At 65.3% G+C, this 57364-nt stretch carries 58 protein-coding genes (2 of these 58 only partly in view); 13 read left to right on the forward strand and 45 right to left on the reverse strand.

Translation table 11 applies throughout. The features are described from left to right. The 7 genes from lspA to E3O11_RS14720 all read right to left on the reverse strand — a co-directional run. Window positions 1-263, reverse strand: the beginning of a protein-coding gene (gene lspA, locus E3O11_RS14690) for a signal peptidase II (RefSeq protein WP_092450520.1). 373 nt of this gene lie to the left of the window's left edge; 263 of the gene's 636 nt are visible here — the first part of the coding sequence; the start codon lies at window positions 261-263; its stop codon lies off the left edge, out of view. Further along, window positions 253-873 (reverse strand): DivIVA domain-containing protein, encoded by a 621-nt coding sequence (locus E3O11_RS14695; RefSeq protein ID WP_092450522.1) that lies wholly within the window; start codon window positions 871-873, stop codon window positions 253-255. The genes lspA and E3O11_RS14695 overlap by 11 nt, the downstream gene beginning before the upstream one ends. Window positions 874-1063: 190 nt before the next feature. Further along, complete coding sequence (locus E3O11_RS14700) at window positions 1064-1357, reverse strand: YggT family protein (protein ID WP_241977903.1); 294 nt, start codon at window positions 1355-1357, stop codon at window positions 1064-1066. Window positions 1358-1365: 8 nt separating this feature from the next. Then, the gene (locus E3O11_RS14705; protein WP_092450524.1) at window positions 1366-1899 is read right to left on the reverse strand and encodes a cell division protein SepF; all 534 of its coding nucleotides are present in this window, start codon (window positions 1897-1899) and stop codon (window positions 1366-1368) included. Window positions 1900-1931: 32 nt separating this feature from the next. Then, window positions 1932-2630, reverse strand: coding sequence for a YggS family pyridoxal phosphate-dependent enzyme (locus E3O11_RS14710; protein WP_092450526.1), 699 nt, complete (start codon window positions 2628-2630; stop codon window positions 1932-1934). Window positions 2631-2719: 89 nt separating this feature from the next. After that, complete coding sequence (gene ftsZ, locus E3O11_RS14715; RefSeq protein ID WP_092450528.1) at window positions 2720-3922, reverse strand: cell division protein FtsZ; 1203 nt, start codon at window positions 3920-3922, stop codon at window positions 2720-2722. Window positions 3923-4196: 274 nt separating this feature from the next. Beyond that, a complete protein-coding gene (locus E3O11_RS14720; protein WP_092450530.1) occupies window positions 4197-5030 on the reverse strand; it encodes a cell division protein FtsQ/DivIB in 834 nt (277 codons plus the stop codon). Window positions 5031-5091: 61 nt separating this feature from the next. Here E3O11_RS14720 and E3O11_RS14725 point away from each other — a divergent pair, with 61 nt between their 5' ends. After that, complete coding sequence (locus E3O11_RS14725) at window positions 5092-5424, forward strand: hypothetical protein (RefSeq protein ID WP_134495596.1); 333 nt, start codon at window positions 5092-5094, stop codon at window positions 5422-5424. Window positions 5425-5571: 147 nt separating this feature from the next. Here E3O11_RS14725 and murC read toward each other — a convergent pair whose 3' ends face one another. From murC to E3O11_RS14785, 12 genes are all read right to left on the reverse strand, one after another. Then, window positions 5572-6993 carry a UDP-N-acetylmuramate--L-alanine ligase gene (gene murC, locus E3O11_RS14730; RefSeq protein WP_092450535.1) on the reverse strand — a complete coding sequence of 474 codons (1422 nt, stop codon included), beginning with the start codon at window positions 6991-6993 and terminating at the stop codon, window positions 5572-5574. 74 nt (window positions 6994-7067) lie between these two features. After that, on the reverse strand, window positions 7068-8141 hold the full coding sequence (locus E3O11_RS14735; RefSeq protein ID WP_092450537.1) for a UDP-N-acetylglucosamine--N-acetylmuramyl-(pentapeptide) pyrophosphoryl-undecaprenol N-acetylglucosamine transferase: 1074 nt from the start codon (window positions 8139-8141) through the stop codon (window positions 7068-7070). Further along, window positions 8138-9478 carry a putative lipid II flippase FtsW gene (ftsW, locus tag E3O11_RS14740; RefSeq protein ID WP_092450539.1) on the reverse strand — a complete coding sequence of 447 codons (1341 nt, stop codon included), beginning with the start codon at window positions 9476-9478 and terminating at the stop codon, window positions 8138-8140. The genes E3O11_RS14735 and ftsW overlap by 4 nt, the downstream gene beginning before the upstream one ends. Before the next feature lie 5 nt (window positions 9479-9483). After that, on the reverse strand, window positions 9484-10998 hold the full coding sequence (gene murD / locus E3O11_RS14745) for a UDP-N-acetylmuramoyl-L-alanine--D-glutamate ligase (RefSeq protein WP_241994740.1): 1515 nt from the start codon (window positions 10996-10998) through the stop codon (window positions 9484-9486). After that, window positions 10998-12089, reverse strand: a complete 1092-nt coding sequence (gene mraY, locus E3O11_RS14750; protein ID WP_092450543.1) for a phospho-N-acetylmuramoyl-pentapeptide-transferase — start codon at window positions 12087-12089, stop codon at window positions 10998-11000. The genes murD and mraY overlap by 1 nt, the downstream gene beginning before the upstream one ends. Next, window positions 12086-13495, reverse strand: coding sequence for a UDP-N-acetylmuramoyl-tripeptide--D-alanyl-D-alanine ligase (locus tag E3O11_RS14755; RefSeq protein ID WP_092450545.1), 1410 nt, complete (start codon window positions 13493-13495; stop codon window positions 12086-12088). The genes mraY and E3O11_RS14755 overlap by 4 nt, the downstream gene beginning before the upstream one ends. Beyond that, on the reverse strand, window positions 13496-15040 hold the full coding sequence (locus tag E3O11_RS14760) for a Mur ligase family protein (protein WP_092450547.1): 1545 nt from the start codon (window positions 15038-15040) through the stop codon (window positions 13496-13498). 15 nt (window positions 15041-15055) lie between these two features. After that, window positions 15056-16864, reverse strand: coding sequence for a peptidoglycan D,D-transpeptidase FtsI family protein (locus E3O11_RS14765; RefSeq protein WP_092450548.1), 1809 nt, complete (start codon window positions 16862-16864; stop codon window positions 15056-15058). 27 nt (window positions 16865-16891) lie between these two features. Next, the gene (ftsL, locus tag E3O11_RS14770; RefSeq protein ID WP_092450550.1) at window positions 16892-17455 is read right to left on the reverse strand and encodes a cell division protein FtsL; all 564 of its coding nucleotides are present in this window, start codon (window positions 17453-17455) and stop codon (window positions 16892-16894) included. Beyond that, on the reverse strand, window positions 17452-18423 hold the full coding sequence (gene rsmH / locus E3O11_RS14775) for a 16S rRNA (cytosine(1402)-N(4))-methyltransferase RsmH (RefSeq protein ID WP_092450552.1): 972 nt from the start codon (window positions 18421-18423) through the stop codon (window positions 17452-17454). Before rsmH ends, ftsL begins: the two co-directional genes overlap by 4 nt. 99 nt (window positions 18424-18522) lie before the next feature. After that, a complete protein-coding gene (gene mraZ, locus E3O11_RS14780; protein ID WP_092339873.1) occupies window positions 18523-18954 on the reverse strand; it encodes a division/cell wall cluster transcriptional repressor MraZ in 432 nt (143 codons plus the stop codon). A gap of 307 nt (window positions 18955-19261) precedes the next feature. Then, entirely contained in the window at window positions 19262-19639 is a 378-nt protein-coding gene (locus tag E3O11_RS14785; RefSeq protein WP_092450553.1) for a DUF3040 domain-containing protein, read from the reverse strand. Window positions 19640-19759: 120 nt separating this feature from the next. Here E3O11_RS14785 and E3O11_RS14790 point away from each other — a divergent pair, with 120 nt between their 5' ends. Further along, window positions 19760-20926 carry a polyprenyl synthetase family protein gene (locus tag E3O11_RS14790; RefSeq protein WP_092450555.1) on the forward strand — a complete coding sequence of 389 codons (1167 nt, stop codon included), beginning with the start codon at window positions 19760-19762 and terminating at the stop codon, window positions 20924-20926. Window positions 20927-21016: 90 nt separating this feature from the next. On the opposite strand, the gene E3O11_RS14795 is transcribed toward E3O11_RS14790, so the two are convergent. Then, a complete protein-coding gene (locus E3O11_RS14795) occupies window positions 21017-21358 on the reverse strand; it encodes an Rv2175c family DNA-binding protein (protein WP_092450557.1) in 342 nt (113 codons plus the stop codon). Between the two features lie 417 nt (window positions 21359-21775). Here E3O11_RS14795 and E3O11_RS14800 point away from each other — a divergent pair, with 417 nt between their 5' ends. Beyond that, window positions 21776-22912 (forward strand): LysM peptidoglycan-binding domain-containing protein, encoded by a 1137-nt coding sequence (locus E3O11_RS14800; protein WP_444979571.1) that lies wholly within the window; start codon window positions 21776-21778, stop codon window positions 22910-22912. 112 nt (window positions 22913-23024) lie between these two features. Further along, window positions 23025-24983 carry a Stk1 family PASTA domain-containing Ser/Thr kinase gene (gene pknB / locus E3O11_RS14805; protein WP_422386452.1) on the forward strand — a complete coding sequence of 653 codons (1959 nt, stop codon included), beginning with the start codon at window positions 23025-23027 and terminating at the stop codon, window positions 24981-24983. 82 nt (window positions 24984-25065) lie between these two features. On the opposite strand, the gene E3O11_RS14810 is transcribed toward pknB, so the two are convergent. The 3 genes from E3O11_RS14810 to E3O11_RS14820 all read right to left on the reverse strand — a co-directional run bounded on the left by E3O11_RS14810 (window position 25066) and on the right by E3O11_RS14820 (window position 28313). Beyond that, a complete protein-coding gene (locus tag E3O11_RS14810) occupies window positions 25066-26436 on the reverse strand; it encodes a class II 3-deoxy-7-phosphoheptulonate synthase (RefSeq protein ID WP_092450563.1) in 1371 nt (456 codons plus the stop codon). 100 nt (window positions 26437-26536) lie between these two features. Continuing rightward, window positions 26537-27226 carry a lysophospholipid acyltransferase family protein gene (locus tag E3O11_RS14815; RefSeq protein ID WP_092450565.1) on the reverse strand — a complete coding sequence of 230 codons (690 nt, stop codon included), beginning with the start codon at window positions 27224-27226 and terminating at the stop codon, window positions 26537-26539. Window positions 27227-27368: 142 nt separating this feature from the next. After that, window positions 27369-28313: an ROK family glucokinase gene (locus tag E3O11_RS14820; protein WP_092450567.1), complete on the reverse strand. Its 945-nt coding sequence runs from the start codon at window positions 28311-28313 to the stop codon at window positions 27369-27371. Window positions 28314-28487: 174 nt separating this feature from the next. Between E3O11_RS14820 and E3O11_RS14825 the strand changes: the two genes are divergently transcribed. Next, window positions 28488-30320 (forward strand): AMP-dependent synthetase/ligase, encoded by a 1833-nt coding sequence (locus tag E3O11_RS14825; RefSeq protein WP_092450569.1) that lies wholly within the window; start codon window positions 28488-28490, stop codon window positions 30318-30320. Between the two features lie 209 nt (window positions 30321-30529). Here the strand turns inward: E3O11_RS14825 and E3O11_RS14830 are convergent, their stop codons facing one another. From E3O11_RS14830 to E3O11_RS14840, 3 genes are all read right to left on the reverse strand, one after another. Beyond that, window positions 30530-31021: a peptide deformylase gene (locus tag E3O11_RS14830; protein ID WP_092450571.1), complete on the reverse strand. Its 492-nt coding sequence runs from the start codon at window positions 31019-31021 to the stop codon at window positions 30530-30532. Between the two features lie 93 nt (window positions 31022-31114). Next, window positions 31115-32464 (reverse strand): MinD/ParA family ATP-binding protein, encoded by a 1350-nt coding sequence (locus E3O11_RS14835; RefSeq protein ID WP_241994742.1) that lies wholly within the window; start codon window positions 32462-32464, stop codon window positions 31115-31117. Between the two features lie 35 nt (window positions 32465-32499). After that, entirely contained in the window at window positions 32500-35904 is a 3405-nt protein-coding gene (locus E3O11_RS14840) for a pyruvate carboxylase (RefSeq protein ID WP_092450573.1), read from the reverse strand. Window positions 35905-35981: 77 nt separating this feature from the next. Between E3O11_RS14840 and E3O11_RS14845 the strand changes: the two genes are divergently transcribed. Next, window positions 35982-36794 carry a ParA family protein gene (locus tag E3O11_RS14845; RefSeq protein ID WP_092450575.1) on the forward strand — a complete coding sequence of 271 codons (813 nt, stop codon included), beginning with the start codon at window positions 35982-35984 and terminating at the stop codon, window positions 36792-36794. A 377-nt stretch (window positions 36795-37171) separates the two neighbouring features. On the opposite strand, the gene E3O11_RS14850 is transcribed toward E3O11_RS14845, so the two are convergent. The 7 genes from E3O11_RS14850 to E3O11_RS14880 form a co-directional block, all read right to left on the reverse strand. Next, the gene (locus E3O11_RS14850; RefSeq protein ID WP_092450577.1) at window positions 37172-37723 is read right to left on the reverse strand and encodes a MerR family transcriptional regulator; all 552 of its coding nucleotides are present in this window, start codon (window positions 37721-37723) and stop codon (window positions 37172-37174) included. A 324-nt stretch (window positions 37724-38047) separates the two neighbouring features. After that, window positions 38048-38770, reverse strand: coding sequence for a transcriptional regulator FtsR (gene ftsR / locus E3O11_RS14855; RefSeq protein WP_092450579.1), 723 nt, complete (start codon window positions 38768-38770; stop codon window positions 38048-38050). Next, window positions 38770-39204, reverse strand: a complete 435-nt coding sequence (locus E3O11_RS14860) for an FHA domain-containing protein (RefSeq protein WP_092450743.1) — start codon at window positions 39202-39204, stop codon at window positions 38770-38772. The genes ftsR and E3O11_RS14860 overlap by 1 nt, the downstream gene beginning before the upstream one ends. Before the next feature lie 265 nt (window positions 39205-39469). Beyond that, window positions 39470-40087 (reverse strand): CDP-alcohol phosphatidyltransferase family protein, encoded by a 618-nt coding sequence (locus tag E3O11_RS14865; RefSeq protein WP_307725655.1) that lies wholly within the window; start codon window positions 40085-40087, stop codon window positions 39470-39472. A 65-nt stretch (window positions 40088-40152) separates the two neighbouring features. Beyond that, entirely contained in the window at window positions 40153-40662 is a 510-nt protein-coding gene (locus E3O11_RS14870) for an NUDIX domain-containing protein (protein ID WP_092450581.1), read from the reverse strand. 79 nt (window positions 40663-40741) lie between these two features. Then, window positions 40742-41293 (reverse strand): adenine phosphoribosyltransferase, encoded by a 552-nt coding sequence (locus E3O11_RS14875; RefSeq protein ID WP_092450584.1) that lies wholly within the window; start codon window positions 41291-41293, stop codon window positions 40742-40744. Window positions 41294-41347: 54 nt separating this feature from the next. After that, window positions 41348-41902: a MarR family winged helix-turn-helix transcriptional regulator gene (locus E3O11_RS14880; protein ID WP_092450586.1), complete on the reverse strand. Its 555-nt coding sequence runs from the start codon at window positions 41900-41902 to the stop codon at window positions 41348-41350. Between the two features lie 212 nt (window positions 41903-42114). On the opposite strand from E3O11_RS14880, the gene E3O11_RS14885 reads away from it, so the two are divergent. Genes E3O11_RS14885 through E3O11_RS14910 form a run of 7 tightly spaced genes read left to right on the forward strand, consistent with a single transcriptional unit; the run spans window position 42115 to window position 47648 of the window. After that, window positions 42115-43161 carry a polyprenyl synthetase family protein gene (locus E3O11_RS14885; RefSeq protein ID WP_158251660.1) on the forward strand — a complete coding sequence of 349 codons (1047 nt, stop codon included), beginning with the start codon at window positions 42115-42117 and terminating at the stop codon, window positions 43159-43161. Continuing rightward, window positions 43161-44069, forward strand: coding sequence for a phytoene/squalene synthase family protein (locus E3O11_RS17720; protein ID WP_166787595.1), 909 nt, complete (start codon window positions 43161-43163; stop codon window positions 44067-44069). Before E3O11_RS14885 ends, E3O11_RS17720 begins: the two co-directional genes overlap by 1 nt. Continuing rightward, window positions 44066-45712, forward strand: coding sequence for a phytoene desaturase family protein (gene crtI / locus E3O11_RS17725; protein WP_166787596.1), 1647 nt, complete (start codon window positions 44066-44068; stop codon window positions 45710-45712). Before E3O11_RS17720 ends, crtI begins: the two co-directional genes overlap by 4 nt. Beyond that, a complete protein-coding gene (locus E3O11_RS14895) occupies window positions 45709-46032 on the forward strand; it encodes a lycopene cyclase domain-containing protein (RefSeq protein WP_092450590.1) in 324 nt (107 codons plus the stop codon). The genes crtI and E3O11_RS14895 overlap by 4 nt, the downstream gene beginning before the upstream one ends. After that, the gene (locus E3O11_RS14900) at window positions 46029-46349 is read left to right on the forward strand and encodes a lycopene cyclase domain-containing protein (RefSeq protein WP_092450593.1); all 321 of its coding nucleotides are present in this window, start codon (window positions 46029-46031) and stop codon (window positions 46347-46349) included. Before E3O11_RS14895 ends, E3O11_RS14900 begins: the two co-directional genes overlap by 4 nt. Further along, on the forward strand, window positions 46342-47241 hold the full coding sequence (locus tag E3O11_RS14905) for a prenyltransferase (protein ID WP_092450595.1): 900 nt from the start codon (window positions 46342-46344) through the stop codon (window positions 47239-47241). The genes E3O11_RS14900 and E3O11_RS14905 overlap by 8 nt, the downstream gene beginning before the upstream one ends. 29 nt (window positions 47242-47270) lie before the next feature. Beyond that, window positions 47271-47648 carry an RNA-binding S4 domain-containing protein gene (locus tag E3O11_RS14910; RefSeq protein WP_092450597.1) on the forward strand — a complete coding sequence of 126 codons (378 nt, stop codon included), beginning with the start codon at window positions 47271-47273 and terminating at the stop codon, window positions 47646-47648. Window positions 47649-47664: 16 nt separating this feature from the next. Here the strand turns inward: E3O11_RS14910 and csrA are convergent, their stop codons facing one another. The 12 genes from csrA to E3O11_RS14970 form a co-directional block, all read right to left on the reverse strand. Further along, on the reverse strand, window positions 47665-48018 hold the full coding sequence (gene csrA / locus E3O11_RS18600) for a carbon storage regulator CsrA (RefSeq protein ID WP_092450599.1): 354 nt from the start codon (window positions 48016-48018) through the stop codon (window positions 47665-47667). Window positions 48019-48034: 16 nt separating this feature from the next. Further along, window positions 48035-48982, reverse strand: coding sequence for a hypothetical protein (locus E3O11_RS14920; protein ID WP_134495598.1), 948 nt, complete (start codon window positions 48980-48982; stop codon window positions 48035-48037). After that, window positions 48957-51008 carry a flagellar biosynthesis protein FlhA gene (locus tag E3O11_RS14925; RefSeq protein WP_092450603.1) on the reverse strand — a complete coding sequence of 684 codons (2052 nt, stop codon included), beginning with the start codon at window positions 51006-51008 and terminating at the stop codon, window positions 48957-48959. Before E3O11_RS14925 ends, E3O11_RS14920 begins: the two co-directional genes overlap by 26 nt. Window position 51009: 1 nt before the next feature. Then, on the reverse strand, window positions 51010-52209 hold the full coding sequence (locus E3O11_RS14930; RefSeq protein ID WP_092450605.1) for an EscU/YscU/HrcU family type III secretion system export apparatus switch protein: 1200 nt from the start codon (window positions 52207-52209) through the stop codon (window positions 51010-51012). Beyond that, a complete protein-coding gene (locus tag E3O11_RS14935) occupies window positions 52210-52968 on the reverse strand; it encodes a flagellar biosynthetic protein FliR (protein WP_092450607.1) in 759 nt (252 codons plus the stop codon). Further along, window positions 52969-53244, reverse strand: a complete 276-nt coding sequence (fliQ, locus tag E3O11_RS14940) for a flagellar biosynthesis protein FliQ (protein WP_092450609.1) — start codon at window positions 53242-53244, stop codon at window positions 52969-52971. Next, a complete protein-coding gene (gene fliP / locus E3O11_RS14945; protein ID WP_092450746.1) occupies window positions 53241-54047 on the reverse strand; it encodes a flagellar type III secretion system pore protein FliP in 807 nt (268 codons plus the stop codon). The genes fliQ and fliP overlap by 4 nt, the downstream gene beginning before the upstream one ends. A gap of 50 nt (window positions 54048-54097) precedes the next feature. After that, window positions 54098-54619: a FliO/MopB family protein gene (locus tag E3O11_RS14950; RefSeq protein ID WP_092450611.1), complete on the reverse strand. Its 522-nt coding sequence runs from the start codon at window positions 54617-54619 to the stop codon at window positions 54098-54100. Between the two features lie 3 nt (window positions 54620-54622). Then, window positions 54623-55327 (reverse strand): flagellar motor switch protein FliN, encoded by a 705-nt coding sequence (gene fliN / locus E3O11_RS14955; protein WP_092450613.1) that lies wholly within the window; start codon window positions 55325-55327, stop codon window positions 54623-54625. Beyond that, window positions 55324-56235 (reverse strand): flagellar motor switch protein FliM, encoded by a 912-nt coding sequence (locus tag E3O11_RS14960; protein ID WP_233195390.1) that lies wholly within the window; start codon window positions 56233-56235, stop codon window positions 55324-55326. Before E3O11_RS14960 ends, fliN begins: the two co-directional genes overlap by 4 nt. Window positions 56236-56299: 64 nt before the next feature. Further along, a complete protein-coding gene (locus E3O11_RS14965; RefSeq protein ID WP_092450617.1) occupies window positions 56300-57187 on the reverse strand; it encodes an OmpA/MotB family protein in 888 nt (295 codons plus the stop codon). After that, window positions 57184-57364: the 3' end of a motility protein A gene (locus E3O11_RS14970; protein ID WP_092450619.1), read on the reverse strand. The gene runs 689 nt beyond the window's last position; only the last 181 of its 870 coding nucleotides appear in the window; its start codon lies beyond the right edge, outside the window — the gene reads right to left on this strand; it ends in the stop codon at window positions 57184-57186. Before E3O11_RS14970 ends, E3O11_RS14965 begins: the two co-directional genes overlap by 4 nt.

Here is a 57364-nt window from a genome sequence, read left to right on the forward strand (position 1 = left end):
AACCAGATAATGAACACCACGACGGCCGCGGCGATGATCGAAAAGATCCAGGTGGATCCGCTCGCGAGGGAGAACGCGGCACCCGGGTTCCGAACGAAGTGCAGTTGCAGCACATCGTTAAGAACCCGGATGACGGAGCCCTCCGTCATCGACGCGACGACGAGGTACTTACTGATTTGATCGAGCGCGTAAACGCCGAGCGCGACGAGGGCTAGAACGATAAGCGCTCGCGAACGCTTCTTCGTTCGGGCCCTAGGCTCCAAAGCCCTGGAAGCTGGGCTTCGAGCTCGAGTCGGACGACGGCGAGTCGACCGAGCTCGCGTCGAGGTCGTTCAGCTGACCCTCGATGTAGCTCTTGAGCTTGAGGCGGTACTCACGCTCGAACGTGCGCAGGCCATCGATCTTGCCCTCGAGCGCCGTGCGCTCCAGGTCGAGCTTCTGCAGCTGAACGCGCTGCTGTGTCTCGGCTTCGGCGATGACGCGAGCGGCGGTGGCGTGACCTTCAGCGATCAGGGCATCGCGCTTCTCGGCGCCTTCCTTGACGTGTTCCTCGTGCAGGCGGCGAGCCAGCTGCAGCAGGTTGGTCGTGCCGGCGGTCTCGTCGATCGGCGTCGGTACGATCGGCGCAGCCGCGGCCACGGGGGCAGCGACGGCAACCGGTTCGGCGACCACTGCGGCAACCGGAGCGGACTCGACTGCGGGGGCAGCTTCGGAGCCGGCCCCGCCGCGCAGTTCTTCGTTTTCCTTGGTCAGGCGACGCAGTTCGACGACGACCTCATCGAGGAAGTCATCGACCTCATCCTGGTCGTATCCCTCGCGGAACTTGGTCGACTGGAACCTTTTATTGACTACATCTTCCGGAGTTAGCGCCATGGCTTTTCACCCTCAAAACTAATATTTGTTGCGAACATTTGACTTACTCGAGCAATTGATTGCTTCGAGCATATGAATGACTTGAGCAGTTGAATGACTGGGTCCTAGGAACAACCCGAGCTGCCGACGAGCGAGTATGGGCTCACGGCGAACCATCATCGGACAAGGATACATGCCCCGGTGGGGCTATTTACAGTAAGCCCGACAGAGACATGCCCACGATGCAGCACAGCATCGTCAGTGTGAAACCGAAATCCAACGCGATGGGACCGATCCGAAGCGGCGGTACCAGTTTTCGAAAGAACTGCACCGGCGGATCGGTCAGCGTGTAGACGAGCTCCACCAGCACGAGCAAGAAGCCCTGCGGCCGCCACGAACGATTCACGCCGCGCACGAGGTCGATGATGAATCGACCCCACAGCACGAGGAAGTACATAAAGAACAGGAAGTAGAAGAGATTCCCGAGAATCGGTATACCAGTCACAGTTCAGTTTAGCCTTGCGCGAAGAAGGAGCCGTCCTCAGCGCCCTCTTCGGTCGTGCTGTCGCCGGAGACGACGACGTGGGACGGCGACAGCAGGAAGACCTTGGCGGTGACCCGCTCGATCTTGCCGTACAGTCCCTGAGACAGGCCGCTGGCGAAGTCAATGAGGCGGCGAGCGTCGCCGTCGCTCATCTGCGACAGGTTGATAATGACCGGGATGCCGTCACGGAAGGATTCGGCGATGACCTGGGCGTCCTTGTAAGCGCGCGGGTGAACGGTGAGAATTTCATTCATTTCGGACGCAACCACATTCTGGGGGGTCGAAGTCTTGCGCAGGGGGGTGACCGGTGCACGACCGGCGGTGTTCTGGGCTGCGCTGGAGTGCGCGGCGGTACCGTGGGGCGTGTTGTCGTGCCCACGGGCCGGCACAGCGCTCACGTGGTTCGTGTTGGCAGCACCTTGGGCGCCGGCGGGCGCCTGGTACTCCAGCTCTTCGTCTGCCAGACCCAGGTAGACCATGGTTTTCTTGAGCGGGTTGGACATGTCGACCTCCGTGTTGGTTTGCTTCTTCGAGATTAACTGAACGCCGGACGATTACCGGTGATTGCGGTGCCAATTCTTAGGTGTGTCGCCCCTTCGAGCACGGCGGCGGCGTAGTCCTGGCTCATACCCATCGACAGCGCCGTGGCCGCGGGGGCCTGGCTGCAAATCTGCACACTGAGCTCGCGCACGCGCGCAAACGCGCGGCGTGGTTCCTCCGCCAGCGGCGCAACGGCCATGAGCCCCAGCAGGTGCACGCCGGGCGCGGCGAGAACGGTGTCGACCAGGGCCGGCAGGTTCGCGGGATCCACGCCTCCGCGAGCCGCATCATCCGTTAAATTGACCTGAATGAAGCAATCGATGGTCGATTCCCCCGAGGCGAGTGCGGCCACAAGCGAGTCCCGATCAACCGAGTGGATGACGTCGGCGTAGGCGCGCACCTGGCGCGCCTTCTTGCCCTGCACCTGTCCGACAAAATGCCAGGTCAGGTCGAGCTCGGCGAGCTCAGCGGCCTTGGACTGCGCCTCCTGGTGTCGATTCTCCCCCACGTGGCGCACCCCGAGGGCGTACAACGCTTCGATCAGCGACACCGGATGAAACTTGGTGACGACGATCGTCGTGACCTCGGCCGCATCGCGACCGGCCTCGCGGGCGGCGTCGGTCACACCAGCGCGCACGGTTTCGAGACGGGTGGCCAGATCGACCGGTGCCGCGCCTGGAGATACCATGCTCATGATGTTCGTTTCGTTTCGTTTCGTTTCGTTTCAGGCGATTAAGGCACGATACCGGGGCCGACTGAGTCGGCCCCGGGAGGGATCTCGTCCTACTTGAGGAAGTCCGGGATGTCCAGGTCGTCGGCTTCTTCTTCGAAGGCCGGGTCGGCCACGGTGACGCCGTTCGCGGAGTCGGAACCACCCCAGACTGAGGCCGCAAGCTCGCCATCGCTGTAGCTGCCCGAGTCGGTGGCCGGCGCGCCGGCTGCTCCAGCGAATGCCGCTCCGGCTGCCGTACCGGCACCGGCCGCGATGCCGGCAGCAACGAGGTCGGCACGCCGCACCTCGACCGCCTTGGCGCCGGGCTCGCCGCCATCAAAGCCGGCGGCGATAACAGTGACTCGTACCTCGTCGCCGAGGGTGTCATCGATGACGGCACCGAAGATGATGTTCGCTTCGGGGTGCACTGCTTCCTGCACGAGGCGGGCCGCATCATTGATCTCGAAGATTCCAAGGTTGGAGCCACCCTGGATCGACAGCAGCACGCCATGCGCGCCATCGATCGAGGCCTCAAGCAACGGCGAGGCCACCGCCAGTTCGGCAGCCTTGATGGCACGGTCGGCGCCGCGAGCGGAGCCGATACCCATGAGTGCGGATCCTGCGCCCTGCATGACCGACTTGACGTCGGCGAAGTCGAGGTTGATCAGGCCGGGGGTGGTGATCAGGTCGGTGATGCCCTGCACACCGGCGAGGAGCACCTGGTCGGCGGTCGCGAAGGCCTCGAGCATGCTGATGCCGCGGTCGCTGATCTCGAGCAGGCGATCGTTGGGCACGACGATAAGGGTGTCGACCTCGTTCTTGAGCGAGGCAACGCCGGTCTCGGCCTGAGCCTGACGACGCTTGCCCTCGAAGCCGAACGGCTTGGTGACGACACCGATGGTGAGGGCACCAATCGACTTGGCGATGCGGGCGACGACGGGGGCGCCACCGGTTCCGGTGCCACCACCCTCGCCAGCGGTGACGAAGACCATGTCGGCCCCGGCGAGGGCTTCCTCGATCTCTTCGGCGTGATCCTCGGCGGCGCGGCGACCCACCTCGGGGTCCGCGCCAGCACCGAGGCCGCGGGTGAGGTCACGACCGACGTCGAGCTTGACGTCGGCGTCGCTCATGAGCAGAGCCTGGGCATCCGTATTGATGGCGATGAACTCGACACCGCGGAGGCCCAGTTCGATCATGCGGTTGACGGCGTTGACGCCACCACCGCCGATGCCGACAACCTTGATGACGGCTAGATAATTTTGATTGTTTGACACGTCCGGCCTCCGGGTGGAACCCTAAACCTCTAGTCGAGGTTTAAAGTTATGCTGAGTATGCAATTCCTGATTACGAAAGTATGCGGGCGAGGCGCGCGAACGGGGAGGCACGCCCGCGTGTCGCGAAGTACACGCAGAATCCGTTGCCGCGACCCTCCGCACGGCTCCTTACGAGCCGCTTGGCCGTCTATTTTGCGCCTCATGCGCCAACGATGGCCGCTGCTGCGGTTACCGTAGCGGCCACCCAAGTCGGTCGCGGTGGGCTCACGGCGAACTAGCGCAGCACGGCGCTGTCGGGCGAGGAGACGTCGTACTCGTTGACCGTGCCGGCCGGGTGGCCGACCAGCAGAGCGGCGAGCACGACGGCCTTGTACTCCGACTTCTCCGCGCTGCCCCAGACCACCCGTTCGCCGCCGAGCAGGCTGAGCGTAACGTCATCCGTGGTGACGGCGGTGACGGAATCCAATTGCGTGCGGATACTTTCGGGCAATACGGCGAGCACGGCGGCAGCGGCGGTGAATCCGGCGCTGTCGACGCCATCCGGAGCTTCGATGAGCGGGTAGCCGACGGCGCGCTCCGGCGTTGTTTCCACAACGACGCCAGCGGCATCGACGAGGTCGAAGCCGGTCGCACCAGCGAGGACGCCCACCGGAACCCGTTCGATGACCCGCACCACTACCGTGCCCGGCGGGCGGCTCTCGGTGACATAACTTTGAATGAGCTTGAACTGGGAGAGTTCGGTCTTGACCTCGTCCGCGTCGAGGAGCGGCAACGGAGTGCCGAGCTGGTCGGCGAGGGCGGCCGCGACGTCGCCAGCGGGAATCCGGCTGGTGCCGACGACCTCGATCGTGCGCAGCGCCATGAGCGGCGAGTAGGCGGCGCCGATGATGAGACCAAAGGCGAGAGCGACGCTGCCGCCCCCGACAATCCAGGCGATACGACGGCGCCGGGTACGCCCGGTGAACCGACGCACCTCCGCGCGTTCGAAGCGTTTGCGGGCGCGTTGAGCTGCCCGCAAGACCGACCGTGCTGCGCGGACCCCCGCGGTTCCGCCGCTCGGCAGCCCGGCTGGCGCGGCCGTCGTCGACGTCCGCCGGGTCACGGGCATCGCCGAGGTTGCTGCGCCCGTCGTTGACCTGGGGGTCGTGAGTGCGGCCAGGTCTGCCGCGGTGACAGGCTCGCTCAGATCTGCTGAAACCGGTGGACCGGATGCCCCGGCCCCCGGGATGGCTATCGGCTCCGTCGTCGTGTCGGAGCCATCGAAAGACCTTGCGGACGGTGTCGAGGAGTTCTGGAGCAGCGGCTTCGAGGACGGCTTTACGAACGGTGTCGACGACACCGTCGAGGGGTCATGCGACCCGCTCTTCCCGCCGGTGCCTCCCCGGGGGAACGCCTTCGGGGCCGTCACCGAACCCGCGGCGGCGCCGGTCGGGCCGTCGGATTTCTGGTTCGACTCCGCCTGCGGCCGGGCACGCGAGGGCTTCGCCGCTGGAGTCGCCTGAGCCGACGACTTTGAGCGAGCCGGTTTCGCCGCTGGAGTGGGCTGAGCGGTCGACGGAGCGTCCGACTGAACCCGAGTCGGTTTCGCCGCTGGGGTCGGGGTCGCCTTGGCCGGGCGCTCGAAGCCGGCCGGCCGCCTCACCGCCACCTCATCCGCGTGCCTGTACGAGTGCGGCGAGCAGCTGGGGAACGATGCGGTTCACGTCACCACAGCCAAGGGTGACCACGAAGTCGCCCTCGCGGGCGATGCTGGCGAGGTAATCAGCGGCATCCTGCCAGTCCGGCACGTAAGCGACGTGCGACGGTTCGCGGAACCGCTCGGACACGAGCGCTCCGGTCACGCCGGGCTCCGGGTCTTCGCGGGCGCCGTACACCGCGAGCACGATGGTCTGATCGGCAAAGTTCTCGAGCACGTCGGCGAATTCCTGGGCGAACAGGCGGGTGCGACTGTACAGGTGCGGTTGGTGCACCGCGATGATGCGGCCCTCCCCCACGACGGTGCGCGCGGCCGCGAGGGCTGCGGCGACCTCGGTCGGGTGGTGGGCGTAATCATCGTAGACGCTGACGCCGCCGACGGTGCCGTGCAGTTCGAACCGGCGTTGAGTGCCGCCGAAGCCGGCGATCGCGTCGAGGCTCGCCGCAGGTTCGAAGCCGAGCCCGACCAGCACGGCGAAGGCGCCGGCGGCGTTGATGGCGTTGTGCTTGCCGGGAATGCGCAGGGTGGCGCTGTAATCCTGACCCTGCCAGGCGACGCTGAAGCTCACCGGACCGGTCGTGGTGATGGAGTGCACGCGAACGGTGGACTCGGGGTGCTCGCCGAACGTGATCACGCGCGCGGCGGCATCCGCTTCGGTCCGGCCGGCGGTGATCGTTGCGGTGACCCGCACGGCGCCGACATCGTCGGAGGAGATGACGACGAGCTCGCTGGCCTTGGTGCTGAACTGGACGAACGCGGCCTCGAACGCTTCGAGCGAGCCGTAGTGGTCGAGGTGGTCGGGGTCGACGTTTGTGATCAGGGCTACCGCCGTGTGGTACAGCAGGAAGGAGCCGTCGGATTCGTCGGCTTCGACCACGAACAGGTCGTCGGCTCCGCTGGCGGAACTCACCCCGAGGGATTCGATCACGCCGCCGTTGACGAAGCTCGGGTCCTGGCCGAGGCCGAGCAGCGCGGTGACGATCATTCCGGTTGAGGTGGTCTTGCCATGGGCGCCCGCGACGGAAACGAGGCGGTGCTCGCGAATGAGCCAGGCGAGGGCCTGCGCGCGGTGCAGCACCGGCAGGCCGCGCTCATTGGCGAGCACGTATTCTGGGTTGTCCTGCCAGAGCGCGCCGGTGACGACGAGGGTGTCGGCCGCGCCGACATTGGCCGCATCGTGACCGATGAACACGTTCGCACCGAGTTCCCGCAGCGCCTGCACGTTGGGCGAATCCTTGGCGTCGGAGCCGGTGACCGTATAGCCCTGGTTCAGGAACAGGCGGGCGATTCCGCTCATTCCGGAGCCTCCGATGCCCACGAAGTGCACACGTCCGAGGTTCTCGGGAATGGTCAGGGTGAGGTCTGGTTTGATCACGGTGGTGCGCTCTTCTCGATCGAAGCAAATAAAACAATTGGTGCGGGCACTACGTTACGCGTGCCGCCCGACACTCAGGTCGTGAGCGCCCCGTGCACCAGGTCGAGCATGCGGGCAGTGCCGTCCAGCACACCGACGGATGCCGCCCCCCGCCCCATCTTCGCCAGCTGCGGCCGGTCACCCAACAGGGTCACCAGCTCGCTGCGAACCCAGGCCGGCACGAAGTCCGCGTCATCGATCAGCACACCGCCGCCGACGGCCAGCACCGGCGCGGCATTAAAGCGCTGCTCGCCGTTGCCGACCGGATACGGCACGTATACGGCCGGAATGCCGAGCGCGCAGAGTTCGCTGACCGTCGCCGCTCCCGCCCGGGTCACGGCGCAATCGGCTGTGGCGAGGGCCAGGTCCATGCGATCGCAGTAGGCGACCAGGTGGTAGTTCGGCACGCCGGGGTCGACGATCTCGGAATTGGACCCGGTGATGTGCAGCACCTGCCATCCGGCGCCCACGAGCGCGGGCGCCGAGGCCAGAATGGTCGCGTTGAGCTTGCGCGCGCCGAGCGATCCCCCGGTGACCAGCAGCACGGGACGATCGGCCTCGAGCGAGAAGAACGCGAGGGCCTCGGCGCGAACGGCCGATCGGTCGAGCTGTTCGATTTCGGGCCGGAGCGGCATTCCGACGAAGCGAGCGTGCCGAATCGGGGTGCCGGCGAAAGCGACACCGACGTACTCGGTCAGGCGGGCGCCGAGTTTGTTGGCCAGGCCCGGCTTGGCGTTGGCCTCGTGGATGACAATCGGCACCCCCGCACGCCGGGCCGCGAGGTAGGCCGGCGTGGAGACATACCCGCCGAAGCCCACGACCACGTCGACCTTGCGAGAGCGAATGACCGCGGCCACTCCGCGCACGGCCGCGCTGAAGCGTGGCAGAAAGGCCAGGGCCGCCCAGTTCGGCCGGCGCGGAAACGGCACCCGGGGAACGACGATGAGTTCGTAGCCGCGGGCCGGAACCAGGCGCGCCTCGAGACCTTCGGCGGTGCCGAGAACCAACACCGTGGCATCCGCTTCGCTGGCGCGAATGCGGTCGGCGACGGCGAGCAGGGGGTTGACGTGGCCGGCGGTGCCGCCGCCCGCCAGAAGGTAGGTAGTCATGCTCGGTCAGCCTCAATAAGGTTGGGGTCGTGAAAGGCGCTCTCGGCGTCGCTCGAGCGGTCGCCGCGGGCGAAGGAGAGCACGATGCCGATCGCGACGAGGGTGGTGAGCAGGGCGGTACCTCCGGCCGAGATGAGCGGCAGCGGTACACCCAACACGGGGAACACGCCGAGAACCACGCCGATATTGACGAAGGCCTGTCCAATGATCCAAACCATGGCGGCGGCGGTGGAGACCTTGGCCTGCACGGTCGTGGCTGCGCGCATAATGCGCAAAAAGGCGAAGGCCAGCAGAATGAACATGCCGAGGACGACGATGCAGCCGATCAGGCCGAGTTCTTCGCCGATGATGGCGAAGATGTAGTCGTTGTCGGCGGCCGGCAGCCAGGACCATTTGGCCTTGGAGTTTCCGAGCCCGACGCCCAAGATTCCGCCGTTAGCGAGGGCCCAGGTGCCGTGCAGCGGCTGCCAGCAACTCGAGGAGATCTCCCCGACCAGCTCCGTGCAGCCCTCGTTGAGAAAGCTCGTGATGCGAGTCAACCGGTTGGGGCTCGCGATGGCCAGCACAACCGCTGCGCCGACGCCGACCAGCAGCGGTACCGCGAGCAAGCGCAGTTTGACGCCGGCGAAGAACAGCGCACCGAACAGAATGCCGGCCATGATCATCGTGGTTCCGAGGTCACCGCCGAGCATGACGAGAAATGCTGCGCCGCCGCCGACCCCGAAGACTGGAATGAACACGTGCTTCCAGTCGTGCAGCTGGTGCTGCTTCTTTGAGAGGATCACGCCGAGCCAGATGACCAGGGCAACCTTGATGCCCTCGGACGGCTGAAACTGAATGCCGAAGATGTTCAGCCAGTTGGTGTTGCCGCCGGTGCCGACGCCAAGGCCGGTGGCCACGACCAGAAACTGAAAGAAGCAGGTGATCAGCATCGCCGGCCAGGCCACGCGACGCCAAAAAGCGAGCGGCAGCCGGCTCACGACGAGCATGAGCGGAATGCCGATCAGAGCGAACATACCCTGGCGCAGGATCCCGCCGAAGAAGCCCATATCGGCCAGAAAGGAATCGACCGACGACGACGACAGCACCATGATGAGACCGAAAACCACCAGGAACAGGGTGGTGCCGAGCAGCAGAAAGTAGTTGCCGCCCTCGGCCTTGAACACCCGACCGAGATTGATTCGGACCTGTGCGCCGCCCGCCGCCGCCTGTTCGGGAATCCGCGCCGGGCGCCCGGGGCGCGCCCCCGGATTGGGGCGTTTTCCGGGTGCGGCACCCGCTCTGTCCGGGTTCTGCCCGGCCGGGCGAGAGGCGGGGTTGCGAGGCACCTGTACCATCCGCGTCACCTGCCCAAGAAGTCGTGTACTGCCTGATTGAAAAGCCGGCCGCGTTCGGCATAGCTCTCGAACTGATCCATCGATGCGGCGGCCGGTGCGAGCAGAACGGTGTCGCCGGCCTGCGCGATCGAGGCTGCCAGCCGCACCGCAGCCGTCATCACCGGTTCGCCTCCGTTGGATACAGTGTCGTTCGCGTCAATCTCAAACACGGTCAGGTCGGGGGCGTGTCGCGCGAATGCTTCGCGGACTGCCACCCGGTCGACGCCGATGATGACGGCGCCGCGGAGTCGGCCGATGTGCTTCTGCACGAGCTCGGCGATGTCGACGCCCTTGAGCAGCCCGCCGACCACCCACACGACTGACTCATAGGCCGCCAGCGAGGCATCGGCGGCGTGCGGGTTGGTGGCTTTGGAATCGTCGATCCACTCCACATCGTCGGCGATCGCGACCGTTTCGATGCGGTGTGCGTCGAGGTGGAAGTTTTCGAGCGCGCGGTGGATGGTCGCCGGCTCGACCCCGAACGACCGGGCCAGGGAGCTCGCGGCGAGCACGTCCATGATCACGTGCGGGGCGCCGAGCCCGGCCGCGACGAGGTGCGGCACGGTGGTCAGTTCCAGGGCCCGTTCGAAGCGGTCCTCGAGAAAGGCCCGGTCGCAGACGATGCCGTCGACGATCCCTAATTCGCTCGGTCCTGGCACGCCGAGACCGAAACCGATCGCGCGGGCGCCGTCCTGCACGTCGGCGTCCTGCACCATCGCGAGGGTCGCGACATCCGCTGTGTTGTAGACGCAGGCCACCGCCGTGTTCAGGTACACCTTCGCCTTGGCCGCGCGGTAGGCCGCAGCGGAGCCGTGCCAGTCAAGGTGATCATCGGCGATGTTGAGGCAGAGGCTGGCCCAGGGACGTAGGGCGCCCGGGCCGTTTGCGGGCAGGTGGTGCAGTTGGTAGCTCGACAGCTCGACGACGAGCACGTCCCAGCCCTGCGGGTCACGAATGGCGTCAAGTACGGGCACGCCAATATTGCCGCAGGGGGCGACCCGGCTGCCGTGCGCGGCAAGCATCGTGGCGGTCAGCTGCACCGTGGTGGTCTTGCCGTTGGTGCCGGTGACGAGCAACCACTCGGCCGGAGTGCCGACCTTGTCGCGAAGCCGCCAGGCCAACTCGATGTCGCCCCAGACCGGCACGTTGTGCTCCACCGCCCAGAGCAGCAGGGGATGATCTGGGTGAAATCCCGGCGAGACGATGATCAATTCCGGTAGCTGCGCCGCCAGCTCAGCCGGCACCTGACGCAGGTCAGCCTGCACGAACGGCACCCCGAGCACCCCGAGCAGGTCGAAGCGTTCGTCGGCGCCTGGCGAGGCGAGCACGAGCACGTCTGCGCCCAGTTCCGCGAGGGTATCGGCGGCGGCAAAGCCGGTCACGCCGAGACCGAACACGGCGACGCGCAGGCCTCGCCAGTCGGCGTGCCAGCTGACCAGCCCGTTCAGGCGGTCGCCGGCAGCGGGGGTTTTAGAGTTCACTATTGCGACAGCCATTCGAGGTAGAACGAGCCGACACCGGCGGCGACGAGCAGGCCGCCGATGATCCAGAACCGCACGACAACCGTGACTTCGGCCCAGCCCTTGAGCTCAAAGTGATGATGGACCGGACTCATCAGGAAGATGCGTTTACCGTGGGTGATCTTGAAGTACGCGCGTTGCACGATGACCGAGCCGGCTTCCATCACGAACAGGCCACCGATGAGCACGAGGAGCAGTTCGGTACGGCTGAGAATGGCGAGGGCGGCCAGCGCCCCGCCGAGGGCGAGCGAGCCGGTGTCGCCGAGAAAGATCTTGGCCGGTGAGGTGTTCCACCAGAGAAACCCGATCAGGCCGCCGACGATGGTTGCGGCGACGATGGCGAGGTCGAAGGAGTCGGGGCCGAGGTAGCACTTGTACTGGTCGGCGGCATCCGCTCCTCCGAAGCAGCTCTGGTTGGACTGCCAGAACCCGATCACGACGAAGGATCCAATGGCGAAAATGGATGCTCCGGTGGCGAGGCCATCGAGACCGTCGGTGACGTTCACTCCGTTCGAGGTCGCGGCCACGATCAGGCAGATCCAGAGCAGGAACACGGCGATGCCGATGAACGTGCCCAGTTTCATAAAGTCAAGCGGCAGGTCCCGAATGAAGGAAACGCTCGTCGAGGCGGGGGTCTGACCGTTGCGGTCGACGAATTGCAGCGACAGCACGCCGAAGGCACCGGCGACGATGACCTGCCCGAGCACCTTGGACCAGCCGCCGAGGCCGAGACTGCGCTGGTTGCGGGTCTTCAGAAAGTCGTCGAGAAACCCGACCAGTCCGAGGCCGACCATCATGAACAGCACGAGCAGCGGCGAGGGGGTGAACGGTCGTTGCTCGATCAGCATGGCGGTGAAATAGCTGATCAACACACCCAGGATGATGATGATTCCGCCCATGGTGGCGGTGCCGCGCTTGGCGTGGTGGCTCTTCGGCCCATCGTCGCGAATGAACTGGCCCCAGCCGAACTTCTTGAACAGCCGAATGAACAGCGGCGTCAGAAACAGGGTGAAGGCGAGTGAAAACGCGCCGGAAAGTAGCAGGACTCTCACGAGAACAAGTCTCCCAGTCGATCGCCGAGGAACCGCAGACCCGCGGAGTTGGATGACTTGACGAGCACGGTATCGCCCGGATTCACTGAGCTGCGCACCAGTTCGAAGGCCTCATCCGGCGTGTCGACATAGGCAGACTCACCGTCCCAGGACCCCTCGTTGATGGTGCTGATATGCATGCGGCGGGCACCTCGCCCGACCACGATCACCTGCGAGATATTGAGGCGCACGGCGAGCAGGCCGATACGATCGTGCTCCTCACCGGCCAGTTCGCCCAGTTCGGCCATTTCGCCGAGCACGGCGATGGTGCGCTTTCCGGGGGTACCGATCTGGGCGAGAGTCTTGAGCGCGGCGCTCATCGAGTCGGGGCTTGCGTTGTAGGCGTCGTTGATGACGGTGACATCGTCCTTGCCGCCGAGAACCTCCATGCGCCAGCGTTCAGCCCGGGTCGTGGCCTCGAGCGCGGCGACGATGTCGGGCAGCGAGACCCCGAGTACTTCAGCGGCGGCGGCAGCGGCGAGGGCGTTCATAACGTGGTGTTCGCCGAGCACCCGGAACACGACCGGAGCGCTCTGCCCGCCGGCGAGGTGCAGGGTGAACGTTGTGCCGGTGCGGCTTCCGTGCAGGGCGCTCGCGCGCACGTCGACCTGACCGTACTCGCCGAAGCGCACGATGCGGGCCGGGGTGAGCGCGGCCATCTGCGCGACGCGCGGATCGTCTGCATTCAGCACCGCGACATCCGTTTCCAGCAGGTCGGTGACCATCTCGGATTTGGCGCGAACGGTGGCATCAAGATCGCCGAACTCGCCGGCGTGGGCGAGGCCGACGGAAAGCACGATCCCCACGTCGGGCCGGGCCAGGCGCACCAGGTGCGCGATCGCACCTTCGCTGCTGGCGCCCATCTCGATCACGAGAAAACGAGTCTCGGCCGTGACCTCGAGCATGGTCATCGGCGCGCCGACCTGGTTATTGAAGGATCCACGCGGGGCGACGGTCGGGCCGACCCGTTCGAGCATGCTGCGCAGCAGGTTCTTGGTGGTGGTCTTGCCGTTCGAGCCGGTGACGGCGACAACCTTGAGCGTTCCGGCCGCGCGTACCCGGGCGACCACGGCCGCGGCGAGGGCGCCGAGCGCGGCCACGGCATCAGCGACGACGATCTGGGTGACCGGCAGGTCGAGCGTTCGCGCGACGATCAATAGGGCGGCACCGCGCTCGGCGGCGACCGGCGCGAACAGGTGGCCGTCGGTCACCGCGCCGGGCTTGGCAACGAAGATGGAGCCTGGCTCGATCAGGCGGGAGTCGGTCTGGACCGAGCCGTTGATCTGGTCAGCGGCTTCGGCCGGACCGGCCAAGTGCAGCGCACCGTTGACGGCCTCGGTGATCTCGGTCAGGGAGAGGGCAATCATTTACAGCCACCCTGCCGAACGCAGCGCTTCGCGGGCATCCTCTCGGGCGGAGTAGGGCAGTTTCTTGCCTTGTACCTCGTGGTAGTCCTCATGGCCTGGGCCGGCATAAAGAATGGTGTCTCCTTCGTGTGCCAGTGACAACGCCGTGCGGAATGCCGCACGAGGGTTGGCCACCTCGTAGAACTCGCCGTCGGGAACGGCCGCGCGCGCTGCGTCAAGCAAGACAGCACGGATGCTCGCGGCGTCTTCGTAGCGCGGGTGAAAGTCGGTCACGACCACGATATCGCTGCCCCGGGCAGCGATCGCGCCCATATCGGCGCGTTTCGTGGTGTCACGGTCACCGTCAGCGCCGAACAGCATGATCAGCTTGCCGGGGGTGAATTTGCGCAGGGCCGCGAGGGTATTGAGGAAGGCGTCCGGACTGTGCCCGTAGTCGATGTAGACGAGCGGGCCCCGGTCGCCGGAGATGCGCTCGGCCCGGCCGGGAATGTAAGCGACGATGCCGCCGTCGCGGTCGAGGGTGTGCTGAATCGCCTCGAGGTCAAAGCCGGATTCGACCAGCATGACGATGGCGAGGGCGGCGTTCGCAGCCATGTACCAGCCGAGCAGGGGAACCCGGGTGCGCAGGCGCCGGCCGTCCGGCCCGTCGAGCACGAAATCGGTGTGGCTGGCGGTTTCACCGACCACGGTCATGCGCCAGTCGGCGTCAATGTCCGTATGATTAGCGATCGTCGTGACCGGGATGCGGCATTCGTCGGCGATGCGCCGGCCCCAGTCGGTGTCAACGGTGACGACGCCGCGGTGCGAGCGGTCGGGCTGGAACAGCTCGAGCTTGGCCTGAAAGTAGTCGTCCATCGCCGCGTAGTCATCGAGGTGGTCGTGGCTGAGGTTGGTGAACGCGGCGACGTCGAAGACCAGCCCGTCGACCCGGTAGCGGCTGAGCGCCTGGGCCGACACCTCGATGCCGACCGCGCGCACCTCGGCCTCGTTCATGCGGGCGAGCAGGGCGTGCAGTTCGCTCGCCTCCGGGGTGGTCAGCGCACTGGTCACGGCGAGGTCACCGATGCGGCGCTCGGCGGTGGAGGTCAGCCCGGAGACGATGCCGAGCTGGTTTAGGATGCCGAAGAGCAGGTAGACCACGCTGGTCTTGCCGTTCGTGCCGGTCACCGCGAACAGGGTCGCCGGGTTGTCGGCGGTGCGGTAGATCCACCCGGACACGGCGCCGAGCGCTGCGCGGGCGTCCGGGGTGACGAGCACGGGGAGCCCGCTGCCCGCGGCCAGCAGCGCCCCGGCCTGGTCGGTCAGGATAGCCACGGCACCGGCCTCTGCTGCGGCGGCGGCGAAGGTGGCTCCGTGCAGGTGCGCTCCGGGTACGCCGACGTAGAGGTCACCGGGCTGCACCGTGCGGGAGCTCAGACTCACCCCGGTGACTTCAAGACCGTCGATGTCTCCACGTAGTTCTAGATCAAATTCGGCAACCAATCCCGACAACGACCGCGGAACGGGATGCTCGGGACGGAGAGCCGACGGCGCCAATTCAGACACGCAGGGCTCGCTTTCTTACCAGGTGGACGGAAGATCGGGCGCACTCGCCCCGGAGGGAACCGCCCGGTACTTTTTCAAAACCTGGCTCATGATCTCCTGGAAGACCGGAGCCGGTGCGGCAGATGTGTTCAGTTTAACAGGATCGGCGATGCTGACCGAGACTACGTACTGTGGATCGTCGGCCGGGGCGAACCCGGAAACCGAAACGAGGTACCCGTTAGAGTACCCACCGTGCCCGTCGGGCATCTGGGCGGTGCCGGTCTTAGCGGCGACGCGATAGCCCGGAATGTTCCACTTACTGTTCACCCAGCTCTTCTGATATACCATCTCGAGCACGTCGCTCGTGTCGTTCGCCGCGCTTTCGGAGAGCACCCGGGTGCCGGCGGCATCGGGCACATTGGTCAGCGTGCCGTCGGCCTGCCGGCAGCCCTCCACCAGCTGCACCGGCATGCGCACGCCGTCGTTGGCGATGGTCTGGTAGATGCTGGCGATCTGAAGGGCGCTCGTGGTCAGGCCCTGCCCGAACATGGTCGCGTAGCTGGTTTGGTTGTCCCATTCGTCGGCGGGGTGCAGAATGCCGCCGTCTTCGCGCGGGAATCCGGTCTCCGTGGCGGTGCCCACTCCGAAGGCCTTCATATAGTCGTAGCGCTGCTGATTGGTGAGCATCTCGCCGAACTTGGACATGCCGGTGTTGCTCGAGTCGATCAGCACCCCGGTGAGGGTCATGTTCTGGTCGGGGTGCGAGTGGCTGTCATTGATATTGGCGCCGTTGGAGGGCAGGTAGCGGTAGGGCGAGACGACGCCGGTATCGAGTGCGGCAACGCCGGCATCGAGAACGGATGCCGCGGTGAGCGCTTTGAAGGTCGACCCCGGTTCGAAAGACTGGGTAAAGGCCCGGGATCCGCGATCATCGGGGTTTTCGGTACCGCCCACATTGTTCGGGTCGACCGAGGGGTAGTCGGCGACGGCGAGAAGTTTGCCGGTCTTGGCGTCCTGCACGACCGCGTTCGCCCAGGCGGCTCCGGTCTCTTGCGCCCGAGCGGCAAGGGTCTGCTGCACGAACCATTGCAGGTCAGAGTCGATGGTGGTGACGACGTCGCCGCCGTCAACGGCCTCGGTGCTCGTGACGCTGCTACCCGGGATGCGCACGCCGTCGGCTCCCTTTTCATAGGTTTCCGAACCGTTGGTGGAGGCCAGGCAGGCGTCCTGCCCGGATTCGAGGCCGGCTTGCGGCACTCCCTCCCCCGACAGAAAGCCGAGCAGATTGCCGGCGACGGCTCCGTTCGGGTAGACCCGGCTCGGGCTGTTCTCGGAGTACGTCCACGGAATGTGCAGCTCCTGCACTGCGCGTAGCACGTCGACGTCGACCTTCTGGGCGATGTAGGCGAAATTCGCCTTGGCGTTGGCCTCGAGGGCGGTGGAAATGGTCAGCAGAATGGCGTCACCGGTCTGCCCGGTGGCGGCACCGATTTCGGCGGCCGCCTCGGCCACCGAGACCTCGACCTTTTTTCCGTCGACCGTGCGTTTGAAGGGGGTGGCGTTGACCGGCGACATGGTGATGTTGTAGCGCATGACCGTTCCGGCAAGCACCACACCGTTCCCGTCGACGATCTCGCCGCGCGAGCCATAGATCACCTGGCCGACCGAACGGTTTCCCACGGAGTCCTTGGTGAGCGAATCGGCCTGCACCACCTGAATATCGACGAGCCGCACCACGAACACACCGATGACGGCGAACAGCACGACGATGGTGAAAAAGGTGCGTCGACGACTGGACCGGGTGTTGGTCGGGTTGGTTCGGGCACTGCTGTTGCGCACGCTCATCTGCCCATCATGGTCGACACGGAGAAACTATCGGGTAGTGGGCGCCGCGAGTCCTGCAGGAACTACCGGAGCACTCGTGATCGCGACAGCGCCCGTTGTCGCCGCGGCGTCGTCGGGCAGCTGCGACAGCAGGGCGCTGCCGGTCAGCAGGGCATTCGGAACGAGGCTGGCCGCCCCGGCCTGCGAACCCGACGCCGAGGCCGGAGCGCCCAAAACAGCGCCGTCGGACAGGCGCAGGTAGACGGGGTTGGAGTTGGTGACCATGCCGAGTCCCTCGGCGTTGGCGGCGAGGCTTTGCGGCGAGGATACCCGCACGAGGTCTTCGCTGACGCCCGCGGCCGTGCGGCCGAGTTCGGATTGGCTCGACTGAAGGCTGGAGATCTCGTAGGCTCCCTGGGAGATGCCCACGCTCAGGAGCAGCTGGGCGACGATGATCGCAGCCATGCCGGCCACCGCGGTGAGGGCATAGAAGATGCGCGGGCGCGCCCGGCGTCTCGGGTTCGACGAGACGATGCGAAAGGGGCGACGCTCCGGCGTCTCGAACTTTTCACGTTCGACCGCAAACGATACGCGTGCAAGGTTGTCGCTCATGCGGCGGCCCTTCTCAGTCGTTCAGCAGCGCGCAGCCGAACCGGCGTCGCGCGGGGGTTGATGGCCTTCTCCTCGTCGGATGCCAGTTCGGCTCCGCGCAGCAGCAGGGTGAAGAGCGGTTTGTGTTCGGGGAGTTCCACCGGCAGGCCGGCGGGGGCGGTTGAACCGGATGCCGCGGCGAGGGCCCGTTTGACGATGCGGTCTTCGAGCGACTGGTACGCCATAACGACGATGCGCCCACCGACCTGCACGCGCTCGAGCGCTGCGGGAATGGCCCGCTCGAGCACGGCGAGCTCCTGGTTGACCTCGATGCGGAGCGCCTGGAAAACTCGTTTGGCCGGGTGGCCCTGCCGCTGAACGACGACCGGGGTCGCCTTCGTGATCACGTCGACGAGCTGTGCCGACCGCACGAAGGGAGTCGTTTCGCGAGCTTCGACGATGGCCTTGGCGTAGCGGGCGGACAGTTTCTCTTCGCCGTAGTCCTGAAAGATGCGCTTGAGGTCGCGTTCGCTGTAATCGGCGAGGATGCTCGCGGCTGTCAGGCCGGCGGTGCCGTCCATGCGCATATCGAGCGGGGCATCCTTCGAGTAGGAAAAGCCGCGTTCGACCCGGTCGATCTGCAGGCTGGAGACGCCGAGGTCGAACAAGACGCCGGCGACCTCGGTGATGCCGAGCCCGTCGAGGGCTTCGCCGATGCCGTCATAGACGGTGTGCACGAGGTGGACCCGGTCGCCGAATCCCTTGAGTCGTTCCTCGGCGATGGCGAGGGCCTCGGTGTCGCGGTCGAGGCCGACGAGCGTGAGCCCCGGAAAACGGGACAGGATCGCTTCGGCGTGACCGCCCATTCCCAGCGTCGCGTCGACGAGCACGGCTCCGGGTTGTTCGAGCGCGGGGGCAAGCAGCTCGACGCAGCGTTCGAGCAGTACCGGGGTGTGGATTTTGTTGCTGGGAATGTCGTTGCTGGCCATAATGCCGGGAAAGTCCGTGAGGCCTGATTCCCCTCCATTTCGTCCTGGCACCGGGGAAGTGTGTCAGGGCAAAAACGGCGAGGAGTCAGGCGCCAGGGGCTAGAAGAGTCCCGGAATCACCTCCTCCGTCGTGTTGGCGTACGAGGTTTCCTGCTCGGCGAGGTATGTGGCCCACGCTTCGCTGTCCCAAATCTCGACTCGGCTGCCAGCGCCGATGACGGTCAGTTCCCGGTCGAGCCCCGCATAGCTGCGGAGATTGCCGGGGATGGTGACGCGGTTTTGTTTGTCCGGCGTTTCGGAACTCGCTCCGGACAGGAACACCCGGAGGTAGTCGCGAGCTTGCTTGCTCGTGACCGGGGCCTGGCGAATCTTGTCGTGGAGCGTTTCGAATTCGCGGGTGCTGAACACGTAGATGCAGTGTTCCTGCCCGCGCGTCATCACCACGCCGGTGGAGAGTTCCTCCCGAAATTTCGCGGGAAGAATGATTCGACCTTTTTCGTCGAGCCGGGGGGCGTACGTGCCAAGGAACACGCGTACCCCTTTCTTCCGGCCAGATTCAGGTCTGCCTCCACTTTACTCCACCTTCAACCACTTGTCGAAGAATTTTGACCTGTTTCCGAACTTAATCAGCAAACTGCCCCGAATTCATTGGCAACTTGCTGTGGAGGAAAAGGGAGCACACTCATTGAAAATGGATGTCTATTGCTGGTTTTTGGGCACAAAAAAAGGGCCGATCGGATGATCGGCCCTTTGGGGCTGCAAATTCTTGAGTTCTGGAAACCCGGTGGAGGAATCAGCTCAGGTGACTATTGGCCGTTCGCGTTACGGTCCATTCGCGCTACTGACCGTCTTGACGGCGGTCCCAGCGGTCGTTCAGGCGATCCATCAGCCCCTGGTTGGACTTGGCCTGCGCCGGTCGACGACCGGGTGCGGACGGTCCGGGAACACCACGGATGGCTTTGCCGGGCGAGACGGCGACGAGAACGCCACCGAACATCACAATGAAGCCGAGAATGCCGAGCCAGAGCTGTGCAATGGCTACGCCCAGAATGAGCGCGACAATGCCCGCGACGGCGAGGAGTACACCGATGGCGATGGAACGATAGTTCGGGCGGAGTCGCGAAGCACCAACGCTGGCGACGAAGTCGGCATCGTTGTGATAGAGGCTGCGCTCCATCTCTTCAAGGAGTCGCTGCTCCTGTTCCGAAAGCGGCATCTCATTCCCTTCCAGTTACGGGATCGAGCGGGTGGGTTGAAAAATTTGAACTGCAAAATTCGAACCGGGTAAGGTCGAACTACTCAATTCTAACCCCGCCATGGTGGCTAGGCTATACGAGTGCCTGAAAGCAAACGCCTGATCGACTTGGTTCAATCGCGCATCGACGAGTTCCTCATGTCCCGTGAAACAATTGTGACTCTGATCAGCTCCGATCTGACGCCTCTAACAGACTTCTCACGGCAGTTTCTCAGCGGTGGAAAGCGGTTTCGAGCCCAGTTTTGTTACTGGGGCGCGCAGAGCGTCCGTGCGGCCGATACGGGCCCAGATGCGGGCCAGTCGGGGGCGAAAACACCGGCGGCCGCAGCCGGCGGGCGAGGCGCGGCATCCACTGCCCCGGTACCGCTCGAGGCGGTCGTCTCGGCGGCCAGCGCCCTGGAAATTTTTCATGCCGCCGCGCTCGTGCACGACGACATTATTGACAACTCGGACACCCGACGCGGGGCGCCGAGCGCCCACAAACTGTTCGAAAGTTTGCACAAGAATGCGGGCTGGTCCGGCGGTCCGGTCACGTTCGGACGGGCATCGGCAATTCTGCTCGGCGACCTGCTCCTCGGATGGAGTGACGAGCTGCTCGACGAAGGACTCGATGCGGTCGCCGACCGACCGTCGGCCCGGCGCGCTCGGCTTGAGTTCAATCACATGCGCACCGAGGTCACGGCCGGGCAATACCTCGACATTCTCGAGGAACGCGCCTGGCTGGCTCAGCCCGAATCGCAGCTGCTCGACCGTGCCCTGCGGGTCATCGTCTACAAGTCAGCCAAGTACAGCGTGCAGGCTCCGCTCGTGATCGGGGCCGCGCTTGCCGGAGCGTCGGCCGACCAGCTCAGCTCACTGCGGGCCTTCGGCCTGCCGCTCGGAATGGCTTATCAGTTGCGCGATGACCTGCTCGGGGTGTTCGGCGATGCCGCGGTGACCGGAAAACCAAGCGGGGACGACCTGACCGAGGGCAAGCGCACCGTGCTGATCGCGCTGGCTCGGGAGCGGCTAAACGACCGGGATCGACAGGCACTGGATGCCCAGCTCGGCGACCCGACGCTCGATCAGGCGCAGATTCGCGCCCTTCAGGAGCTCATCACGGCCAGCGGCGCGGTCGAGCGGGTCGAAACTTTGATCGCTGCCCAGGTCGCAGAAGCGCTGAACTCACTGGAAACCGCACCGATCACCGCCACGGCCCGGCAGACCCTGCTCGATCTGACCGATCGCGTGACGCGTCGGGCATACTGACCGGCGCAGCCGTCGTGATCGGCGCATCCGTTTTATCGTGAGGTCATTTTGCGCCGCACGCCGGTCGCTGGCGGGCCGGACCGAAGGCGCTTAGGCGAGCGCCTGGGCGACGCGGCGCACCTCGGCCTTGCGTCCGGCGCGGAGGGCTTCGATCGGAGCAACGCCGAGGCTGTCGTCGACCTCGAGCAGCCAAGTCATGGCCTGCATGTCGGTGAAGCCGTCATCGGCCAGCACGAACAGCGTGCCGCGCAGTTCCGGAACGGGAGCTCCGTCACGTAGAAACAGGGAGGGAACCGACACGACGTTGTCCCGACGGATAGCCAGCAGGTATTTGTCGTCGATCAGGTGCCGCACGCGGCTCTGGCTCATTCCGAGGAGGTTGACAAGGGCAGGAATAGTAAGCCACTCGGGCTCTGAAGACAGATCACTCACGTTGGTAGCTTCCCATGATTTTGGGGCCGGTACAAAACCTTCTGGAACTTTTTATCGTGATCAGTGCCAATTCGCGGCTCCGTTTCAATTGACTCCTTCTCATATTTATGAAAACCTCAGGGTGGGGATTGCTGCACAGCAGCCGTTGCTGCGAACTTGATGTCCACATCGAGCGTGATGCACACAATGAAATGGAGCACCATGTCGACTAGGGTGAAAACACAAACTAAGACAGATGCCGCGGCGCCGGCCGCACCGCGCGCCACCGTTCCGCAGACTGGCGCTGCACACGCCGGTATTGAACTGAGCATTGCTGAGGTGAGCGCTGTTGATCGTGCCAGTACTCCTGTTGCCAGCGGAACGAAGCGTCGGGTGAAGAAGGCCGCAGACCTGCGGTCCCGCCAGGCCCTGCTCACTGTGCCCATTGTGCTGGTCGGCACCCTGGCCATCAGCCTCAACCTCGCAGCCCCCGCCGAAGCCCAGGCGCTCGCCAAGAAGCCACTGAAAGCCAAGCTCGCCCAGTCCACACCGGTTCTCGCCGCCGTTCCCACGTCGGTCGCTGCCACCGTGCAGATCGCACCGGCGCAGTACTCCGTCGTAGACGGCGACACCATCAGTGGTATCGCTGGCCGGTTCGGTCTGTCGACGGCGGCCGTGCTGGCACTGAACGGTCTCGATTCCCGGGCCCTGATCTTTCCAGGCCAGGTCTTGACCCTGACTCAGGCGGCGGCGCCGGCCGCATCCGCTGCACCGGTCTCGACGAATTATGTCGTGCAGAGCGGCGACACGATCAGCGGCATTGCAGCCACACACGGGCTAAGGACCGCCGACCTGCTTGGAGCCAACGGCCTCAACGGCAGCAGCGTGATCTACCCCGGCCAGGTCGTGCTGCTGGCCGCTGCTGGCGCGGTGGAGGCCGTCGTGTACGTCGCGCCGGCGGTTGCGGTTGCCGCCGCCACCCACACGATTGCCTCGGGCGAGACCATCACCGCGGTCGCTGATGCGGCCGGGGTGAGCGTGCAGGCCGTGCTCGACGCCAACGGACTCGGCTGGTCGAGCATCATCTACCCCGGGCAGGTTCTGACCCTGCCCGTGACCGTGGCCCCGGCGGCCTCCATCACTCGCGCCACCGCTGGCATCGTCACGCCGATGACCGCCGAAATGCGCCAGAACGCCCGAACCATCGTGGCGACGGGGCGCGGCGCGGGCGTGAACAATGCCGGTCTGGTGATCGCGCTGGCCGCCGCCGCCCAGGAGTCGGGGCTGCGCAATGTCAACTATGGCGACCGGGATTCCCTCGGGCTGTTCCAACAGCGCCCGAGCGCCGGCTGGGGCACCCCGGAACAGGTCATAGACCCGGTACGGGCCAGCCTGGCCTTCTTCGGCGGCGCGTCCAACCCCAACCCCGACATCACGCGCGGTCTGCTCGACATCCCCGGCTGGGAGTCGATGACCGTCACCCAGGCCGCCCAGGCAGTGCAGATTTCAGCCTATCCCGACTACTACGCGAAGTGGGAAACATCGGCGCAGGCCTGGCTCGTCGAAATCGGTTGACCGAATTCAGCGCCCCGACCGGGTGTTTCCCCGGCGAACCCTGCGCGCCGCGCGCCGGGGTCGCCACCCTATTACCTAGAATCAAGGAGTGAGCGTTCCCTCGACCGACCCGATGATTGGCCGTCTTATCGACGGCCGGTATCAGGTGCGCTCGCGAATCGCGCGCGGCGGCATGGCCACGGTCTACCTGGCCACCGATTTGCGGCTGGAACGTCGCGTCGCGATCAAGATCATGCACGGCCATCTGGCCGACGACAGCGCCTTCAAAATCCGCTTCATTCAGGAAGCCCGCTCGGCTGCCCGGCTCGCACACCCGAACGTCGTGAACGTCTTCGACCAGGGCCAGGACGCCGATATGGCCTACCTGGTCATGGAATACCTGCCCGGCATCACCCTGCGCGACCTGCTCAAGGATTACGGCCGGCTCACCCCCGAACAAACCCTCGACATTCTCGAAGCCGTGCTCAGCGGGCTCGCCGCCGCCCACAAGGCCGGCATCGTGCACCGCGACGTCAAACCCGAGAATGTCTTGCTGGCCGACGACGGTCGCATTAAGATCAGCGACTTCGGCCTGGCTCGCGCCGTCAACAACAACACGGCCACCGGTCAGGCCCTGCTCGGCACCATCGCCTACCTCTCCCCCGAACTCGTCACCCGCGGCGTCGCCGATGCCCGCAGCGACATCTACGCCCTCGGCATCATGACATTCGAGATGCTGACCGGTGAGCAGCCCTACGTGGGTGAAGCCCCGATGCAGATCGCCTATCAGCACGCCAATGACACCGTGCCGATGCCGAGCACCAAGGTCGACTCAATTCCCCGCGAACTCGATGAACTCGTGCTCTGGGCCACCGCCCGCGATCCAGAAGATCGTCCCCGCGACGCCCGGGTCATGCTCGACCAACTGCACGATGTCAGCGCACTCGTGCGTGGCGGCACCCAGGAGCTGGCCCTGCAATCGACCATGGTGCTGCCCGCGAGCCTGCGCACCGGCGCCAACGCCCTGGCGGATGCCGAAACCCAGGTTTTCGGTCCCAAGCTCGCTCCCACCAAACCGCCCGCCGCGACCCTGCTCGGCATTCACCCGGTCGGCACCGGCCCGGTGGGACCGCCCGACAGCGGCGAACTGCTGGGCAAGAAGGCCGACAAGCGCAAACGCCGCGGATTCTGGCTGTTCGCCCTCGTCGTTCTCCTCGCTGCGGCTCTCGGCGGCACCGGCTGGTACTTTGGCTCTGGCCCGGGCTCCGACGTGATGCTCCCCGATTTCGCGTCGGCCTCCCCCGAAACAGCCTCGGCTGAATTAATTGAACTCGGCCTCCAGCCCCAGCTCGGTGGTGCCTTCAGCGCCACGGTCGCCGAGGGGACCGTTATCGGCACCGATCCGGATGCCGGCAGCCGGGTGCCCCAGGACAGTCCGGTCACGGTCATCGTCTCCCAGGGCCTGCAACCGATCACGCTGCCCACGCTGGCCGGAGTTACGCAGGAGGCGGCATCCGCTCTGATCACCGATTTGAACGCCGTGGTCGGCAGCATCGACCCGGTCTTCAACGGTGACGTGCCCGAGAGCACCGTCGTGGCCGCGAGCAAGGAAACCGACGGTGCCGATGTCTCGGCCGGTGGCGAGTATTTCGAAGGCCTGACCGTGAACCTCGTCGTGTCGCTCGGGGCGATTCCAAACGTCGACGGCAAGACCGTGGCCGAGGCCACCGATATTCTGGTCGGAAAGAACTTGCTCGTCGTCTCGGGCGAGCAGACCTACAGCGACACCGTGGCCGAGGGCGACGTCATCACCGCGCAGGTTCCCGAGGGAACGATTCGCGAGGGCGCCACGCTCACCCTCGTAATCTCACGCGGCCCCGAGCCGGTCATCGTGCCCAACGTCGTGGGTATGTCCTGGAGTGACGGCAAAGGTGCCCTGACCGCCCTCGGCTTCAAACTTGCCTACAACCCCGGTGCGGATGCACCGCTCTACTCGTCGCTTATTCAGGTAGCGTCGACAGATCCAACGGCTGGCACGTCATTGCCCAAGGGCAGCACGATATCGCTCAAGCCGACGAACCCGTTCGGCTAATCCTGGGCCCACCTTGTGAAAGCGGGCCCACGATTGATCATGGGCCCGCTTTCCGGGCCCGGGCCCGGTCGATAAGAAGAGGCTAGCGAGCGGCTAGCTCCTCGGCCACCAGGAAGGCAAGCTCGAGCGACTGCATGTGGTTCAGGCGCGGGTCGCAGAGCGACTCGTAGCGGGTCGCCAGAGCGGCCTCATCGATGTGCTCGGAGCCGCCGAGGCACTCGGTGACGTCGTCGCCGGTGAGTTCGACGTGGATTCCACCGGGGTGGGTTCCGACGGCGCGGTGGGCCTCGAAGAAGCCCTTGACTTCGTCGACGACATCGTCGAACCGACGCGTCTTGTAGCCGGTCGGGGTGGTGACACCGTTGCCGTGCATCGGGTCGGTCACCCAGAGCGGCGTCGCCTCGCTCGCCTTGATCGCCTCAAGCAGCGGCGGTAGGGCATCGCGCACCTTGCCGGCCCCCATGCGAGTGATGAAGGTGAGGCGGCCAGGCTCCCGGTTCGGGTCGAGCTTGTCGACCAGGCGCAGCATGTCGTCGGCCGACGTGGTCGGGCCGAGCTTGACCCCGATCGGGTTGCGCACCCGGGAGAGGAAGTCGACGTGGGCGCCGTCGAGATCGCGGGTGCGTTCCCCGATCCAGATGAAGTGGGCCGAGGTGTTGTATGGCGTGCCGGTGCGGGAGTCGATGCGCGTCATCGGGCGCTCGTAGTCCATCAACAGGCCTTCGTGGCTGGTGTAGAACTCGGTGCGCCGCATGGCTTCGAAGTCGGCGCCACAGGCGATCATGAATTTAATTGCGCGGTCGATGTCCTTGGCCAGGCCCTCGTAGCGCTGGTTGGCCGGGTTCTTGGCGAAGCCCTGGTTCCAGCTGTGCACCTGCCGTAGATCGGCGAAGCCACCCTGGGTGAATGCGCGAATGAGATTGAGAGTGGATGCTGCCGTGTGGTACGCCTTGACGAGCCGGTCGGGGTCGGCTTCGCGCGATTCGGGGGTGAACGGGTAGCCGTTGACGATGTCACCGCGGTAGGCGGGCAGGGTCACGTCACCGCGGGTTTCGAAGTCGCTCGAGCGCGGCTTGGCGAACTGGCCAGCCATCCGCCCCATCTTGATCACGGGCATCGATGCGCCGTAGGTGAGTACAACCGCCATCTGCAGCACGGTCTTCACCCGATTCCGGATCTGGTCGGCGGTGGCGCCGCTGAACGTTTCGGCACAGTCGCCGCCCTGCAGCAAAAATCCCTGCCCGCCCGCGGCCTGCGCGAGCCGGTCACGCAAAATGTCGACCTCACCGGCAAAGACCAGCGGCGGTTGGGTCGCCAATTCGGCGGATGCCGCGGCCACCTTGTCGGCGTCCGGCCAAGTCGGCTGCTGCTTGATCGGTAGGGTGCGCCAGTGGTCGAGACCCGTGATGACAGAGGCTTCTGCGGCAACAATGGGCTCGGTGGGGTCTACCACGGGATAGTTCCTGTTTTCTCTGCTGGACCGGTAACGCGCGCCGGCTACGAAATGGATGAGGTGCTGCAACGCGCACGGCGCAGACAGCACTTCTGGCAGCCTATCGCGAAAGACTGGCCCGCTTCTCTTTGACGGAGGATGCGTAGACGTCCACGTACTCCTGCGTGCTCAGCTGCCGCAGCTCGTACATGAGCTCATCGGTGACGCTGCGCAGCACGAACCGGTCGCCCTCCATGCCCTCGAACCGGGAAAAATCGAGCGGTTTGCCGATCACGATTCCGATTCGGCGCACCCGGGGAATACGAGTTCCGGTGGGCATGGCCTTCTCGGTGTCGATCATGGCGACCGGAATGACCGTGACGCCCGACTCGAGCACCATGCGTGCCACACCGGTGCGTCCCCGATACAGGCGGGCGTCCGGGCTGCGGGTGCCCTCTGGGTAGATGCCGAGAATTCGGCCATCCCGCAGGACACGCAAGCCGGTATTGAGCGAATCTTCGGAGGCCTTGCCGCCGGAGCGGTCAATCGGCAGCTGCCCGGCCGCGGTCAAAAACTGCCGCGTTGCCCAGCCCTTGAGCCCCTTGCCGGTGAAATAGTCGCTTTTGGCCAGGAAAGCCACGCGGCGCGGCACGACGAGCGGCAGAAAAACCGAGTCGATAAACGACAGGTGGTTGCTGGCCAGAATGACCGGGCCGGTCTTCGGAATGTGGTCCAGACCGATGATCCAGGGGCGAAACAGCGAGAGCAGCAGCGGGCCGATGACGATGTTCTTCATGATCCAATAGAACATTCGCACTCCTTCATCCTGCTGGGAAAGCTTAGTCCGCCTGCGCTATCCAAGCGGATGCCGCGCGCGGCCAGACCAGACCGGTCACCGCCGCGGTCTCCCACACCCGCGCGCCAGGCCTGCTGAGCGCCCGCTCGACGCCCACTCAGCGCACGGCGTGCAGTCGGGCTAGGTCTGCCGCACCGACGACGCCGGCGTCGTTGACGAGCTGGGCGATGGCGAACTCGGCCTCCGGGTGATACCCGCGGGCCGGAAGGTGTTCGAGGTAGGCCGCCCGGATCGGCTCGAGGAGCAGCTCGCCGGCGGCGGCGACTCCCCCGCCGAACACGAAGACCTGCGGGTCGAGCACAGCGCCCAGACTCGCACAGCCTTGCCCGAGCGCGCCGCCGAGCTGGCGCAGCGCCGCGAGGGCTCCACCGTCGCCGTCCTGAATTAGCCGTCCGACCTCTTTTCCGGTGAGTTTGCCGCGCCGCTCGCGGGCAGCAGCCAAACCGAGGCCGATGCCTCCGGCATCCGCAAAATCATTGGCGATGCGCAGCAGTGCCCGGCCGGAGCCGTACTGCTCGAGGCAACCGTGAGCGCCACAGCCGCAGGCCAAACCGTCGGGAACGACGCGCAGGTGGCCGAGTTCAGCGCCCGCGCCGAATCCACCGCGAAACAGTGCGTTGTTGGTCACGATCGCACCGCCCACCCCTGTGCCGATCGTGAGGGTGACCATGTCGGTGTAGGCGCGTCCGGCGCCGAAGCGAAATTCGGCCCAGCCGGCGGCATTGGCGTCGTTCTCGATGATGATGGGCAGGTCCAGGCGCGCCTCGAGCTTGTCGCGGAACGGTTCGTTACGCCAACTGATGTTCGGCGCGTAATACACGGTCGACTGGGCAGAATCGATGAACCCGGCCGCTGCAACACCGGCAGCGACGATGTTCTCGCCCTCGGACAGGCTCTGAATCATGGCCACGACGGCGTCTTCAATTTCGCGCGGGTTGCCGGGGGTGGTCGGCGTGCGCTCAGAGCGGATGATCGTGCCCGCTTCGTCGACGAGCGCTCCGGCGATCTTGGTGCCCCCGATATCGATACCTATGGCGTGCACGGGGCACCTTTCGTTTGGGGCATTCGGGAAGCGGTGCCTGTCAGCCGGACGGCTGTGCAGGACACCCTCTAGAGTGTAGTAAACCAGTTTGCCGCTGGACGAAACACCCGCTCACCCTAAGAATTCTTAGGCGCTGGGCAGTTGGCACGTTCAGCCGGTACCAAAGGAGTTGCCGTGAAACAGTTTGATATGCCCGCCGTTGTTCCCGCCGATCCTGGCGCCAACATCACCGACCTCCTGATGGACCGCCTCGCTGCGACTCCAGACCTCGTTCTGTTCTCTCTGCCGCGAAACGGCCAGTGGCTTCCCGTCACCACGAAGGAATTCCACGCCCAGGTCGTCGCGCTGGCCAAGGGCCTCGTCGCCGCCGGCATTGAGCCAGGTGACAAGATTGGATTGATCTGCAAGACGCGCTACGAGTGGACCCTGATCGACTTCGCGGTCTGGTTTGCCGGGGCGATTCTGGTTCCGGTCTACGAGACCAGCTCCCCCAGCCAGGTGCAGTGGAACCTCAGCGACTCGGGCGCCACGTCCGTCATCGTCGAGACCGCCGATCATTTCGCCCGATTCGATGAAGTTCATCCAGAACTCGCCTCCATTGGTTCCGTGTGGCAGATCGATCTCGGGGACCTCGACAAGCTCGTAGCCGGTGGCGTTGACATCACCGACGCCGAAATCGAACGCCGCCGCAACCTCGCTGTCGGCGATGACATGGCCACCCTGATCTACACGTCCGGTTCGACCGGCAAGCCCAAGGGCTGCGTGCTCACCCACGCGAACTTCCTCGAGACCAGCCGCAATGCAGCGGTCGCACTCAAAGAGGTGTTGGTGCACCCGGAGGGCGCCTCAACCCTCCTCTTCATCACGACCGCCCACGTCTTCGCGCGCTTCATTTCGGTGCTGTGCGTGCACGCCGGGGTGCGCGTGGGGCACCAGGCCGACACCAAAACCCTCCTGGCGGCGCTGGGCAGCTTTCAACCGACCTTTCTGCTCGCCGTGCCGCGGGTGTTTGAAAAGGTCTACAACTCGGCCCAGCAGAAGGCCGTGGCCGGTGGAAAAGGCAAGATCTTCGATTCCGCAGCCCACGTCGCGGTCGAGCATTCCAAGCTCGTACAGGCGGGAACGTCGATTCCGCTCGGCATGAAGATCAAGTTCGCCCTGTTCGACAAGCTGGTCTACAGCAAGCTGCGCGCTGCCATGGGCGGAAAGGTCGTCTGGGCGGTCTCCGGCTCGGCCCCGCTCGGCGCCCACCTCGGCCACTTCTTCAAGAGCCTCGGCATCGTCATTCTCGAGGGTTACGGCCTGACCGAAACGACCGCCCCCGCCAACGTTGGCCTGGCCACTCAGGCCAAAATCGGCACGGTCGGACCGCCACTGCCCGGCGTTTCAGTGCGCGTCATGGACGACGGTGAGATCGAAGTCAAGGGCGTCAACGTCTTCAAGGAATACTGGAAGAACCCGCAGGCCACGGCAGACACCTTCGACGACGGCTGGCTCAAAACGGGCGACATCGGCGACTTCGACGCTGACGGCTTTCTCACCATAACCGGGCGCAAGAAGGAGATCATCGTCACGGCCGGCGGCAAGAACGTCGCTCCGGCCGCCCTCGAAGACCCGATCCGGGCGAACCCGTTGGTCGGACAGGTGATCGTCGTCGGTGACCAGAAGCCCTTCATCGGAGCGCTCATCACCCTCGACCCCGACATGCTGCCGGTCTGGCTGAACAACCATCAAGAGGATGCCGGAATGACGCTGGAACAGGCATCCGTCAATAAAACCGTGCTCGCCGAAATTCAGCGCGCGGTCGACCATGCCAATGAGGGTGTGTCGCGGGCGGAATCGATTCGCAAGTTCACGCTGCTTTCGGTCGAGCTCACCGAGGACAGCGGGCACCTGACGCCGAAGATGAGCATCAAACGCAACATCATTCTGCGCGACTTCGCTCAGGAGATCGACACGATGTATTCGAACGCGCCGGTGACTGAAGGGATCTCGCTGCGGGAGTAGGGCGAGCTTGGGCCCGGTCCGCGTGGGTCGGGCTCAGTGCGGTTTCTGGCGGGTCGGGCCCGGGAAAGCCCTCCGCTCCTCGCTCAAACCTTGAACTCGCAACCCCGCCGAACATTTCCCCGTTCCCTCATGTCACGCGGCATGAGGCTTCGCCCATGCCGGGTCAGCGCCGAGCGTTCACGCTCCGGTCAGTACGCGGGGGTGCGGGGCTAGAACCAGCTGGACTCGCGGATTTCCCTCATCGCGGCTCGCCGGTTTTCCTTGTCGAGACGGTCGATGTAGAGAAAGCCATCGAGGTGATCGGTCTCGTGCTGCAGCGCCTGGGCCATAATTCCGGTGCCGGAGAGCTCGACCGGGTTATTGTCGAGGTCGATTCCGGTCACCCGGGCGAAGGGGTAGCGCTTGGTGGGGTACCAGAGACCCGGAACGGACAGGCAGCCCTCGTCCACCAAGTCGGGTTCGCCGGAGAGTTCGACGACGGTGGGGTTGAGGATGTAGCCGATGTCGCCGTCGACGTTGTAGCTGAAGGCGCGCAGGTTGACACCGATCTGGGAGGCGGCGACGCCCGCCCGGCCGGGTAGGCGCACGCTGTCGACCAGGTCGCGCACGAGGCCGCGAACGCGGTCGTCGATTCCGTCGATGGGGTCGGAGACGGTCTTCAGCACCGGATCCCCGAAGAGACGGATCTGACGTTCGGGCACGGGGACACTCCTCGGGGTGAGCGGATGAGGCAGATTGAGCAGGAGGGCACGACTGGTTCAAGCGGATTCAGCGTATCCCCTGGGCGGGTCGGGTTAGGCGCTGCGGTCGGCAGGGAGACCCTCGACGACGAGCTCCGCCAGGGTGCGCGCAGCCAGCCGAGTGATCGGCCTGAGGTCCTTGTAGGACACGACGCTGCCGGCGGCGAGCTGGGGGTCATAGGGAATGCGCACGATTTCTCGCACCCGCGAGCGGAAGTGCGACTCGATCTCTTCGAGGCGCACCAGGTTGGTGCCCTGCGTGGCCGTGTTGAGCGCGACGATCGCGTTGCGTACGAGGTCGCCGTAGCCGTTCGCTTCGAGCCAGGTCAGGGTCTCGGAGGCCAAACGCGCCTCGTCGACGCTTCCTCCGGAGACGATGACGATTGAGTCGGCCCGCTGTAGGGTGGCGCGCATGACCGAGTGCACAATGCCGGTGCCGCAGTCGGTGAGGGCGATCGAGTAGTAACGCGCGGCCAGGTCGGCGACGACGTTGTAGTCGTTCTCATCGAAGGCTTCGGAGAGCAGCGGGTCGGTGTCCGAAGCAAGAATGTCGAGGCGGGTTTCATCGCGCGAGACGAGCGTGGAGAAATCGGTGAAGTTGCCGATCGATGCGGCCTTCGAGACGACATCGCGCACGGTCGAGCGGGTCTGCTTGCTCACGCGTTCGGAGAGCGTTCCGCGGTCGGGGTTGGCGTCGATCGCGATGATGCGGTCGTCTCGAGCGTCGGCCAGCGCCATGCCGAGCAGCGTCGTGACGGTGGTCTTGCCGACGCCGCCCTTGCGGGTGAGGATCGGCACGAACCGGGTGCCGCCTTCGAACTTGCGACGAATGCGCTCATCCATCTCCTTGTAGGCGCGCACCTTGGGCGAGTCGCCGAGATTGACCAGGTGCAGCGAGAGCGCGTAGATGAATTCCGGCCAGGCGCCCTGCGGCGCCTTGCGGGTCTTGCGGTTCACAGTGAGCAGGCGATCCGAGGTCAGCATGGCCGCCGACTCGGGGGCTGAGCTGTTTTCGGAGCGGATGCGATCGCGCCGAACCGACGCTGCGGCATCCGTTCTGGAAAGCGATTCGATGGCGGAACTGGCGCCAGCCGCCCTGGCCGGGGCCGGCGTGTTGATTTCGACGGTGTGGGTGGCCGGGGTCGGCAGGGCGCGGGTGTTTTCGACGGAGGTGCTCAGTCCCCCCGCGGCGACGGCCCGCCGCGGAGCGGCGGGCACGTCGATGGGAACGCTCAAACTCTCGGGCAGGGAGGCTGCGAGGTTGTCGATCGTGTGCGGTGGCAGCTCGCTGTGGTATTCCGCACCGCGGTCATCGGTACCGCGATGCTCGTCCCGGGTTCGTTTGGCGGTGGCCGACACGGGGCGCGCGGGCGCACTCTGGTCGTCAGTACGTTTGTCTGGCACGGCACATCCTCAACTGATCGATAACGGCCCTAATCTTAGCGTGGACACACCACCACGAGCAGATCGCCGGCATCGACCTGCTGGGTGAGCGGGATGGCGACCCGCTCGATGGTTCCGGCGATCGGCGAGGTGATCGCGGCTTCCATTTTCATGGCTTCGATCGACGCGACGCTCTGGCCGGCTTCGACCTGGGCGCCTTCTTCGATCTGCAGGGTGACCACGCCGGAGAAGGGCGCGGCGATCTGGCCGGGCTGGTTGGCATCCGCTTTCTCAGCGATTTTAGTCTGCACCGTAATGCTGGTGTCGCGCACGAAGACGGGGCGCAGCTGGCCGTTGAGGATGGTCATGACGGTGCGCATGCCCTTCTCGTCGGCTTCACCGATGGCTTCGAGGCCGACGTAGAGGCGAACGCCCTTTTCAATCTCGACGGCGTGTTCCTGGCCCTGATGCAGGCCGTAGAGGTAATCGAGCGTGTCGATGACCGAGAGGTCACCGTAGGTCTCCTTGACCTGTTCGAACTGGCGGGTCGGCGCCGGGAACAGCAGTTGGTTGAGCATCGAGCGACGTTCGGCGCTCGTGGCTTCGAGCGCGGCGCGCTCCCCCGCGGTGATCTCGGTGACGCCGACGCGCACGTTGCGTCCAGCGAGCACCTTGGTACGGAAGGGCTCCGGCCAGCCGCCGGGCAGCTCGCCGAGTTCGCCGGCCATGAATCCGATCACGGAGTCCGGCACATCGTACTTGTCCGGGTTTTGCTCGAAGTCGGCCGGGTCGGCCTTCACCGCGGCGAGATAGAGGGCGAGGTCACCGACGACCTTCGACGACGGGGTGACCTTGGGCACCCGGCCGAGGATGGTGTTCGCGGCGGTGTACATGTCTTCGATCAGTTCGAAGTGGTCGGCCAGGCCGAGGGCAACGGCCTGGGTGCGCAGGTTCGACAGCTGCCCGCCCGGAATTTCATGCGAGTATACCCGGCCGGTCGGGGCGGACAGGCCCGATTCGAACGGGCGGTACAGGGTGCGCACGGCTTCCCAGTACGGCTCGAGGTCGGTCGTGGCCTTGAGCGAAATGCCGGTGTCGCGTTCGGTATGGGCGAGGGCGGCGACGAGAGAGGATGCCGACGGCTGGCTGGTCGTGCCGGCCATCGGAGCGGATGCCACGTCCACGGCGTCCGCACCGGCTCGCGCCGCGGCGAGCAGCGTCGCGAGCTGGCCGCCCGGGGTGTCATGGGTGTGCACGTGCACGGGCAGGTCGAACCGTTCACGGAACGCGCTAACGAGCTTCTCGGCGGCGCTCGGACGGAGCAGCCCGGCCATGTCCTTGATGCCGATCACGTGCGCGCCGCTGGCGACGATCTGCTCGGCCAGGCGCAGGTAGTAGTCGAGGGTGTAGAGATTCTCGGCCGGGTCGAGCAGATCGCCGGTGTAGCAGACGGCGACCTCGGCCAGGGCGGTACCGGTGTTCAGCACCGCGTCGATCGCCGGACGCATCTGCGACACGTCGTTGAGGGCGTCGAAGATGCGGAAGATGTCCACACCGGTGGCGGTGGCCTCCCGCACGAACGCGTCGGTCACCTCCGTCGGATACGGGGTGTAGCCGACGGTGTTGCGGCCGCGCAGAAGCATCTGCAGGTTAATGTTCGGCAGGGCTTCGCGCAGGCTCGCAAGGCGTTCCCACGGGTCCTCGCCAAGAAAACGCAGTGCCACGTCGTAGGTGGCACCGCCCCACGCTTCGACCGACAGCAACTGCGGCGTCAGCCGGGCCACATACGGGGCGACAGCGACGAGGTCCTTGGTGCGCACCCGCGTCGCGAGCAGCGACTGGTGGGCATCCCGGAACGTCGTGTCGGTGACAGCGAGTGCGGTCTGGCCACGCAGGTCGGCGGCGAACTTGGTTGGGCCGAGCAGCTGCAGCTTCTGGCGTGAGCCGTCCGGGGCCGGCTGCGTGATGTCGAGCTGTGGCAGTTTGTCGCGCGGGTGCACCGTGGTGGGCGGCGCGCCGTTGGGTTGATTGACGGTGACGTCGGCCAGCCAATTGAGAATCTTGGTGCCGCGGTCCTTGGACTCCCGGCCGCGCAGCAGCTCCGGACGCTCGTCAATGAACGAGGTGCTCAGGTCACCGGCGGCGAAGTCGGGGTCGTCGAGCACGGCCTGCAGGAACGAAATATTGGTGGAGACGCCCCGAATGCGGAACTCCGCGAGCGCGCGCTTGGACCGCACGACGGCGGCGGCGTAGTCGCGGCCGCGGCAGGTGAGCTTGGCGAGCATCGAGTCGAAGTGTGGGCTGATCTGGGCGCCCGGGTTGATCGTGCCACCGTCCAAGCGGATGCCGGCGCCACCGGGAGAGCGATAGGTGGTGATCTTGCCGGTGTCGGGTCGGAACCCGGCGGCGGGGTCTTCGGTGGTGATGCGGCACTGCAGGGCGGCACCGCGCAGACGGATCTCGCCCTGGGTCAGGCCGATCTCTTCGAGGGTCTCCCCCGCCGCGATGCGGATCTGCGCCTGCACCAGGTCAACATCGGTGACCTCCTCGGTGACGGTGTGTTCCACCTGGATGCGCGGGTTCATCTCGATGAACACGTGCTGCCCAGCGCGTTCGCCGACGGTGTCGAGCAGAAACTCGACCGTGCCGGCGTTGACGTAGCCGATCGAGCGGGCGAACTTGATCGCGTCGGCGTAGAGCTGCACCCGAATCTCATCGCTCAGGTTCGGCGCCGGAGCGATCTCGATGACCTTCTGGTGCCGACGCTGCACCGAGCAGTCGCGTTCGAACAGGTGCACCGTCTCGCCGGACGCATCCGCCAAAATCTGCACCTCGATGTGCCGGGGCCGAAGCACCGCAGCTTCAAGGAACATCGTGGCGTCGCCGAAAGCGCTGTTGGCCTCACGCATGGCCTCTTCGAGCGCTCCACGCAGCTCGCTCTTCTTAGCAACGCGACGCATGCCACGCCCGCCACCACCGGCGACGGCCTTGGCGAAGATGGGAAAACCGATCTCGTCGGCCTGGCTGATCAGCAGCTCAACATCGGTCGACGGCTGCGTCGACTTCAGCACGGGAACGCCGGCCGCTATGGCGTGCTCCTTCGCGGTGACCTTGTTGCCGGCCATTTCGAGCACGTCGGCGCCCGGGCCGATGAACGTAATGCCGGCAGCGGCGGCCGCATCGGCCAGCTCGGGGTTCTCCGACAGAAAACCGTAGCCGGGGTAGATGGCGTCGGCGCCGCATTCCTTCGCCACGCGGATGATTTCACTCACGTCGAGATACGCGCGAACCGGATGCCCGGCCTCGCCGATCTGATACGCCTCATCCGCTTTTAAGCGGTGCAAAGAATTCCGATCCTCAAACGGAAACACAGCCACGGTCTTGGCTCCGAGCTCGTACGCCGCGCGCATGGCACGGATCGCAATCTCTCCGCGGTTGGCAACAAGGATTTTCTCAAACATGCAAGCCTTTCGAGGGCAGCCGGGCGCACAGCTAACGGTTAGGTTCTCTAACACTAGTGAAGGTAACCTTGCTACTCATGCACGTACTCAGCGTTAGCTCCCTCAAAGGAGGCGTAGGAAAGACCACGGTGACCCTTGGTCTGGCTTCTGCAGCCTTCGCCCGCGGCGTGCGGACACTGGTCGTGGATCTCGATCCGCAGTCCGATGTTTCCACCGGAATGGACATTCAGGTTGCCGGTCACCTCAATGTCGCCGATGTGCTCAGCTCGCCGAAGGAAAAAACCGTTCGGGCCGCCATTGCGCCCAGCGGTTGGACGCGGAATCGCCCAGGCACGATTGACATCATGATCGGCAGCCCCTCGGCCATCAATTTCGACGGGCCGCACCCGAGCATCCGTGATATCTGGAAACTCGAGGAAGCACTCTCGACGATCGAGAAGGACTATGAGCTCGTACTCATCGACTGTGCGCCCTCGCTCAACGCTCTCACGCGCACAGCGTGGGCTGCGAGCGACCGGGTTGCGGTTGTGACCGAGCCCGGCCTGTTCTCGGTCGCAGCGGCCGACCGGGCGCTGCGCGCGATCGAAGAAATTCGCCGTGGGCTGAGTCCGCGGCTGCAGCCGCTCGGAATCATCGTGAACCGGGCCCGCACGGCGTCGCTCGAGCACCAGTTCCGGATCAAGGAGCTGCGCGACATGTTCGGGCCGCTCGTGCTCAGCCCGCAGCTGCCCGAGCGCACCTCGCTGCAGCAGGCGCAGGGGGCTGCGAAGCCGCTGCACATCTGGCCGGGTGACAGTGCCCTCGAAATGGCCGGCTACTTCGACCAGCTGCTCGACCGGGTGCTGCGCACGGCGCGCATCGGCGAGTACGCCGAGGTTTCCGCGCACTAGTTCGAATCTCGGCTCCTGCGAGGTCGCTGAGTTCGAACCGCGGCTTTTTGGATTTACAAGATTTTGGGTGGGCGATGCGGGTGCAGTCATCTGCTGATCGGCTCAGACATCGCCGTTGCTTCGGTGGAATCCGAAACGGCGAAACTCGCACCCCGCAGACAACCGCCCCCCGCATCGACTTCGGGATGGGCGCGCCCGACGCGGGTCACGGCTGCTTCGCAGCGTGACCAAGTACTTCGACTGCAGGCTTGCCCTACCGGCCTGACCGACCCGCCAGTGCCTGCGCTCGTCCCCATCCGCTGATCGAGCTCGAAATCACCATCGACCGACCCGACCGTGTCTGCGGGTTTGTGGGTGGGCGCTCGCGGAGGGCGCTGCTAGGAGATTTTGCGGGTTGTGCGACGGGCTGCCAACTCGTCGGCGGGGTCGACGGGCTGCATGTCGAGCTCGACCAGGCTGGTCTCGACCTCACGCAGCACCTTGCCAACGGCGATGCCGAAGACGCCCTGGCCACGGCTGACCAGATCGATGACCTCGTCGTTGGAGGTGCAGAGGTAGACACTCGCGCCATCGCTCATGAGAGTGGTCTGGGCGAGATCGCTGATTCCCGATTCGCGCAGCTGGTTGACCGCGGTGCGAATCTGCTGCAGTGAGATTCCGGTGTCGAGCAGGCGTTTGACGAGTTTGAGCACGAGGATGTCTCGAAAGCCGTAGAGGCGCTGGGAGCCGGATCCGGCCGCCCCACGCACAGTGGGCTCGACCAAGCCGGTGCGGGCCCAGTAGTCGAGCTGGCGATAGCTGATACCAGCGGCACGCGCAGCGACAGCGCCGCGGTAGCCGGAGTTCTCATCGAGCTCGGGCATGCCATCGGTGAACAGCAGTCCTAACGAGTAACGCGAAGCGTCAGCGTCAGGCTTGAGCTCACTCATATGGGTTGCCTCTCGGGGGTTTACGTGGTGCGGTGATTCAGCTGGCGGTGGCGCCCTGATTCACTGTGGTGTGGAACTGGTGCAAAAGATACGTGGTGCAAAAGGATTAATGAGAAAACTAGTGCTGAAGGTTTGCGCCTTGCAGCTGGTGATGCGACGACGTCCTGCTGTGGATCGATCTAGCTACGGTACCGAGGTCGGGTGCCTAAGTGCCTGACATTCGCGCCAACGGTTTGGCGTGTCGGCGCCAGGCACCGACTAAGACACCCGTTGCGATGGCGTCACCCGACTTCACGACGGTTTGTGCTTGAATCAGTCTACGACCTACTTGGTCAGTCGACCCAGAGCTGAGCGAATCAGGCTGCCCCGAATCACTTCGAGCTGACCGGCGATTTCTACCGCCATTTCGGCAGCCTTTGCCCGGCTCGAGGCGTCTTTACGCCGAGCCAGGGGCACCAGGGCACTCTCAATCAGACCGAGCTCACGTTCAGCGGCCCCACGGAAGCCACGCAGGTGGCGCGGTTCGATGCCGCTGCGCTGCAGCTCCACGAGGGCACGCAGCACGTTCAGTGCCCCATCGCCGTAGTAATCGGCGGGCAGGATGATCGACGCCGAAACGGCATCGTGCAGCAGGGTCGCCGATGCTCCCGCTTCGCGCAGGAGGTCTTCCCGGGAGAGCCGTCGTACGGTGCCGAGCATCGACGGCCCCGGGGTCGTTCCGCCCGGCAGCACCGGAGAGAGTCCGGCGTCCAGATCGTCCAAATAAGAACGGATAACTTTCAACGGCAGGTAGTGATCGCGCTGCATCGACAAAATCAGCCGTAACCGATCCACGTCGCCCGTACAGAACTTGCGATAGCCCGATTCAGTGCGAGCCGGCGAGACCAGACCCTGCTCCTCGAGAAAACGCAGCTTGGACGGGGTGAGATCAGCGAATTCCGGCGTGAGGCGTGCCAGAACCTGGCCAATGCTCAGCAACGGCGCCGAGCCCGGGGACTGGGCCTTCGCCGCCGACACGGGCCGGGCCTGAGCGGCGCTTGCCGCCACTATTCGCTCGCCGCGCGGGCGAGGTCAAGGCGGGAGGCGTAGAAGGTCAGGCGGAATTTACCGACCTGCACCTCCGTACCGTCGGTGAGGCGCGCGGTTTCGATGCGCTCCCCCTCGTAGTACGTGCCGTTGAGCGAGCCGAGGTCTTTGACGGTGAACGCGGTGCCGTTGCGCAGAAATTCGGCGTGACGGCGGGACACGGTGACATCGTCGAGAAAGATGTCCGCGTTGGGGTGCCGGCCGACACTCGTGAGATCGGCGTCCAGCAGAAAGCGGGCGCCGGCATTGGGGCCACGCCGCACCACCATGAGCGCAGAGCCCGACGGCAACGCTGCGATCGACTCCTGTTCCTCTGCGGTCACGTTGGAGTCGATCGACGCGATCTGGACGGCGAACTCCTGGCTGAAGTTCATGGTCGTATCGGTGCTGAGCATGTCGTGCACCGTCGTCGCTTCGCCGGACACGGCGTCGATGGGCACTGAGCCGGTGGGCACTGAGCCGGTGGGCACTGAGCCGTTGGGCACTGAGCCGTTGGACGACACCGCGTTGGACGACACCGCGTTGGACGATGCTGGGGTGGACTGCGCCTTGCTGGGCATTGCTTCGCCTGTCGTCGGGTTCTCTGGCTGATCTGCGGGCACGTGCTCGTTCTGCTCCTCGGAATTATTCCTACCGGAAAGATCGACCATCATGCACCTCCTATCGCTCCAGCGTATCGGAAGATACACCCTCGGAGACCCTCGGTAGTCGAATCACTCGCATCGCTTCAATGGCGTAGATAATGCCGGCCCACCAGTATAGAAAAGCGCCCCAGATTCCGAAGGCCCACCCCACCGGCTGCGACCACCATTCCAGCTGCGGAAATGCCTGCCCCAGCATGAGCATCGGCAGGGCGTAGAACAGGCAGAAGGTAGCGACCTTGCCCAGTTGGTGCACCGGGAGCGGTCCGAAACCGAAGTTCGCGAGGACGATTCCCAGAGCCAGCAGAAACAAATCGCGCCCCACCACGACGAGCACGATCCACCACGGTACGAGGTCGCGCCAGGCCAGGCCGATCAGCGCAGCGAAGATATAGAGGCGATCGGCGGCCGGATCCAATAACTGACCGAGGCGGGTGATCTGGTTCCAACGGCGGGCCAGAAAGCCATCCAGCCAGTCCGTGAAACTGGAGATGCTGAGCACGACGAGCGCCCAGGCATCCTCCCCCAGAGCCAGCAGCACCAGGAACACCGGCACGAGCAGGAGACGCAGAAAACTCAGCATGTTGGGCAGGTTGAATACCCGATCGCTCACCGTGGCGTTCACTGGGCCTGTCACATACGCATTCTATCGAGCGCCCGACCGGAACCGCACGGCAATGCGCTCCACGCCCGGCGGTTCGGTCAGCCCAGTCTCGCCTGCAGCGCCGGCCAACTGGCAGCGAAACCGGGATGCAGCGCGAGCAGGTCCACCCCGTCGGCGGGCACCCACCGCAGGGCAATGCTCTCCAGATCGCTGATGACCGGCTCGAACACCTCGGTGGCCTCGACAACGACGGTCGTGTACGACCAGAATCCCAGCTCGAATCGCGACGTGAATTTCAAAGTCACGAGGTGGGCCGGGACGCCCGCTTCTTCCCGCGCTTCGCGCAGCGCCGCGTCGAACGCGGTTTCGTTCTCGTGACGGGCGCCACCGGGTAGTCCCCAGGTATCACCAAAATGGCTCCATACCGCGCGATGCTGCAGCAACACCCCACGGTCGGGATGATGCACGAGCAGACCGGCCGCCCCGAATCGGCCCCAATATTTGCGGCCGTCCGGACTGTAAACCCAGGCGTCGCCGCTATCTCGATCCACGCCAGGACGAGGCACACCGGCCGCAGCCGCACCAGACACGCTAGAACCGTCAGTCATGCTCTAAGCATGCCCGTCTGCGACCCCAAAAAGAATTCAGGCGGCCGGCGAATTGCCGCTATCGGTGGATTCTCGGTCCCTAGAGCGACATGATGGCGTGCATCGGGGCTGTGCCCAGACGTTCGCGACCGTGCAGATCGGTCAGTTCGAGCACGACGCCGACACCGGAGACGGTGTAGCCGGCCCGTTCGATCAGCCGGCTCGTGGCAGCGATGGTGCCACCCGTTGCCAACACGTCGTCGAGAATCAAGACGCGGGTACCTGCGGGCAGCTGGCCGACCTCGAGTTCCAGGCGTGCCGAGCCGTACTCAAGGTCATATTCTTCGGTCAGCACAGTGCCGGGCAGTTTGCCGCCCTTGCGCACGGCCAGAACGGATGCCTGCGCTGCGTACCCGACGGCGGCCGCCAGCAGAAAGCCGCGCGCCTCGATGCCGGCCACGGCATCGAACTGGCCGCGGTGCTGGTCGGCCAGGTCATCGACGATCGCGCGGAAGGCGAGGGCATCGGCGAAGACCGGGTTCAGATCGCGGAACACGATGCCGGGCTGGGGAAAATCGGGGTAGGAGGCCAGAAGTGCTTCGACGTGGCTGGCGGCGGAGGACGGCGAAGTGGGAGCAGAGAGTTGAGTCACTGATTCATCTTAAGCTGCGTTGCCCGCAACCGTATGCGGGAAGAATGGCCAGGGTCAGGATTCCGAGCGCTCCGGAGCCAGCTCATCGGCCGGTACCTTCGGAGCGTGCGGCACCGTAGCTATCGCGCACATCGAATCAAGAAAATGCACGACAGCGATCTGCTGGTCGCCGGTGAGCTCGAGGACGACCCGCATCATCTGCTCGTGAGTGGCAGCAAGCGAGTCGCGCATCTCGTCGTGCGACGACTGCGTGGCGAACAGCCGCTGCGCGCGCCCGTCTGCCGGGTTAACCTCGCGGCGAATATGACCGGATGCCGACAATCTCGCGAGAAGTTTTGCCGTGGCCGCCGAGGAGATGTTCAAGAATTCGCTGAGATCCTTCGGGCTGGCGACCCGGTCCTGCCGCTCGCAGGCGATGAGATGACGCAGCGCCATCAGATCGGTCTCGTTGACGTTCATCTCGGCCTGCGCACGATGACGCATGGCGGCATCGGCTACGCGAAAGCGACGCACGGCACGCAAGACCTCGATGGCGAAAGAAACACCATGTTTCTCAGGGTCATACCAGTACGCCCCCTGTTGCAGGGGGTTACGCTCATCTTGGATCATATGACCATGCTAACGTGAGGAGTCGCTAACCTGGTTAGTTATTCGTGTACTGATCGGGTTGACCTAAAAAGGAGATTACGTGCACACCGCCAACGCGCTGTATGAACACGAAATTCTGCTGGTTGATGATCACACGCACGACGGAGCAGCACCCCAGCCCAACGGGTCGCCGCCAACACTGCCGGCACAAGTACAGCACGTGGACCGTGTTCATGCTTGACACGGTTCCGGCCGGAGTAGAAATCGAGCTGGCTCGATTCTTCGCTGCCGCACGGCTGCGGGCGAGCGACTACGGCGAGCACTACGTCGCCCTCTGGGATTCCCTGGCCCAGGCCAGCAGTGGTGGCAAGCGCGTGCGCCCCGCCCTGGTCCTGGCGGCGTATGCCGGTTTCGGCGGGCGCGATCAGGGCCTCGTCGCTCCGGTCGCAGTGAGCTTCGAGCTGCTGCACACGGCCTTCCTCATCCATGACGACGTCATCGACCGCGATCTGACCCGCCGCGGAGTGGCCAACATTGCCGGTCGCTTCAGTGACCGCGCGCTCGCCCACGGTGCAGCAGCCGACCAGGCCGGGGTTTGGGCTGCGGCGGCGGCAATTCTCGCGGGCGATCTCGCCCTGAGTGAGGCACACCGCGCGCTGGCGAAACTACCGGTCGATGTGCCCACCCGGCTGCGCCTGCTCGACCTGCTCGACCGGGCGGTTTTCGTCTCGGCAGCCGGGGAGCTGGCCGACGTCACCAACAGTTCGGCGCGGCATCCGCTCACGGTGGCCGAGGTCATCACCACCCTCGAGAATAAGACCGCCGTGTATTCCTTCGAAGCCCCATTGCAGGCCGGAGCGGTACTGGCCGGGGCCGGGGCCGATGCGATTAGCGTTCTCGGCCGCTACGGACGGCTCGTTGGAGTGGCGTTCCAACTGACCGATGACCTGCTCGGCGTCTTCGGCGATCCACTGAAAACCGGCAAGAGCGTGACGGCCGACCTGCGCGAGGGAAAGCAGACCGCCCTGATCGCCCACGCCGGCAGCACCGCCAGCTGGTCGCTGATCGCTCCCTATCTCGGCAAGGTCGACCTGAATGACGACGAAGCGGAACGCGCCAGGGAATACCTGCGCGCGTGCGGAGCGAAGGAAGCGGCCGAAGGCCTGGCCTACGACCACTCCCGACTGGCGGTGGAGGCCCTCGACCCGGCGATCATTCCGGCGGAACTGCGCGCCAGCCTGATTGAACTCGCCGAAGCCGCCGTGAATCGGTCACGCTGATGGGCCCGTTTCGGGCCGCGGTTCAAACCGGCAGCACGACCACCAACCTGAACAAGTACGCCGAGACGGCCCGGGCGAGCTCGACGACCGTCATCGGGCACTATTCCACCTCGTTCGGACTGGCCACCCGGCTGCTCGACGCCCAGGTGCGCACGCCGGTGCGCACCATCTATGCCCTCGTGCGCATCGCCGACGAGATCGTGGACGGCGCCGCCGCCGAGGCCGGTGTCTCCATCGAGGAACAGCGGCACCTGCTCGACGAGCTCGAACTCGAGACCGAGCGGGCGATCGTACGCGGCTACAGCACGAACCTGGTAGTGCACGCCTTTGCTGCAACGGCCCGCCAGTCGGGCATCGACTCCAGTCTGATCGCCCCATTCTTTGCGTCGATGCGCCGGGACCTCGACCCGGAACCATTCACCGCCGAGGGCGTCGCCGAATATATTTACGGCTCGGCCGAGGTGATCGGACTCATGTGCCTACGCTGCTTTCTGCAACACTCACCCCGCACCGCCGCCGAAGTCAGTGTGCTCGAAGACGGTGCCCGCCACCTGGGCGCGGCCTTTCAGAAGATCAATTTTCTGCGCGACCTGTCCTGCGATCGTGAGGTGCTCGGCCGCAACTACTTTCCGGGAATCGACCCGCTGAACCTCAGCGACCCGCAGAAAAATGCGATCCTCGAAGACATTGATGCCGACCTCGAGATCGCCAGCGCCGTGCTGCCCCTGCTGCCCGCCAGCTGCCGCCGGGCCGTGGCCGCAGCGCAGGGCCTGTTCACCCGCCTGTCGAATCGACTACGGTCGACACCGGCCGATCGATTACTGCGCTCCCGCGTTCGGGTGCCGGATGGAGAAAAATTCGTGATTGCTCTGACCGCTACCTTCGGACCCGGCGCGTGGAAGCGATGACCGGTCCAGGAACCACCGGCACCGGACGTACCCGCACGATCGTGGTCGGCGGCGGTATCGCCGGCCTCGCGAGTGCAGCCCTGCTCGCCCGCGAGGGCCATGAGGTGACCCTGCTCGAGGCCCGTTCCGAGCTCGGCGGGCGGGCCGGCGTGTGGAACACCGGTGGCTTTCACTTCGACACCGGCCCATCGTGGTATCTCATGCCCGAGGTATTCGAGCACTTCTACCGCCTGCTCGGAACCTCCGCAGCCGAACAACTCGACCTCGTCAAGCTGGACCCGGGCTATCGGGTGCACTTTGAAGGGGACAAGGCCCCGGTGGATATTCTCGCTGACCGGGCCGCCAACATCCGCTTATTTGAGCAGCTGCAGCCGGGGGCCGGGGCGGCGCTTCGCCGTTACCTCGACTCGGCCGCCGAGACCTACGACCTGGCCGTGCAGCGTTTTCTGTACTCCAGCTACGAATCGTTTCGCCCGTTTTTAGTGCCCGACGTGCTGCGGCGGCTCGGACGGCTGGCCCGTCTGCTGCTGCAACCACTGGACAAGTTCGTGGCTGGCTTTGTCAGCGACCCCCGACTGCGGCAGATCCTCGGCTACCCGGCGGTCTTTCTCGGGTCGGCGCCGAACCTGACGCCGTCGATGTACCACCTCATGAGCCATCTCGATCTGGCCGACGGCGTGCTTTACCCGCAGGGCGGTTTCGGAACCCTGATCGACAGCATCTCCGCCCTCGCTCGCGCCGAGGGTGTGCAGCTTGTCACCGGCGCACGGGTCACCGCGATTCGGGTCAGCGATCAGAAGGCCATCGCCGGGGTGAGCTACCTGGACGCCGAAGACCAGCTGCAGTATCTGCACGCCGACACGGTCGTGTCGTCGGCGGACCTGCACCACACGGAGACCGAGCTGGTGCCGGCCGAACTGCAAACCTATCCCCAGCGCTGGTGGGACAAGCGCGTCTCGGGCCCTGGGGCCGTGCTGGTCATGCTCGGCGTGACCGGGGAAATCTCCCAGCTGCAGCACCACTCACTGTTCTTCACCACGGACTGGGGTAAGAACTTTGGGCAGATTTTCGGCAAGCGCCCCTCGGTGCCGTCACCGGCCTCGCTCTACGTCTGCATGCCGAGCGCCACGGATAAGTCGGTGGCGCCGGCTGGAAGCAGCAACCTGTTCGTGCTGGTGCCGGTGCCGCCCGACGTGACCCTTGGCCACGGTGGTGTCAACGGTGCCGGCTCGCGGACGATCGAGCTGATCGCGGATGCCGCCATCGAGCAGGTCTCCCGCTGGGCCGGTATCCCCGACTTGGCCGACCGGATCGTGGTGCGCCGCACCGTCGGTCCGGCCGACTTCGCCGCTGACCTGAACAGTTGGAAGGGCGGCGCCCTCGGCCCCGCGCACACCCTGCGGCAGAGCGCCTTTCTGCGCGGTTCGAACATGTCGAAGAAAATCTCGGGACTGTACTACGCCGGCGGTACAACCATTCCCGGTATTGGGCTGCCTATGTGCCTGATCAGCGCCGAGATTTTGCTTAAGCGGATGCGCCACGACACGACCACGGGACCGCTCGCCGAACCGTTGCCCGCACGTCCGACTCACTTGAACGGGGCTGCCGGAGACCCGGTGAAGTCTGCGCCGCAGCAATCGTGACCCTGCTGTACCTGCTCACCCTGCTGGTCTCGCTCGGCGGCATGGTCGTTCTGGACTGGCGCTTTGGTCTGTTCTTCTGGCACTCGCCGGTTCGAGCCGCGCTCGTGGTCGGCATCGGCGTGCTGTTCTTTCTGACCTGGGACCTGTTCGGAATCGGCCTGGGCATCTTCTACCGCGGGGAAACCACCCTGATGACCGGGCTGCAGCTGGCGCCGGAGCTACCGCTCGAGGAGCTCGTCTTTCTCACCTTTCTCTGCTATCTCACCATGATCCTGGTACGGGGGGCCCAGCTCGTGCTGCACCGGCAAACCCGAGCATGACCTATCTCATCCTGAATACGATCTTTCTGGCCGTGGCCGCCGCCATTGCCACGATGGCGCTCGCGCGCCAGTTGATTTCCCGCCAATTCGTGGTGTCCGTCACGCTGGCCCTCGCCTTGACCCTGCTACTCACGGCCGTTTTCGATAACCTGATGATCGGGGCTGGACTGTTCAGCTACGACCCGGCGCATATTTCGGGTCTGTTCGTCGGTCTCGCTCCGATCGAAGATTTTGCCTACCCACTCGCCGCGGCGATTCTGCTGCCCGCACTGTGGGTTCTCCTGGGCCGTACCAAGATAGGACGAACGGATGACTGAGCAGCTCGGCACGGTGTCATGGAAGACCCGCCAGGTGGTGCTGTCGTCCCGGCCCCTCAGCTGGATCAATACGGCTTTTCCCTTCGCCGCGGCCTATGTCGTGACCACCGGACGCATCGATGCACTGCTGATCGTTGGCACCCTGTTCTTTCTCATTCCGTACAACCTGCTCATGTACGGCATCAACGATGTCTTCGACTACGAGTCCGATCTGCGCAATCCTCGGAAGGGCGGCGCGGAGGGGGCTCTGCTGCATCCCGCTCTGCACCACCTGGTGATCGGCGCCGGCGTCGTGAACGTGGGGCTTGTGGGGGCGGCGATGCTGGTGCTGGCGGGGGCGGAGCATCCGTTGTCATGGGTCGTCCTGGCCGGGAGCCTGTTCGCCGTCGTCGCCTACTCGGTGCGCGGACTGCGGTTCAAGGAACGTCCCATTCTGGACTCGATCACCTCGAGCACGCACTTCGTCAGCCCGGCCGTCTACGGCCTCGTCGTGGCCGGCGCCACGATCACCCCTGGACTGCTGGCCCTGCTCGCGGCGTTTTTTCTATGGGGCATGGCCAGCCATGCCTTCGGCGCCGTGCAGGACGTTGAACCCGATCGCCACGCCGGAATCGCGTCGATCGCGACGGCGCTCGGCGCCTGGCCGACGGTGCGCCTCGCGATCACCTTCTGGGCCCTGGCCGGCCTGCTCATGATGTTCACACCGTGGCCCGGGCCGCTGGCCGCTCTGCTCGTCGTGCCGTATATTCTCGCGGTTCGGCCCTTTTGGACGGTCAGCGATGCCGAGTCGGGCCGCGCAAACCGAGGCTGGAAGCGCTTTCTCCGGCTCAATTTTCTGAGCGGATTTCTCGTGACCCTGCTGCTGCTCTACTCCATCCGTCTGGCCGCGTGACGCAGGCCGAGGCCAGCTAGAGTCGTGTGATGGAGCTTACTTCTGCCCGGGTCGACAGCTGGAGCTGGGGCGTTCGCCTGTTCAAGACGCGGTCCATGGCCACGACCGCCTGCCGCGCTGGGCACGTCAAGGTCAACGGTGACAAGGCCAAGGCCGCGCAGGCGCTGCATATCGGCGACGAGGTACGCGTTCGCACGGCCGGATTCGACCGGGTGCTGATCGTGTCGCGCCTCGTGGTCAAGCGGGTCGGGGCCTCGCTCGCCGCCGAGTGTTACGTCGACCACACTCCCCCACCGCCGCCGCGCGAGGAGGTCGCGCTGGTGCCGATGCGAGATCGCGGCGCCGGGCGGCCGACCAAGCGCGAGCGCCGGGAAATCGACGAGCTGCGCGGGCACATCACCGAGTGACCCGCAGGGGCGACGGCTATGGCTGCGCGGGCGGCTGGGCTGCCACGGGTACTGCGGCCGCTGCTGGCACGGCCGGGGATTGCGGCGGCTTGGGCCGCGCCTCGGCCTGGGACTGATGTGACTGCGCCGATTGCAGCGCAGCGAGCATGCCGAGCGACCGTTTAATGCGGTCTTCGGCGTTCTCGTCGACGTGGCTCGCCGCCATGTTGGCCTCGATGACCGCACGCAGCACCTCGTCACGCTGAATCTTCACCCCGCGCGGGGCGTCGATTCCGATGCGCACGCTGTCTCCGCGCGCGTCGAGCACGGTGACGACGATGTCGTCACCGATGAGGATTTTCTCCCCGGGTTTGCGTGTCAGGACCAGCATTGTTCCAGCCTATCCTTTAGGCCTGCCCCGGACGTGCCGCCCGTCGCCCACTCGGCGGCGCGGCTACGCGGCCGTCCATCCATTCCACCGGAAGCCCGAACGATTCAACGGAGGTCGGTGAGGTCGTGAAGTGTCGGCCGATGGCCGCGACCGCGTCGATCGGAACGACCGCGTTGACCATGTTCACCCAGCGCGTGCTGTCCTCGCTCTTGCGCCCGGCATCCACGACAACCCAGATCTGGTCGGCGCCGATCGCCTCGAGGTCGGCCGCACGGGCCTCCGCGTCGGAGGCCGGGTCGATGCCGAAGGCGATAAAGGCGCTGCAGCCCGTTTCGACCCCGCGGGCACGGGCCGCGCGGGCGCTGCGCCGGTCATCCACTCGATCGGCACCGACGACGGTACCGCTGGTGAACACGTCACCACCCCCGGCGAGCCGCTGCATCAGTCGCGCAATGGTGACCGGGTCCTCGCCAAGACCAAGAATCAGTACGAGGTCTCCCGGCCGGGTGAGCGGCGCGGGAACCGCGAGGGTGCTGACCCGGCTGGGGCCGGACGTTGACGGGGCCCCGCCGCCCTCGTACCCGGCGCCGGCCGGCAGCCCTGAAGGCAGCGTCGTCGCAAACGTCAGCTCGTCCATGAGGGCCGCGAAGCCGTCCGAAGCCGTTGACAGCTGCGGAGCGGTGCGGGCAATTTCGTATTCGGCATCGTCGGCGTCGTCCAGCAGCGCGGCGATTCCGAGGCGTTTGTTCAGGTCGAGCCCGGAATGGGCCGCGCGTCGTTGCGACTCCGGCGCGGGCACCTCGACGGTGACTTCATAGTGTTGGCGTGCGAAGAAGCCGCGGATGCCGCCGACGGTCACCCGTTCGGCCGCGATAATGACCGCGTGCCGACCGTGCACGAGCAGGACCCGCTCCTGCACCTCGCGCAGGGTCGGTCCCTTAAGCAGAAATCGAGTCGGTTCCACGAACCACACCTACCGTCTCAATGGTGACGTTCGCGGAGGTGACTTCCTGGTAGGACAGCACCGGAAGTCCGCCGGTCTGGGTCGAGACCAGCCGGCGGATGGCCGGGCGCAGTGCCGGAGCACAGACCAGCACGGCCGACAGTCCACTCGCTTCGACCGTGGCGACCGACGCTCGCACCGAGGAGAGCACCGCTTCGATTCGGGCCGGGTCCATCAGAATCTGGGTTCCCTGATCGGAGGGACGCATCCCCTCGAGCATGCTCTGCTCCAGGGCCGGCTCGATCATGATCACACGCAGTACGGAGCCATCGAGGTACTGCGCCGTCAGCGCCGGTCCGAGAGCCATGCGCGCCGCCTCGATCAAACCTTCCGGGTCATTCGAAGTTTTCGCGCGCAGGGACAGGGCCTCGTAGATGCGGGGCAGGTCGTTGATCGGGATCTGCTCGATCAGCAGTCCCTGGAGTACCCGCTGCACCTCGGCGAGGGACAGCAGGCCGGGAATCAGATCGTCGACCGATGAGGGGTTGACCTGCTTGACGCCGTCGGTGAGTACCCGCACATCTTCGCGGGTGAGTAGCCGGGCCGCGTTGATCGTGATGATCGAGGACAGATGGGTCACCACGACGGACACCCGGTCGATCACGGTGGCGCCGGTCATCTCGGCGCTGTGCCGCATCTCGCTCGGCACCCATTTGCCGGCCAGTCCAAAGACAGGCTCCACGGTTTCTGTGCCGGGCAGGGTGTCGAGAAAGTCACCGAGCGCGAGTACCTTGCCGGCCGGGGCGATTCCGCGGCCGTATTCGACGCCGGCGATGCGAATGACATAGGTCGACGACGGCAGGTCGACGCTGTCCCTGGTGCGCACCGGCGGCACGACGACACCGAGATCCATGGCGATTTTGCGCCGCAGTCCGCGCACCCGGGCGAGCAGGTCGTCCGAGGCGCCCGAGACAATATCGACGAGGTCGGGGGCGAGCATGATCTCCAACGCGTGCACCCGCATCTGCTCGATCAGGTCCTCGGTCGTGTCGGTCTTGGCCACGCTCTTCTCCGCCGCTTCACTCGCGGCGGCGGTGGCGACGTTACTCGCCTCACGAACCTTCAGCCGTTGCGCCACCACGATGAGGGTTCCACCGACGATCAGGAACGGCAGCACCGGCATGCCAGGAATGATCGCCATCAGAATGGCAGCGCCGCCGGCGATGACCAGGGCCACGCGCGACTGCGTCAGCTGAGCGGATGCCGTCGACCCGATGTCGGTCTCCGCATTGGACCGGGTCACGATCATACCGGTGGAGACGGCCATCAGGAGTGCGGGAATCTGGGTGACCAGGCCGTCACCGATGGTGAGCAACGCGTAGGTGTTCAACGCGTCGCCGATTTCCATGCCGCGCTGCAACATGCCGATGGCGATGCCACCGACCAGGTTGATGATGATGATGATGAGGCCGGCGATGGCGTCACCCTTGACGAACTTCGACGCACCGTCCATGGCGCCGTAGAAGTCGGCTTCGGCGGAGACCTCGGCGCGGCGGGCCTTGGCCTCGGCGTCGGTGATCAGGCCGGCACTGAGGTCGGCGTCGATCGCCATCTGCTTGCCGGGCATGGCATCGAGGGTGAATCGGGCGCCCACCTCGGCCACGCGCTCGGCACCCTTGGTAACCACGACGAACTGGATGACCACGAGGATGAGAAAGATGACCGAGCCGATGATGATCGAGCCGCCGACGGCGACGTGACCGAAGGCCTCGATAACCTGCCCGGCGTAGCCGTCGCCGAGCACCAGACGAGTGGATGCGACGTTGAGACCGAGTCGAAACAGGGTCGCCACCAGCAACAGCGATGGGAAGACGGAGAATTCCAGGGGCTTCTTGACGAACATGGTCGTAAGCAGGGTGACCAGGCCCAGCATGATATTGACGATGATGAGTATGTCGAGCATGATCGCCGGAATGGGGACGACCAGCAGCAAAATGATGCCGACCACGCCGACCGGAACGGCGAGCTTTGCGAGGTTCTTATTCACGTCAACGGCCTCCGGCTGTCTGGTTCTGGGTGGTCTGGTTCTGGGTGGTCTGGTTCTGGGTGGTCTGGGTGGTCTGGGTGGTCTGGGTTTGGCTTGAGGGCATCGGGCGGGCGCCGCCGAACGGCGAGGACATGGTGTGCACGCCGGCCCCGGTACTGCCGCGGGCTTTCAGGGCCATCACGAAGGCGAGGACCCGGGCCACGGCGTTGTACATATCGGCGGGAATCTCCTCGCCGATCTCGCAGGCCGCGTGCAGGGCTCGGGCCAGGGGAATGTCCTGCACGATCGGCACCCGGTCGGTGTCGGCCTGCTCACGAATGCGGGCGGCCACGTGGCCGAGTCCCTTGGCGATGACCCGCGGCGCTGACCGGCCCGGTTCGTACTTGAGCGCGACGGCGACGTGAGTCGGATTGACCAACACGACATCGGCATCCGCTACCGCAGAAATCATGCGGTTGCGGCTCATCATGATCTGACGAGACCGGCGCTGGGATTTGATCAGCGGGTCACCCTCGGCGGCTTTGTTCTCATCCTTGACCTCTTTCTTGGACATGCGGGTTTTCTTGCGGTTGCGCCGCATGACCACGAAGACGTCGGCGGCGGCGAGCACGAGACCGGCCACGACGGCGGCCTGCAGGAGTGCTGCCGCGCCGCCCGTCGCCGCGATCATAAGCTCCGACACAGGGAGTCCGCCCGCAGTCATCAGCACCGGCATGAGACCCTGAATGACCATGTACAGCACGAAGCCAACGACGGCGGTCTTGGCCAGAACCTTAACGCCTTCCCATAGTGCCTGGCCGCCGAAAACCCGCTTCATGCCGGTGATGACGTTGAACTGCTCGTATTTTCCCGTGAACTTCTTAAAGTGGATGCCGCCCTGCAGCGCCGCTCCGCCGAGCACTACCACCAGGACCACCACGAAGAACGGGGTCAGCACCTCGGCCATCGAGACCAGCCCGTTACCGAGCGCCTCCACCGCAACATCGGTGTCCGGGCTGGCGGTGAGGGTACCGATCATGAACATCTGGTCGGTGCCCGCGGCCGCGCCCCGCTCGATCGTGGTGGGCAGCATGAGGGCTGCCGCGCCGACGCCGAGCCAGGCCGTGATGTCCTGGGATTTGGAGAGCTGACCCTTCTCACGCACCTCCTTCATGCGCTTCGGGGTGGCTAGTTCGGTCTTTTCGCCGGAATCCTCAGCCATTTATTGCACCCCCATGAGTGCATCGAGCGCCTCGCCGGTGAGCGAGGACACGATCTGCGGAAGGGCGACGAATACGGTCGCCGCGAGAGTGAGGGTGATGAGAATCTTGAGGGGAAAACCGAGGGCGAAGGCGTTGAGGGCCGGGGCGACGCGAGTGAGCAAGCCGAGGCCTGCATCCGCTAGAAAAAGCACGACGAGCAGCGGGCCGGCGATCTGCACGGACGCGAGGAACATTTGGGTGACGGCGGCGATGAGCGCCTGCGCGGGGTCAGCGAAGTCGATGCCGCCGCCGAGCGGAATGGCGGTGAAGCTGCGGGCGAGGCCGCCGATAATGAGCTGGTAGGCGCCGGAGGCGAACATGAGGGCGAGGGCGGTCATCTGGAACAGCCGGGTGAACTGGGCGCCGTTGACCATGGACTGTGGGTCGAAGCCCTGGGCCATCTGGAATCCACTGAACATGTCGATCAGGCCTCCGGCGGACTGCACGGCAGCGAAGACGAGGTAGACCAGAAAGCCGAGCAGCGCGCCGACCACGATTTCGAGCACGAGGGCGCCCATGAACCCCGCCGTATTTTGCGACACGTAGCCATCGGCGACGCGCGGCGACATGGCCAGGGCGAACGCGACCGCGAGCATGCCTTTAATACGGAGCGGAATGGCGTTGTAGGAGAACGGCGGCGCGATGACGATGAACGCCACCATGCGCACACCGGACAGCATGACCGCTTCGATCCAGGCGTAGTTGAGAACGAATTCCACTCAGCCACCGCCGAGGAGGGAGGGGATCTTCTCGAACATCTGATTGGTGAAGGCCACGGACTCGGAAATCATCCAGTGCCCGCAGATCAGCAGCGCGAAGGCGACCGCAATGGCCTTGGGCACGAAGGAGAGCGTGACTTCCTGAATCTGGGTGATCGACTGCAGCAGCGAGATGGCAAAGCCGACGACGAGGGCCGTGATGAGCATCGGCGCCGAGAGCTTGGCGGCGAGAATGAGGGCCTGCAGGCCGATGTCGAGAACCGCGTTGGTATTCATATGACCATCTGGTAACTGCCGATGAGCGAGGTGATGATGAGTCCCCAACCGTCGACGAGAATGAACAGCAAAATTTTGAAGGGCAGCGAGATCATGACCGGCGGGAGCATCATCATGCCCATGGACATGAGAGCGGCCGAGACCACGATGTCGATGACCAGGAACGGGATGAAGATGACGAAGCCGATAATGAAGGCGGCGCGCAGCTCGGAGATCATGAACGCCGGGATGAGCGTCAACAGCGTCACATCGTCGGGGCTGTCCGGATTCGGCTGATCGGCTGCCCGGGTCATCAGCGCGAGGTCTTCACCGCGGGTGTTGGCCATCATGAATTGACGCAGCGGCTCGGAGCCGAGGTTGAGGGCGTCGGTGAAGGTCATGGTGCCGTCGAGGTAGGGCTGCAGAGCGACACTGTTAATGTCGGTGAGCACCGGCGACATGATGAACAGCGACAGGAACAGGGCCAGTCCGGCGAGCACCTGGTTCGGCGGAATCGACGGCAGGGCCAGCGCGTTGCGGGTCATCGCGAGCACGACGAATATCTTGGTGAAACTCGTCATCATGAGCAGCAACGCCGGGGCCACCGAGAGCAACGTGATTCCGAGCAGCGTGACGATGGCCGAGGACGGCGCGCCGTTGGGACCGTTGATGTCGACGCTCAGGCCGCCACCGCCGCTGTCGTTGGGGTTGGTCGGGTCGGTGGGCTCGGTCGGATCGGTCGGGTCGACCGTCACGGCGTGGGAGGCGTGAGCGCCCAGCCAGAGGAAGACGGCCGTGAGCACGATCACGAAGAGAATCAGGATGCCGACGCGCGCGACGTTGCCAGGGTTGGTCGACCGCCGGAGTGCGGTGCTCACCGGCCGTTCCGAAGGGCGGCGGCGGTCTGGGTCCAGGTGGCCGGGGACAGGATCGAGCCGGCCAGGCGGGAGGGCGGTGTGGTTTTCGGTGCCGGCGTGCCCTTGCGGCGCGGGCGGAACGCGAGGGTCGGCGCGAGGGTGTCGTCCGACGCGGCCGAGTCGAGGGATCGGGCGAAAATGGCGGCGGAGGCTTGGGCTGATGACTGGGCTGGGACGGTGGTGGTGTCGGTGAGTGTGGCGACGGCATCCGCTTCACCGGCATCGTCGATGGAGGCCGGGCTGCCGTGCAGCACGCTGACGGCGTGCTCGGTGACGCCGAGAATGAGTCGCTGGCCGTCAACGTCGACGACGACAACGGATGCCTTCTGGCCGACGTTGGCGCGGCCGACCACTGTGACGAGGTTTGCTGAGAGCTTGGCCCGACCACCCTTGACCAGGCGGCGCTGCAGGTACCAGAGCAACCCGAACACCACGCCGAGCGAGAGGACGACCCGCAGGGCGACGATGAGGGTATCCATGTACTAGAGGCCTTCGACGACGTCGAGAATCTGGGTGATGCGTACGGCGTAGTCCTGGTCGACAACGACGATTTCGCCGTGGGCGATGAGACGGCCATTGAGCAGAATATCGGCGGGGGCGCCGGCGGAACGGTCGAGTTCGATGACGGCGCCGGGTTCGAGCGAGAGCACGTCGCGAACGGCCATGCGAGTGCGGCCGATCTCCACGGTCAGGGTCATTTCGACGTTGTTAATGCGACCGAGGTTGCCGAGAACGGCCTTATTGATCGTGGCCGATCCCCCGCTGATGGTGCCGTTGGAGCGCAGACGAATCGCGAACCAGCCGGTCACGACGCCGCCGGCGCTGAGCTCGAACACCTGGGTGTCGTCAGCGAGAAAGAGGGTAGAGGCGTCTTCGACGCGGGAATCGCCGAGCACACCGATGCCGAGCACGCTCGCCGCATTTTCCAGAGCGGGCCGCAGCACGTCCTGGCTGGAGACGAGTGACGGGGCTGCGCCGGACGCGGCGTCGAGCGAGGACGCATCCATGAGCACGACGGCCAAATCGGCGGAGCTGGACCCGACGAAGGAAGCAACCACGCTGGAGCCGAACCGGGCGGTCAGTGCTGCGCTGCCACTGTGCGCGGTGGCGTGCAGGGGCACGGCCGTGGGAAGAACGCGCAGGAGTGCGTCGACGGCGGCTTCGGAGACTGACTGGTTGGAGATCATGGGGTGCTTTCTTCGGTGTCGATGACGATGCAGGCGAGGCGGGAGCCGTTGGCTCCGACGGCAGCCCGGGCCAGGGCCTGGTCTCCGACGGCGAGATCAAGCGGGCGATGCTTGGGGTGCGGGATGGGGAGCACGTCGCCGACCATGAGGGAGAGAATTCTGCTGGGCAACACTCGGGCCGGGGTCAGCCGCAGTGCAACATCGACCGGAACGGCAGCGAGCTGTGCCTGCAGGTATTCGGCCGAGTTCGTGGTGATGCGCATGGGGTTGGCCTCTCCAAGCTGCGGCATGAGTGCCGCGGCGGGGATGGCCAGTGTCGCGGTCGTCGTGTTGCGTTCGATGCGAATCGAAAAGGTCGCGACGATCATCAGGTCAGCCGGGGCCGCAGCCTGAGCGAACTGCGAGTTGTACTGGATGCCATCGACGGTGAAGTCATTGACCAGCAGCGGGCCGAACGAGTAGCGCAGATCTTCGAGCGCCTCGGTCATCATCTGGCGCATGAGTGCGAGTTCGATCGGGGTGAAGTTGCGCCCGGCCGGAATCACCTGAGAACCGTTGCCGCCGAGCATGTGGTTCACCCAGGTCAGTCCGGTCACCGTCGGCAGCTGTATGACCGACTTGGCTTCCAGAGCAGAGATCGTGCAGAGCACCATGGCCGTCTTGGGCGGCAGCGATCCGGCATATTCGTCGTAGGTCTGCATCAGCACCTGATCACAGGTGATCGTGCAGAGCGCACGAACCCGCGCGGTGATCTGAGTGCCCCACTGGCGGGCAAATGTCTCGAAGGCGAGTTCAAGGACGCGGGCATGATCGCGCGCCAATGTCGTCGGCCGGCGGAAGTCATACAACTCCACCGACTTCACCGCCTTAATGGGCGCACCTGTTTGAATCTGTTCCTGGACCGTCACGTTTGCACTATCGGCCGTGCGGGCCAAAATGTAAGAAGTTGAGCAAAAATCGCTTAAAGGATGCCTAATGCCCTGATGTGGCGGGAGCGTTGTCTTCCGTTTCGCCGGCATCCGTCGAGGTTTCGCTGGTGTCCTGCGACAACGTGCCATCGACGGCCGCGGGAATCAGATCTCGCACGCTATCGGGCAGGGTGGAGAGCAGCACAATATCGACGCGACGGTTCTGGGCCATCTCCGAGAGACTGCTTCCCTGGGACACCGGCCGGGCCGACCCGTAGCCGACGGCGCCGATAAGGGCGGGATCGACGCCACCCTGCTCTACCAGACGCCGAAGCACCTGGGTTGCCCGCCCGGAGGAGAGCTCCCAGTCGGTGGCGAAGGTCGCCGACTGTCCGTGCTTGTCGGCATGGCCTTCGACGGATATCTGTAGTGCGGAGTGGACGATGGCCGGTGCGGCAGCATCCAGCACGGCCACGGCAACGGCGCTAAGCGCGGTGCTGTCCGGGGCGAAGAAGGAGTCTGTTCCGACCAGCCCCATGGTCAGCCCACGCTCGTCGATAAAGAATTCCACCCGCTCAGCCATACCGGCGGCCGACAGGTTGGCATTGATGCTTTCTTCGGTCGCTTTCAATGAGGCAACCTCAGCCACGGCCTGTTGGGCATCGGTGAGGGTCTTGTCGATGAACCCCTCGGCCACGTCGTCGATCATTTCGGCGGGGACGACGACGCCTTCAGCGGTGTCGATGCTGCCGACCTCGACGGCGCCGAAACCGGTGGCGAGCGAATTGGCGAGCTTTTCAAACTTGCCCTGGTCGACCGTTGACATGGCAAACAGCACGATGAACATACACATCAGTACGGTGACCATGTCCATGTACGAGGCCATCCACCGCTCGTCGTGGAACTCGGGCTCGTCGTCGTGGCTCTTGCGTCTACGTCCGCGCGCGCTCATGCTGCTTCGGCGTTGTCTTCAGCCGCGGACTTCTTGCCCTTGGACTTCGTTTTGATTTTGCCGGCGGGCACCTCGCCCGCCGCTCCAGCAGCTTTCGCCTTCGCCTCACCCTTGGGCAGGTCTTCGAGCGGAACCATGGCACGCAGGCGTTCGCCGAGCAGACGCGGCTGACTGCCG

Source organism: Cryobacterium levicorallinum (assembly GCF_004402405.1).
Taxonomy (GTDB): Bacteria; Actinomycetota; Actinomycetes; order Actinomycetales; family Microbacteriaceae; genus Cryobacterium; species Cryobacterium levicorallinum.

Bases quoted from the DNA above. Each gene is read 5' to 3' on its own strand.
- rsmH (WP_092450552.1), bottom strand. From the start codon at position 18,423: ATGGCCAGCAACGACATTCCCAGCAACAAAATCCACACCCCGGTACTG.
- E3O11_RS14885 (WP_158251660.1), top strand. From the start codon at position 42,115: ATGCTTGACACGGTTCCGGCCGGAGTAGAAATCGAGCTGGCTCGATTC.
- E3O11_RS14785 (WP_092450553.1), bottom strand. From the start codon at position 19,639: ATGCCGCTTTCGGAACAGGAGCAGCGACTCCTTGAAGAGATGGAGCGC.
- E3O11_RS14765 (WP_092450548.1), bottom strand. From the start codon at position 16,864: ATGAGCGTGCGCAACAGCAGTGCCCGAACCAACCCGACCAACACCCGG.
- E3O11_RS14845 (WP_092450575.1), top strand. From the start codon at position 35,982: ATGCACGTACTCAGCGTTAGCTCCCTCAAAGGAGGCGTAGGAAAGACC.
- E3O11_RS14755 (WP_092450545.1), bottom strand. From the start codon at position 13,495: ATGATTGCCCTCTCCCTGACCGAGATCACCGAGGCCGTCAACGGTGCG.
- E3O11_RS14870 (WP_092450581.1), bottom strand. From the start codon at position 40,662: ATGACTGACGGTTCTAGCGTGTCTGGTGCGGCTGCGGCCGGTGTGCCT.
- pknB (WP_422386452.1), top strand. From the start codon at position 23,025: ATGATTGGCCGTCTTATCGACGGCCGGTATCAGGTGCGCTCGCGAATC.
- crtI (WP_166787596.1), top strand. From the start codon at position 44,066: ATGACCGGTCCAGGAACCACCGGCACCGGACGTACCCGCACGATCGTG.
- ftsW (WP_092450539.1), bottom strand. From the start codon at position 9,478: ATGGTACAGGTGCCTCGCAACCCCGCCTCTCGCCCGGCCGGGCAGAAC.
- E3O11_RS14950 (WP_092450611.1), bottom strand. From the start codon at position 54,619: ATGGATACCCTCATCGTCGCCCTGCGGGTCGTCCTCTCGCTCGGCGTG.
- E3O11_RS14930 (WP_092450605.1), bottom strand. From the start codon at position 52,209: ATGGCTGAGGATTCCGGCGAAAAGACCGAACTAGCCACCCCGAAGCGC.
- E3O11_RS14900 (WP_092450593.1), top strand. From the start codon at position 46,029: ATGACCTATCTCATCCTGAATACGATCTTTCTGGCCGTGGCCGCCGCC.
- E3O11_RS14710 (WP_092450526.1), bottom strand. From the start codon at position 2,630: ATGAGCATGGTATCTCCAGGCGCGGCACCGGTCGATCTGGCCACCCGT.
- E3O11_RS14880 (WP_092450586.1), bottom strand. From the start codon at position 41,902: ATGATCCAAGATGAGCGTAACCCCCTGCAACAGGGGGCGTACTGGTAT.
- E3O11_RS14705 (WP_092450524.1), bottom strand. From the start codon at position 1,899: ATGTCCAACCCGCTCAAGAAAACCATGGTCTACCTGGGTCTGGCAGAC.
- E3O11_RS14840 (WP_092450573.1), bottom strand. From the start codon at position 35,904: ATGTTTGAGAAAATCCTTGTTGCCAACCGCGGAGAGATTGCGATCCGT.
- csrA (WP_092450599.1), bottom strand. From the start codon at position 48,018: ATGCTGGTCCTGACACGCAAACCCGGGGAGAAAATCCTCATCGGTGAC.
- ftsL (WP_092450550.1), bottom strand. From the start codon at position 17,455: ATGAGCGACAACCTTGCACGCGTATCGTTTGCGGTCGAACGTGAAAAG.
- E3O11_RS14735 (WP_092450537.1), bottom strand. From the start codon at position 8,141: ATGACTACCTACCTTCTGGCGGGCGGCGGCACCGCCGGCCACGTCAAC.
- fliQ (WP_092450609.1), bottom strand. From the start codon at position 53,244: ATGAATACCAACGCGGTTCTCGACATCGGCCTGCAGGCCCTCATTCTC.
- E3O11_RS14860 (WP_092450743.1), bottom strand. From the start codon at position 39,204: ATGCTCAGCACCGATACGACCATGAACTTCAGCCAGGAGTTCGCCGTC.
- E3O11_RS14720 (WP_092450530.1), bottom strand. From the start codon at position 5,030: ATGCCCGTGACCCGGCGGACGTCGACGACGGCCGCGCCAGCCGGGCTG.
- E3O11_RS14910 (WP_092450597.1), top strand. From the start codon at position 47,271: ATGGAGCTTACTTCTGCCCGGGTCGACAGCTGGAGCTGGGGCGTTCGC.
- E3O11_RS14815 (WP_092450565.1), bottom strand. From the start codon at position 27,226: ATGTTCTATTGGATCATGAAGAACATCGTCATCGGCCCGCTGCTGCTC.
- E3O11_RS14850 (WP_092450577.1), bottom strand. From the start codon at position 37,723: ATGAGTGAGCTCAAGCCTGACGCTGACGCTTCGCGTTACTCGTTAGGA.
- E3O11_RS14695 (WP_092450522.1), bottom strand. From the start codon at position 873: ATGGCGCTAACTCCGGAAGATGTAGTCAATAAAAGGTTCCAGTCGACC.
- E3O11_RS14965 (WP_092450617.1), bottom strand. From the start codon at position 57,187: ATGAGCGCGCGCGGACGTAGACGCAAGAGCCACGACGACGAGCCCGAG.
- fliN (WP_092450613.1), bottom strand. From the start codon at position 55,327: ATGATCTCCAACCAGTCAGTCTCCGAAGCCGCCGTCGACGCACTCCTG.
- E3O11_RS17720 (WP_166787595.1), top strand. From the start codon at position 43,161: ATGGGCCCGTTTCGGGCCGCGGTTCAAACCGGCAGCACGACCACCAAC.
- E3O11_RS14905 (WP_092450595.1), top strand. From the start codon at position 46,342: ATGACTGAGCAGCTCGGCACGGTGTCATGGAAGACCCGCCAGGTGGTG.